This is a genomic window from Sinorhizobium fredii, assembly GCF_002944405.1.
Lineage (GTDB): Bacteria > Pseudomonadota > Alphaproteobacteria > Rhizobiales > Rhizobiaceae > Sinorhizobium > Sinorhizobium fredii_C.
Genome location: NZ_CP024307.1, coordinates 2,442,866 through 2,499,371, shown reverse-complemented (window position 1 = coordinate 2,499,371; position 56,506 = coordinate 2,442,866). Strand labels below are relative to the sequence as shown.

Annotated in this window: 53 protein-coding genes and 1 other RNA gene (2 of these 54 cut by a window edge); 31 read left to right on the top strand and 23 right to left on the bottom strand. The window is 63.3% G+C overall.

All coding sequences use genetic code 11. The features are described from left to right. The 11 genes from murG to ligA form a co-directional block, all read left to right on the top strand. A protein-coding gene (murG, locus tag NXT3_RS12325; RefSeq protein ID WP_104839418.1) for an undecaprenyldiphospho-muramoylpentapeptide beta-N-acetylglucosaminyltransferase crosses the window boundary here: on the top strand, nt 1–691 show its 3' portion. The gene continues 431 nt to the left of window position 1, outside the view; 691 of the gene's 1,122 nt are visible here — the last part of the coding sequence; its start codon lies off the left edge, out of view; its stop codon occupies nt 689–691. Continuing rightward, nucleotides 688–2,097: a UDP-N-acetylmuramate--L-alanine ligase gene (gene murC / locus NXT3_RS12320; protein ID WP_097525332.1), complete on the top strand. Its 1,410-nt coding sequence runs from the start codon at nt 688–690 to the stop codon at nt 2,095–2,097. Before murG ends, murC begins: the two co-directional genes overlap by 4 nt. A 3-nt stretch (nt 2,098–2,100) precedes the next feature. Beyond that, nucleotides 2,101–3,075 (top strand): UDP-N-acetylmuramate dehydrogenase, encoded by a 975-nt coding sequence (gene murB, locus NXT3_RS12315; protein ID WP_097525333.1) that lies wholly within the window; start codon nt 2,101–2,103, stop codon nt 3,073–3,075. Nucleotides 3,076–3,407: 332 nt separating this feature from the next. Continuing rightward, on the top strand, nt 3,408–4,334 hold the full coding sequence (locus tag NXT3_RS12305) for a D-alanine--D-alanine ligase (RefSeq protein ID WP_037415485.1): 927 nt from the start codon (nt 3,408–3,410) through the stop codon (nt 4,332–4,334). Further along, entirely contained in the window at nt 4,322–5,251 is a 930-nt protein-coding gene (ftsQ, locus tag NXT3_RS12300) for a cell division protein FtsQ (RefSeq protein WP_104839417.1), read from the top strand. The genes NXT3_RS12305 and ftsQ overlap by 13 nt, the downstream gene beginning before the upstream one ends. Then, the gene (gene ftsA, locus NXT3_RS12295; protein WP_095677976.1) at nt 5,248–6,576 is read left to right on the top strand and encodes a cell division protein FtsA; all 1,329 of its coding nucleotides are present in this window, start codon (nt 5,248–5,250) and stop codon (nt 6,574–6,576) included. Before ftsQ ends, ftsA begins: the two co-directional genes overlap by 4 nt. Before the next feature lie 100 nt (nt 6,577–6,676). Continuing rightward, the gene (gene ftsZ, locus NXT3_RS12290) at nt 6,677–8,455 is read left to right on the top strand and encodes a cell division protein FtsZ (protein ID WP_104839416.1); all 1,779 of its coding nucleotides are present in this window, start codon (nt 6,677–6,679) and stop codon (nt 8,453–8,455) included. Between the two features lie 336 nt (nt 8,456–8,791). Continuing rightward, nucleotides 8,792–9,745 carry a UDP-3-O-acyl-N-acetylglucosamine deacetylase gene (gene lpxC / locus NXT3_RS12285; protein WP_104839415.1) on the top strand — a complete coding sequence of 318 codons (954 nt, stop codon included), beginning with the start codon at nt 8,792–8,794 and terminating at the stop codon, nt 9,743–9,745. A gap of 337 nt (nt 9,746–10,082) precedes the next feature. Beyond that, nucleotides 10,083–10,949 (top strand): outer membrane protein assembly factor BamD, encoded by an 867-nt coding sequence (locus NXT3_RS12280; RefSeq protein ID WP_037415497.1) that lies wholly within the window; start codon nt 10,083–10,085, stop codon nt 10,947–10,949. A 34-nt stretch (nt 10,950–10,983) separates the two neighbouring features. Next, entirely contained in the window at nt 10,984–12,657 is a 1,674-nt protein-coding gene (gene recN / locus NXT3_RS12275; RefSeq protein ID WP_104839414.1) for a DNA repair protein RecN, read from the top strand. 233 nt (nt 12,658–12,890) lie between these two features. Beyond that, on the top strand, nt 12,891–15,044 hold the full coding sequence (gene ligA, locus NXT3_RS12270) for an NAD-dependent DNA ligase LigA (RefSeq protein ID WP_104839413.1): 2,154 nt from the start codon (nt 12,891–12,893) through the stop codon (nt 15,042–15,044). 102 nt (nt 15,045–15,146) lie between these two features. Here ligA and NXT3_RS12265 read toward each other — a convergent pair whose 3' ends face one another. Next, nucleotides 15,147–15,551 (bottom strand): VOC family protein, encoded by a 405-nt coding sequence (locus NXT3_RS12265; RefSeq protein WP_037386935.1) that lies wholly within the window; start codon nt 15,549–15,551, stop codon nt 15,147–15,149. Nucleotides 15,552–15,837: 286 nt separating this feature from the next. On the opposite strand from NXT3_RS12265, the gene panC reads away from it, so the two are divergent. From panC to NXT3_RS12240, 5 genes are all read left to right on the top strand, one after another. Next, a complete protein-coding gene (gene panC / locus NXT3_RS12260; RefSeq protein WP_037415506.1) occupies nt 15,838–16,713 on the top strand; it encodes a pantoate--beta-alanine ligase in 876 nt (291 codons plus the stop codon). A 1-nt stretch (nt 16,714) separates the two neighbouring features. Continuing rightward, nucleotides 16,715–17,536, top strand: coding sequence for a 3-methyl-2-oxobutanoate hydroxymethyltransferase (gene panB / locus NXT3_RS12255; RefSeq protein ID WP_037415510.1), 822 nt, complete (start codon nt 16,715–16,717; stop codon nt 17,534–17,536). Nucleotides 17,537–17,865: 329 nt separating this feature from the next. Further along, nucleotides 17,866–18,582: an AzlC family ABC transporter permease gene (locus tag NXT3_RS12250; protein ID WP_104839412.1), complete on the top strand. Its 717-nt coding sequence runs from the start codon at nt 17,866–17,868 to the stop codon at nt 18,580–18,582. Nucleotides 18,583–18,585: 3 nt separating this feature from the next. After that, nucleotides 18,586–18,894: a branched-chain amino acid transport AzlD family protein gene (locus NXT3_RS12245; protein WP_037415515.1), complete on the top strand. Its 309-nt coding sequence runs from the start codon at nt 18,586–18,588 to the stop codon at nt 18,892–18,894. A 118-nt stretch (nt 18,895–19,012) separates the two neighbouring features. Further along, entirely contained in the window at nt 19,013–19,252 is a 240-nt protein-coding gene (locus NXT3_RS12240) for a PA2433 domain-containing protein (protein WP_037415517.1), read from the top strand. Between the two features lie 236 nt (nt 19,253–19,488). On the opposite strand, the gene NXT3_RS12235 is transcribed toward NXT3_RS12240, so the two are convergent. From NXT3_RS12235 to NXT3_RS31980, 4 genes are all read right to left on the bottom strand, one after another. After that, complete coding sequence (locus NXT3_RS12235; protein ID WP_104839411.1) at nt 19,489–21,324, bottom strand: aminopeptidase P family protein; 1,836 nt, start codon at nt 21,322–21,324, stop codon at nt 19,489–19,491. A 507-nt stretch (nt 21,325–21,831) separates the two neighbouring features. Then, nucleotides 21,832–22,707, bottom strand: coding sequence for a 50S ribosomal protein L11 methyltransferase (locus tag NXT3_RS12230; RefSeq protein ID WP_037415522.1), 876 nt, complete (start codon nt 22,705–22,707; stop codon nt 21,832–21,834). A gap of 129 nt (nt 22,708–22,836) precedes the next feature. Continuing rightward, entirely contained in the window at nt 22,837–23,436 is a 600-nt protein-coding gene (locus NXT3_RS12225) for an SCO family protein (protein ID WP_097525407.1), read from the bottom strand. Nucleotides 23,437–23,583: 147 nt separating this feature from the next. Next, entirely contained in the window at nt 23,584–23,742 is a 159-nt protein-coding gene (locus NXT3_RS31980; RefSeq protein ID WP_097525342.1) for a hypothetical protein, read from the bottom strand. A gap of 246 nt (nt 23,743–23,988) precedes the next feature. Here NXT3_RS31980 and NXT3_RS12220 point away from each other — a divergent pair, with 246 nt between their 5' ends. The 4 genes from NXT3_RS12220 to NXT3_RS12205 all read left to right on the top strand — a co-directional run bounded on the left by NXT3_RS12220 (nt 23,989) and on the right by NXT3_RS12205 (nt 27,749). Next, nucleotides 23,989–26,064 (top strand): methyl-accepting chemotaxis protein, encoded by a 2,076-nt coding sequence (locus tag NXT3_RS12220; protein ID WP_097525343.1) that lies wholly within the window; start codon nt 23,989–23,991, stop codon nt 26,062–26,064. A gap of 2 nt (nt 26,065–26,066) precedes the next feature. Then, on the top strand, nt 26,067–26,531 hold the full coding sequence (locus tag NXT3_RS12215; RefSeq protein WP_104839410.1) for a chemotaxis protein CheW: 465 nt from the start codon (nt 26,067–26,069) through the stop codon (nt 26,529–26,531). Nucleotides 26,532–26,777: 246 nt separating this feature from the next. After that, nucleotides 26,778–27,152: a hypothetical protein gene (locus NXT3_RS12210; protein WP_097525344.1), complete on the top strand. Its 375-nt coding sequence runs from the start codon at nt 26,778–26,780 to the stop codon at nt 27,150–27,152. Nucleotides 27,153–27,446: 294 nt separating this feature from the next. After that, nucleotides 27,447–27,749 (top strand): hypothetical protein, encoded by a 303-nt coding sequence (locus tag NXT3_RS12205; protein ID WP_037415569.1) that lies wholly within the window; start codon nt 27,447–27,449, stop codon nt 27,747–27,749. Nucleotides 27,750–27,816: 67 nt separating this feature from the next. Here the strand turns inward: NXT3_RS12205 and NXT3_RS12200 are convergent, their stop codons facing one another. Beyond that, nucleotides 27,817–28,314 carry a CreA family protein gene (locus NXT3_RS12200; protein WP_097525345.1) on the bottom strand — a complete coding sequence of 166 codons (498 nt, stop codon included), beginning with the start codon at nt 28,312–28,314 and terminating at the stop codon, nt 27,817–27,819. 78 nt (nt 28,315–28,392) lie between these two features. Further along, nucleotides 28,393–29,631 (bottom strand): GGDEF domain-containing protein, encoded by a 1,239-nt coding sequence (locus tag NXT3_RS12195; protein ID WP_199773286.1) that lies wholly within the window; start codon nt 29,629–29,631, stop codon nt 28,393–28,395. A 282-nt stretch (nt 29,632–29,913) separates the two neighbouring features. Between NXT3_RS12195 and NXT3_RS12190 the strand changes: the two genes are divergently transcribed. Beyond that, nucleotides 29,914–30,606, top strand: coding sequence for a phosphoribosyltransferase (locus NXT3_RS12190; protein WP_097525347.1), 693 nt, complete (start codon nt 29,914–29,916; stop codon nt 30,604–30,606). A gap of 87 nt (nt 30,607–30,693) precedes the next feature. Next, complete coding sequence (locus NXT3_RS12185; protein ID WP_037415551.1) at nt 30,694–31,155, top strand: GNAT family N-acetyltransferase; 462 nt, start codon at nt 30,694–30,696, stop codon at nt 31,153–31,155. A gap of 9 nt (nt 31,156–31,164) precedes the next feature. On the opposite strand, the gene NXT3_RS12180 is transcribed toward NXT3_RS12185, so the two are convergent. From NXT3_RS12180 to NXT3_RS12170, 3 genes are all read right to left on the bottom strand, one after another. Then, entirely contained in the window at nt 31,165–33,738 is a 2,574-nt protein-coding gene (locus NXT3_RS12180; protein WP_097525348.1) for an ATP-dependent helicase, read from the bottom strand. A 127-nt stretch (nt 33,739–33,865) separates the two neighbouring features. After that, nucleotides 33,866–34,276 carry a carboxymuconolactone decarboxylase family protein gene (locus NXT3_RS12175; RefSeq protein WP_037415560.1) on the bottom strand — a complete coding sequence of 137 codons (411 nt, stop codon included), beginning with the start codon at nt 34,274–34,276 and terminating at the stop codon, nt 33,866–33,868. Between the two features lie 19 nt (nt 34,277–34,295). Then, the gene (locus tag NXT3_RS12170; protein WP_104839408.1) at nt 34,296–35,117 is read right to left on the bottom strand and encodes a cyclase family protein; all 822 of its coding nucleotides are present in this window, start codon (nt 35,115–35,117) and stop codon (nt 34,296–34,298) included. Between the two features lie 257 nt (nt 35,118–35,374). Here NXT3_RS12170 and NXT3_RS12165 point away from each other — a divergent pair, with 257 nt between their 5' ends. Together NXT3_RS12165 and NXT3_RS12160 are read left to right on the top strand one after the other, a co-directional pair. Beyond that, a complete protein-coding gene (locus tag NXT3_RS12165; RefSeq protein WP_097525350.1) occupies nt 35,375–36,565 on the top strand; it encodes an efflux RND transporter periplasmic adaptor subunit in 1,191 nt (396 codons plus the stop codon). Then, the gene (locus NXT3_RS12160) at nt 36,562–39,690 is read left to right on the top strand and encodes an efflux RND transporter permease subunit (protein WP_097525351.1); all 3,129 of its coding nucleotides are present in this window, start codon (nt 36,562–36,564) and stop codon (nt 39,688–39,690) included. Before NXT3_RS12165 ends, NXT3_RS12160 begins: the two co-directional genes overlap by 4 nt. A 122-nt stretch (nt 39,691–39,812) precedes the next feature. On the opposite strand, the gene NXT3_RS12155 is transcribed toward NXT3_RS12160, so the two are convergent. The 8 genes from NXT3_RS12155 to NXT3_RS12120 form a co-directional block, all read right to left on the bottom strand. Next, nucleotides 39,813–40,517 (bottom strand): GntR family transcriptional regulator, encoded by a 705-nt coding sequence (locus NXT3_RS12155; protein ID WP_037415590.1) that lies wholly within the window; start codon nt 40,515–40,517, stop codon nt 39,813–39,815. A gap of 250 nt (nt 40,518–40,767) precedes the next feature. After that, a complete protein-coding gene (locus tag NXT3_RS12150; RefSeq protein WP_097525352.1) occupies nt 40,768–41,517 on the bottom strand; it encodes an aspartate/glutamate racemase family protein in 750 nt (249 codons plus the stop codon). A gap of 11 nt (nt 41,518–41,528) precedes the next feature. After that, nucleotides 41,529–42,251: an ABC transporter ATP-binding protein gene (locus tag NXT3_RS12145; RefSeq protein WP_104839407.1), complete on the bottom strand. Its 723-nt coding sequence runs from the start codon at nt 42,249–42,251 to the stop codon at nt 41,529–41,531. Between the two features lie 3 nt (nt 42,252–42,254). Further along, nucleotides 42,255–43,034 carry an ABC transporter ATP-binding protein gene (locus NXT3_RS12140; RefSeq protein ID WP_037415600.1) on the bottom strand — a complete coding sequence of 260 codons (780 nt, stop codon included), beginning with the start codon at nt 43,032–43,034 and terminating at the stop codon, nt 42,255–42,257. Nucleotides 43,035–43,036: 2 nt separating this feature from the next. Then, nucleotides 43,037–44,023, bottom strand: a complete 987-nt coding sequence (locus NXT3_RS12135; RefSeq protein WP_104839406.1) for a branched-chain amino acid ABC transporter permease — start codon at nt 44,021–44,023, stop codon at nt 43,037–43,039. 4 nt (nt 44,024–44,027) lie between these two features. Continuing rightward, complete coding sequence (locus tag NXT3_RS12130) at nt 44,028–44,894, bottom strand: branched-chain amino acid ABC transporter permease (RefSeq protein WP_037415602.1); 867 nt, start codon at nt 44,892–44,894, stop codon at nt 44,028–44,030. 96 nt (nt 44,895–44,990) lie between these two features. After that, entirely contained in the window at nt 44,991–46,190 is a 1,200-nt protein-coding gene (locus tag NXT3_RS12125; protein WP_104839405.1) for an ABC transporter substrate-binding protein, read from the bottom strand. A gap of 230 nt (nt 46,191–46,420) precedes the next feature. Then, entirely contained in the window at nt 46,421–46,855 is a 435-nt protein-coding gene (locus NXT3_RS12120; RefSeq protein ID WP_037415608.1) for an anthrone oxygenase family protein, read from the bottom strand. A 476-nt stretch (nt 46,856–47,331) separates the two neighbouring features. Between NXT3_RS12120 and NXT3_RS12115 the strand changes: the two genes are divergently transcribed. Both NXT3_RS12115 and NXT3_RS12110 read left to right on the top strand, forming a co-directional pair. Beyond that, a complete protein-coding gene (locus NXT3_RS12115) occupies nt 47,332–48,738 on the top strand; it encodes an FAD-binding oxidoreductase (protein ID WP_104839404.1) in 1,407 nt (468 codons plus the stop codon). A 64-nt stretch (nt 48,739–48,802) separates the two neighbouring features. Then, a complete protein-coding gene (locus NXT3_RS12110) occupies nt 48,803–52,546 on the top strand; it encodes an AsmA family protein (protein WP_104839403.1) in 3,744 nt (1,247 codons plus the stop codon). Between the two features lie 32 nt (nt 52,547–52,578). Here NXT3_RS12110 and NXT3_RS12105 read toward each other — a convergent pair whose 3' ends face one another. The 4 genes from NXT3_RS12105 to ssrA form a co-directional block, all read right to left on the bottom strand. Next, nucleotides 52,579–52,809 carry a ribbon-helix-helix domain-containing protein gene (locus NXT3_RS12105; RefSeq protein ID WP_104839402.1) on the bottom strand — a complete coding sequence of 77 codons (231 nt, stop codon included), beginning with the start codon at nt 52,807–52,809 and terminating at the stop codon, nt 52,579–52,581. A 93-nt stretch (nt 52,810–52,902) separates the two neighbouring features. Next, nucleotides 52,903–53,124 (bottom strand): DUF4169 family protein, encoded by a 222-nt coding sequence (locus tag NXT3_RS12100; protein WP_097538103.1) that lies wholly within the window; start codon nt 53,122–53,124, stop codon nt 52,903–52,905. A gap of 15 nt (nt 53,125–53,139) precedes the next feature. Next, nucleotides 53,140–53,649: an SspB family protein gene (locus NXT3_RS12095; protein WP_037415622.1), complete on the bottom strand. Its 510-nt coding sequence runs from the start codon at nt 53,647–53,649 to the stop codon at nt 53,140–53,142. Nucleotides 53,650–53,849: 200 nt separating this feature from the next. Further along, nucleotides 53,850–54,206, bottom strand: a transfer-messenger RNA (tmRNA) gene (ssrA, locus tag NXT3_RS12090). Between the two features lie 147 nt (nt 54,207–54,353). On the opposite strand from ssrA, the gene NXT3_RS12085 reads away from it, so the two are divergent. The 4 genes from NXT3_RS12085 to NXT3_RS12070 all read left to right on the top strand — a co-directional run bounded on the left by NXT3_RS12085 (nt 54,354) and on the right by NXT3_RS12070 (nt 55,652). Then, nucleotides 54,354–54,662, top strand: coding sequence for a DUF2853 family protein (locus NXT3_RS12085; protein ID WP_104839401.1), 309 nt, complete (start codon nt 54,354–54,356; stop codon nt 54,660–54,662). Nucleotides 54,663–54,905: 243 nt separating this feature from the next. Further along, the gene (locus NXT3_RS12080) at nt 54,906–55,112 is read left to right on the top strand and encodes a hypothetical protein (RefSeq protein WP_037415625.1); all 207 of its coding nucleotides are present in this window, start codon (nt 54,906–54,908) and stop codon (nt 55,110–55,112) included. A 19-nt stretch (nt 55,113–55,131) separates the two neighbouring features. Continuing rightward, nucleotides 55,132–55,374, top strand: coding sequence for a hypothetical protein (locus NXT3_RS12075; RefSeq protein ID WP_037415629.1), 243 nt, complete (start codon nt 55,132–55,134; stop codon nt 55,372–55,374). Between the two features lie 59 nt (nt 55,375–55,433). Beyond that, the gene (locus tag NXT3_RS12070; protein WP_037415662.1) at nt 55,434–55,652 is read left to right on the top strand and encodes a hypothetical protein; all 219 of its coding nucleotides are present in this window, start codon (nt 55,434–55,436) and stop codon (nt 55,650–55,652) included. A 52-nt stretch (nt 55,653–55,704) separates the two neighbouring features. Here NXT3_RS12070 and NXT3_RS12065 read toward each other — a convergent pair whose 3' ends face one another. Beyond that, on the bottom strand, nt 55,705–56,082 hold the full coding sequence (locus NXT3_RS12065) for a gamma-glutamylcyclotransferase family protein (RefSeq protein ID WP_234828041.1): 378 nt from the start codon (nt 56,080–56,082) through the stop codon (nt 55,705–55,707). A 191-nt stretch (nt 56,083–56,273) separates the two neighbouring features. Here NXT3_RS12065 and NXT3_RS12060 point away from each other — a divergent pair, with 191 nt between their 5' ends. Continuing rightward, nucleotides 56,274–56,506 carry the start of a thymidylate synthase gene (locus NXT3_RS12060; RefSeq protein WP_104839993.1) on the top strand. Its footprint extends 562 nt past the window's final position, so only the first 233 of its 795 coding nucleotides appear in the window; it begins with the start codon at nt 56,274–56,276; the stop codon falls past the right edge of the window.

Sequence of the window (56,506 nt, the reverse complement as noted above, 5' to 3'; positions counted from 1 at the left end):
CTTTCTTCCCGAGAGCGCCGGAAGCTTCGCGGCAAAGACCGTGGCGACCGGAAATCCGGTCCGCCCTGCCGTATTGGAGGCGGCCGGCGTACCCTATCGGGCGCCGGACGGCGGCCCGTTCCATCTCGTCGTCTTCGGCGGCAGCCAGGGCGCACAATTCTTCTCGAAGGCAGTGCCGCAGGCCGTTTGCCGTCTCGACGACGCTCAGCGCCAGCGGCTCAAGGTGACGCAGCAGGCGCGGCCGGAAGACAGGGAAGGCGTCATTGCCGCTTACGACAAGCTTGGGATACCGGCCGAGGTCTCGCCCTTCTTCAACGACATGGCCGCCCGCATCGCTTCGGCGCATCTGGTTATCTGCCGCTCCGGGGCCTCGACGGTATCCGAGGTCTCTGTGATCGGCCGCCCGGCCATCCTCGTTCCCTATCCTTACGCGCTCGATCACGACCAGGCGGCGAATGCCGCAGCACTTGCCGACAAGGGCGGGGCCCGTGTCATCGCCCAGGCGGAGCTCAGCGCCGAACGGCTCGCCGGCATTCTTGCCGACGCCATGAACACCCCCGAAGCGCTGGCGCAGATGGCGGCGAACGCTCGCGAAACCGGCAAACCGGATGCCGCGCGCTTGCTTGCATCCCTGGTAGAGGCTATTGCCAGCGGCTCGACAGTCGCCAAGTTCAAGGAAGCACGCTCATGAAAATGCCGAAGACGATCGGCCTCGTACATTTCATTGGGATCGGCGGCATCGGCATGAGCGGCATCGCCGAGGTGCTGCACAATCTTGGTCACCGGGTCCAGGGCTCCGACCAGTCGGACAGCGCCAATGTGCAGCGCCTGCGCGAAAAGGGCATCAAGATCTCGGTCGGCCACAAGGCCGAAAATCTCGGCGACGCCGAGGTGGTGGTCGTCTCGACGGCGATCAAGAAGGACAATCCCGAACTGATTGCAGCGCGCGAAAAATTCCTTCCGGTGGTACGCCGCGCCGAGATGCTGGCCGAACTGATGCGCTTCCGCAATGCGATCGCCATCGGCGGCACGCACGGCAAGACGACGACGACGTCGATGGTGGCGGCGCTGCTCGACGCCGGCGGCCTCGATCCGACGGTCATCAACGGCGGCATCATCAATGCCTATGGCACCAATGCCCGCATGGGCGCCGGCGAGTGGATGGTCGTCGAGGCGGACGAATCCGACGGCACCTTCCTCAAGCTCCCGGCCGATATAGCCATCGTCACCAACATAGACCCGGAGCACCTCGATCATTACGGCAATTTCGACGCCGTGCGCGCGGCCTTCCGCCAGTTCGTCGAAAACGTGCCCTTCTATGGGTTCGGCGTTCTCTGCCTCGATCATCCGGAAGTCCAGTCCATGGTCGGCAAGATCGAGGACCGCAAGGTCGTGACCTATGGCGAGAATCCGCAGGCCGACGTGCGCTACCACAATATCCGCATGGACGGCGCGACCTCTGTCTTTGATGTCGAGATTCGCCGGCGCCGCACCGGCCAGGTGATAAAGCTCAACGACCTGCGCCTGCCGATGCCCGGCCGGCACAACGTTTCGAACGCCACGGCCGCAGTCGCCGTCGCGCAGCGTCTCGGCATTGCGCCGGAGGCGATCGCCAAGGGACTCGCCTCCTTCGGCGGCGTGAAGCGCCGCTTCACGCTCACCGGCGAATGGAACGGCGCGCACATTTTCGACGATTACGGCCACCATCCGGTCGAGATCAAGGCTGTCCTGAGAGCGGCGCGCGAGGCCTGCCAGGGGCGGATCGTCGCCGTTCACCAGCCGCACCGCTATTCGCGCCTGTCGAGCCTGTTCGAGGATTTCTCCGCCTGCTTCAACGATGCGGATACTATCCTGATCGCGCCGGTCTATGCGGCAGGCGAGGACGCGATCGACGGCGTGAATTCCGAAGCGCTCGTCAACAGCATCAAGGCCGCCGGCCATCGCGATGCCCGCTACCTCGCCGGCCCGGAAGCGCTCGCCCCGGTCGTCTCGAAGATTGCGCAGCCGGGCGACTTTGTGGTTCTCTTGGGGGCTGGCAGCATCACCTATTGGGCCGCGGCGCTTCCCAAGGAACTCGCGGAAATTTCAGGAAGTTGAAGCATGAAGCAGGTTAACGGTCAGAAACTCCTGGACGCGCTCGGAAGCGGCGTCAGTGCAATCCGCGGCCGCCTCACGCCCGATGCCCCGATGGACCGGGTGACCTGGTTTCGCGCCGGCGGGCTTGCCGAGCTCATGTTCCAGCCGCACGACACCGACGATCTCGTCGCCTTCCTGAAGCTCGTGCCACAGGAAGTGCCGGTGATGGTGATCGGCGTCGGCTCGAACCTGCTGGTGCGCGACGGAGGCATCCCGGGCGTGGTCATTCGCCTCTCCGCCAAGGGCTTCGGCGATCTGGAGATCGTCGGCGAGAACCGCATCAAGGCGGGGGCGATCTGCCCGGACAAGAACATCGCGGCCATGGCGCTCGACCACGGCATCGGCGGCTTCTACTTCTACTACGGCATTCCGGGCTCGATCGGCGGGGCGCTGAGGATGAATGCCGGCGCCAATGGCGGCGAAACGCGGGAGCGCGTCGTCGAGGTCCACGCGGTCGACCGCAAGGGCGACAGGCACGTCTTGAGCAATGCTGACATGGGCTATGCCTATCGGTATGCTGCCGCCGCCAAGGATCTGATCTTCACGCATGCGATCTTCGAAGGCTTTCCGGAGGACAAGGCGAAGATCCGCCACGACATGGATGCGGTCCGCCAGCATCGCGAGACGGTGCAGCCGATTCGCGAGAAGACCGGCGGCTCCACCTTCAAGAACCCGGAAGGCCATTCGGCCTGGAAGCTGATCGACGAGGCCGGTGGCCGCGGCATGATGATCGGCGGCGCCCAGATGTCGCCGCTCCACTGCAACTTCATGATCAATACGGGTCAGGCGAGCGGCTACGAGCTCGAATATCTCGGCGAGACCGTGAGGGCGCAAGTGATGGAGAATTCCGGTATCAAGCTCGAATGGGAGATCAAGCGGATCGGCAATTTCATGCCGGGCTACGAGATCAAGGAATTCCTCGGCCGCGCCACGGCCTGAGACGAGAAGAACGGAATGAACACGAGCCGCGACGGGAAACCGCCGCGGCTTTTTTCTTGTTTCTCGAACCTTCGACACAAGGCTCGCCGGACTTGCGGACCATTTCTCGCGCCCGCCTTACAAAGCGCCGATTCAGCGTGGAAGCCCTGTGTATGGTCGATTCTGGCCCGCGGCGTCTGCGGTCGCCGCAAGAAGAGTTAACCAAAGTAAACGATTCATTAACCATAATGTCGTTGTAGTGGCCCGACGCGGAGATCTCGCGACTCGGGGCTGATGGAAACAGCCAGACGCAAGCAAGCTTTGCGATAGTGGCGTACTGTTTGGGGGTCTGAATGAGCGGCAGGCATGTTGCTGTCCTGATGGGCGGATTTTCCTCGGAGAGGCCGGTGAGCCTGTCTTCCGGGGCGGCTTGCGCGGATGCCTTGGAGGCCGAGGGTTACCGCGTCACCCGCGTCGATGTCGGGCGTGAGGTCGCCGCCGTGCTCGCCGATTTGCGTCCCGACGTCGTCTTCAACGCCTTGCATGGACCCTTCGGCGAAGACGGGACCATCCAGGGCATTCTGGAATATCTCGAGATTCCCTATACCCATTCGGGCGTGCTTGCCTCGGCGCTCGCCATGGACAAGGCGCAGGCGAAGCACGTCGCTAAGGCCGCCGGAATTCCGGTTGCCGACGCCCTGATCATGGACCGGCGCGACTTCGGCAGCGTCCATCCGATGAAGCCGCCCTATGTGGTGAAGCCGGTCCGGGAAGGGTCGAGCTTCGGCGTGGTCATCGTCAAGGAAGACCAGTCGCATCCGCCGCAGGTCATTACCTCCAGCGAATGGCGCTACGGCGACCGCGTGATGGTTGAGCGCTATATTGCCGGACGCGAACTCACCTGCGGCGTTATGGGCGACGTGGCGCTCGGCGTTACCGAGATCATCCCGCAGGGGCATGCCTTCTACGACTATGATTCGAAATACGTAAAAGGTGGTTCGAGGCACGTTATTCCGGCGCAGATTTCACCAAATATTTACCAAAAAATACAATCCTTGGCGGTGAAGGCGCATCAGGCGATCGGTTGCCGCGGCGTCAGCCGATCCGACTTCCGTTTCGATGATCGTGGAGATGGCGAGGGCGAGTTGATCTGGCTGGAGATCAACACGCAGCCCGGCATGACCCCGACCTCCCTGGTTCCCGAAATGGCGCAGCATGCGGGCCTTCAGTTTGGTGAGTTTCTAAAGTGGATGGTGGAGGACGCATCGTGCTTGCGTTGAGGGGCAAAAGGGGCAGAAGGGTTCGTCACTCGCTCGGCGTCGCCGCCGAGGGTGATGATGCTTTCGTATTGCCGCGGCCGCTGCGCAAGGGCGTCCGCTTCCTGGTCAGCCTCGGCGCAGGCCGCGTCCGCTTTCCCGCCCATACCGGCACCATCTCCGCCGCCGCTTTCCTTCTGGCGACCGGCCTCTACGGCATGTCCCTCGGCGGCCACACGCAGAACTTCGCACAGGCCTCGACGACGGCTGCCGGCTTTGCCATCGAAGACGTCCGGGTCTCCGGCAACGAGCAGACCTCCGAGATCGATATTCTCCAGCAGCTCGGTCTCGACGGGACGACGTCTTTGGTCGCGCTCGATATCGGCGAGGCACGCCGCCTGATCGGCGAGTTGCCCTGGGTGGAGAGCGTGACCGTGCGCAAGATCTATCCGGCAACCATCGAGGTGAACCTGAAGGAGCGCCAGGCCTTCGGCATTTGGCAGCACGGTTCGGATCTGTCGCTCATCGAGCGCAGCGGCAGCGTGATCGCGCCTTTGCGCGACAACAAGTTTGCCGAGCTGCCGCTCTTCGTCGGGCGCGATGCCGAGACGGCGGCCGCTGCCTTCTACGACGAGTTTTCCCGCTGGCCGGAGTTCCGCTCGCGCGTCAAGGCTTTCGTGCGGGTCGCCGGACGGCGCTGGGACTTGCGCCTCGACAACGGCATCGTCGTCAAGCTTCCAGAGAAGGATGTCGCCCGGGCGATGCGGGTTCTGGCCGAGATGGAAGAAGGTCATCAGCTTCTGGAGCGCGATATCGCTGCCGTCGATCTGAGGCTTGAGGACCGCACGACCGTACAACTCACACCGGAAGCGGTTGCGCGCCGCGAAGTGGCGCTGAAGGCGAGGGAGAAGATGCTGAAGGCCCAGGAGAAGCGGATATGAGTCTATTCGGTTCCGCCAGTTTCGGTCTGCCGCGCCTGAAGCCGCTTTCCTCGAAGCGGTCGCATGTCGTTTCGGTGCTCGACATCGGTTCGACCAAGGTCGTCTGCATGATCGGCCGGCTGACGCCGCGCGCCGAGAGCCAGATCCTGCCGGGCCGCACCCACAATATCGAGATCATCGGTATCGGCCACCAGAAGTCGCGCGGCGTCAAGAATGGGGTGATCGCCGACCTGGACGCGGCGGAAAGCGTCGTGCGGCTCGCCGTCGACGCCGCCGAGCGGATGGCCGGGCTGACGATCGACAGCCTGATCGTCAACGTGTCGGCCGGCCGGCTGCAGAGCGACGTCTATACGGCGACAATCGATCTCGGCGGCCAGGAAGTCGACGCGAACGACCTCAAGAAGGTGCTTGCCGCTGCCGGCCAGCAGTCGCTCAGGAGCGACCGGGCCATCCTGCATTCGCTGCCGACCGGCTTCTCGCTCGATGGAGAGCGCGGCATCCGCGACCCGTTGGCGATGTTCGGCGACGTCCTCGGCGTCGACATGCATGTGCTGACCGTCGAACGGGCGGCGCTGAAGAATCTCGAGCTTTGCGTCAATCGCGCCCATTTGTCGGTCGAAGGCATCGTCGCTACGCCCTATGCCAGCGGTCTCGCCGCGCTCGTCGACGACGAGGTCGAGCTCGGCTGTGCGGCGATCGATATGGGTGGCGGCACGACGACGATCTCCGTCTTCGCCGAAGGCAAGCTGGTGCATTCGGATGCCGTCAGCCTCGGCGGCCATCATGTGACGACCGATCTGGCGCGCGGGCTTTCGACGCGAATCGAGGATGCGGAGCGTCTGAAAGTCGTGCACGGTTCGGCGCTTCCGAACAGCGCCGACGAGCGCGACATCGTCTCGGTTCCGCCGATCGGCGAGGACGACCGTGACCAGCCGACCCATGTGCCGCGCGCGCTTGTCTCGCGCATAGTCCGGGCCCGCATCGAGGAAACGCTTGAACTCATCCGTGATCGCATCCAGCGCTCCGGCTTCAGCCCGATCGTCGGCAAGCGGATCGTGCTGACCGGCGGCGCCAGCCAGTTGACCGGCCTGCCGGAAGCAGCGCGGCGGATCCTGGCGCGCAACGTCCGCATCGGCCGGCCGCTCGGCGTCTCCGGCCTGCCGGCGGCCGCCAAGGGCCCCGCATTCTCCACGGCCGTCGGGCTGATGATCTATCCGCAGGTCGCCGATCTCGAGACGCATGCCAGCCAGGGCGGCATGTTCTCCTTCGGCGGCGGCAACAGCCGGATCGCCCGCATGGGCCAGTGGTTGAAAGAGAGTTTCTGAGTTTCACCGGCGCGGGTCTGGCGCCGGGCAAGACGGGTTTTGAGTTTTAAGGATTTGGCCGGCTCGGCAAGGCGGCCAGAAAAAGAGAAGGAACGGTACTATGGCCATCAACTTGCAAAAGCCGGACATTACCGAGCTGAAGCCCCGCATCACGGTCTTCGGCGTCGGCGGCGGCGGCGGCAACGCCGTCAACAACATGATCACCGCGGGCCTGCAGGGCGTCGATTTCGTCGTCGCCAACACGGACGCGCAGGCGCTCACCATGACCAAGGCCGAACGGATCATCCAGATGGGTGTCGCCGTCACCGAGGGTCTCGGCGCCGGCTCGCAGCCGGAAGTCGGCCGCGCCGCTGCGGAAGAGTGCATCGATGAAATCATCGATCACCTGCAGGGCACGCATATGTGCTTCGTGACCGCCGGCATGGGCGGCGGCACCGGCACGGGCGCTGCCCCGATCGTGGCCCAGGCCGCTCGCAACAAGGGCATCCTGACCGTCGGCGTCGTCACCAAGCCCTTCCACTTCGAAGGCGGGCGCCGCATGCGCATCGCCGATCAGGGCATTGCCGATCTGCAGAAGTCGGTCGACACGCTGATCGTCATCCCGAACCAGAATCTCTTCCGGATCGCCAACGACAAGACGACCTTCGCGGACGCCTTCGCCATGGCCGACCAGGTTCTCTATTCGGGCGTTGCCTGCATCACCGACCTCATGGTCAAGGAAGGCCTCATCAACCTCGACTTCGCCGACGTCCGCTCGGTGATGCGCGAAATGGGCCGCGCCATGATGGGAACCGGCGAGGCATCCGGCGAAGGCCGCGCCATGGCCGCTGCGGAAGCGGCGATCGCCAACCCGCTGCTCGACGAAACTTCGATGAAGGGCGCGCAAGGTCTGCTGATCTCGATCACCGGCGGCCGCGACCTCACCCTCTTCGAGGTGGACGAGGCGGCAACGCGCATCCGCGAGGAAGTGGATCCGGACGCCAACATCATTCTCGGCGCCACCTTCGACGAAGACCTCGAAGGCCTGATCCGGGTTTCGGTGGTCGCAACCGGTATCGACCGTGGAGCCGCAGAGGTGCCCGGCCGCTCCGCCGACTTTCGTCCGGTAGCGCCGAAGCCGATCGTCCGCCCGTCGGCCGCCGTTCCCGCCCCGCAGCAGCCCGTCCTGCAGCAGCCGGTTCAGCAACAGCCGGTCCAGCAGATCGCGCCGCAGCCGGTCCAACAGCCGGTTCAGCAGGTCGATCAGATCGCACTTGCGATCCGCGAGGCCGAAATGGAGCGTGAACTCGACATTGCAACCCGGGCACAGGTCGCTGCACCGGCTCCGCAGGTCCAGGAAGAGGCCTTTCGCCCGCAGAGCAAGCTCTTTGCCGGCGCCGCTCCGGTGGAAGCCGCTCCTGTAGCCCGCGCGCCGCAGCCGATGCCGCGGCCCGTCGAAGCGCCGATCCAGGCTCAGGTTCAGCCGCAGGTGCAACCGCAGCCGGTCCGCCAGGAGCCGGCGCCGGTCGTCCGCCAGCATGCCGAGCCGGTGCGTATGCCGAAGGTCGAGGACTTTCCGCCCGTCGTGAAGGCCGAGATCGACCATCGCGCACAACCCACTGCGGCGCTTCAGGAAGAGCGTGGTCCGATGGGCCTCCTCAACCGGATCACCAGCTCGCTCGGACTGCGTGAGCGCGAGAGCCAGAATGTCTCGTCCGATATGACCTCGGCAGCGCCGAGCGCCGCTTCCCAGCAGCGCCGCCCGCTGTCGCCGGAGGCGAGCCTTTATGCTCCGCGTCGCGGCCAGCTCGACGATCAGGGCCGCGCCACGCCGCAGATGCGCTCGCACGAGGACGATCAACTCGAGATTCCGGCGTTCCTGCGCCGTCAATCTAACTGATTTCCAACGCGTTCCTTCACCTTGCCGGTGCCCGGGCGAAAGCCCGGGCATTTTCACTTTGTCAGGCATTTTCAATGGGTTGTTCGTTCGATTGCACGCATATGAATTGCGTAACAAAGCGAAACGAACAGTGATTTGGAATGGTGCCTCAGAACTCTTATTTTCAGCATCGGATAGGGACGCACGCGATTCGATCGAACGCTGTCAGTTCAAACGTGGCTTCGGCTGACAGCCGTCGGGTCACGACTGGTAGGTCTGTGCTGAAAGTCGCCCGCGTGCCGCAAGAGTTTGGCTCCGGCCAATTGTCCGGCCTAATTGATTGAAAGTGACGAGAGAATGGGAATCGAACTGCTCGGGTTTCAGACGACGATCGCAAGCCCGATAACCCTCAAGGGAATTGGCGTTCACTCCGGCGCCGAGGTGGAAATCACCTTCCATCCGGCTGAGGCGGATGCCGGCATCGTCTTCCAGCGGGTTCTCGCCGGCGGACGGGTGAGCGAGTTCAGAGCCGTTTCGTCGCAGGTCGGCAATACCGATCTTTGCACCGTGCTCGGACTTTCGCCAGCAACATCGATCGCCACCATCGAGCATGTCATGGCGGCGATCTATGCGCTTGGCCTCGACAATCTGCTGATCGAAGTCAATGGCGCGGAAATGCCGATCATGGACGGCAGTTCGGAGCCTTTCATCGACGCCATCGAGCAGACGGGGATCCGCGCGCTTGCGGTGAAGCGCCGCTATATCCGTATTCTCAAGCCGGTTCGCATCGAATCGGGCGCTTCCTGGTCGGAGTTCACTCCCTATGACGGCATGCGCTTCGAAGTCGAGATCGATTTCGATTGCCCGCTGATCGGCCGTCAGTCCTGGAAGGGCGACATGACGCCGGCCGTCTTCAAGCGGGAACTGTCGCGGGCGCGGACCTTCGGCTTCATGCGCGACGTCGAGCGGCTGTGGGCTGCCGGCTTTGCGCTGGGCTCGTCGCTCGAAAACTCGGTGGTGATTTCGGACGACGACACGATCGTCAATGTCGAGGGCCTTCGTTACGCGGACGAGTTCGTCCGCCACAAGGCGCTCGACGCGGTGGGCGACCTTTCGCTCGCCGGCGCACCGTTCCTCGGCTGCTATCGTTCCTATCGCGGCGGCCACAAGATGAACGCCAATGCGCTGAAAGCCCTCCTGAGCGACCCGACCGCCTATGAGGTCGTGGAAACCGCATCCCAGCGCCAGCGCACGCGCTCCCGCGAATTGGTCGCGGTTGCCGCTCCGGGTTCTGCGCCCTGGTCGGCATAAAGAAACACAGTTCATTTTTCTCCAGTAGCCGGCCGAAAGGCCGGCGTTTTTCATGGTGGCTAGAGTAAAGCGCGGCGAAATGCGGTGGAAAAATGAAGAACATCGCGCGGATATCCGACGAATGTCACAAATTTGCATGAATCGCCGCTCATGACGTTGCGGTCTTGAGGCAACTTGCTCTAAAACGCGCAAGTCTGGCGGATGCCAACCGCTACTGCATGTCTCCTTAAATCGAGCTCGAGCTAAGGAGCAAAGACATGCAGCAATCTAGAGTGCTACAGCGACCTTTGCGCGTGTGATAAGACGCGCGGCGGTGTAAGTGAAACGGGAATATCCGATGGTCCTTGCAGTTTCTGTTGACATGAGAAAATCAGCGCGCGTCGTCGCCGTCGTCCTTGCGGCAGTCGCCGGCTCGAGCCTGATCACCGCCTGCCAGAACGATCCGGATATCGACATCACCAAGCTGACCGCGGAGACTGATCCGCCGGAAGTGCTCTACAATCAGGGCCTCGCCAATTTGAATGCCGGCAAGACGACGGAAGCGGGACGCAAGTTCGAGGCGATCGACCGGCAGCATCCGTTCTCCGAATATGCCCGCAAGGCACTGGTGATGAATGCCTTCGTCGCCTACCGCAACGGCCAGTACCAGGACGCGATCAACTCCACGAGCCGGTACCTCAATCTCTATCCGCAGTCCGAAGACGCGGCCTATGCGCAATATATCCAGGGCCTCGCCTATACGAAGCAGATCCCCTCGGTGACGCAGGACCAGAAGCCTGCCCAGAAGGCGATCGATGCGATGCAGGTGGTCGTCGACAAATATCCCGATTCGGAATACGTCGATGACGCGCAGGCAAAAATCCGCTTTGCCCGCGACCAGCTCGCCGGCAAGGAGATGCAGGTCGGGCGCTATTACCTCGAGCGTAAGGAATATCTTGCCGCGATTTCCCGTTTCCGCGTCGTCGTCGAGCAATATCCGAACACAAACCAGGTCGAGGAAGCGCTGGCGCGTCTCGTCGAGGCCTATTTCTCCATGGGCGTGACCGCGGAGGCACAGACGGCGGCGGCGGTTCTCGGGCATAACTACCCGGACAGCCAGTGGTACGCCGATTCCTACAAGCTGCTGCAGTCGGGCGGTCTCGAACCGCGCGAAAGCGGCACGTCCTGGATCGCGCGCGCGGGCAAGAAACTCATCGGCGCCTGATAACCTCGGCGCTCCAACGAAGATATGACACCGGATGCTCGCCCAGCTCTCGATCCGCGATATCGTCCTGATCGAACGGCTTGACCTCAGCTTCGACGCGGGGCTCTCGGTGCTGACCGGCGAAACCGGCGCGGGCAAATCCATCCTTCTCGACAGCTTGTCGCTGGCGCTCGGCGGCCGCGGCGATGGTTCGCTGGTGCGCCACGGCGAGGACAAGGGGCAGGTGACTGCCGTCTTCGACGTGCCGCCCGGCCATGCGGCGCGGCTTCTGCTGCACGAAAACGGCATCGACGACGACGGCGACCTGATCTTCCGCCGGGTGCAGTCGGCGGACGGCCGTACCAAGGCCTATATCAACGACCAGCCGGTAAGCGTGCAGCTGATGCGCCAGGCCGGCCAGGTGCTCGTCGAAATACACGGCCAGCACGATGATCGGGCGCTTGTCGACATCGACGCGCACCGCGCGCTGCTCGACGCCTTCGGCGGCACCACCGAGGCGGCGGAAGAGGTGGGCGCGCTCTATCGCGGCTGGCGGGACGCCGAGCGGGGGCTGAAGAAGCACCGCGAGCGCGTCGAGGCGGCAGCGCGCGAGGCGGATTATCTGCGCTCCTCCGTCGAGGAACTCGAGGCACTGGCGCCCCGGGACGGCCAGGAAGAGGAACTCGCCGAAAGCCGGGCGCGCATGATGAAGGTCGAGCGGATCGCCGGCGACATCAGCGAAGCGTCCGAATTCCTGAACGGCAATGCGTCGCCGGTGCCGCTAATCGCCTCGCTGGTGCGACGGCTCGAGCGCAAGAGCCACGAGGCGCCGGGCCTGCTGGAAGAGACGGTCGAGCTTCTGGACGGGGCGCTGAACCAGCTTTCCGACGCGCAGATGGCGGTCGAGCGGGCGCTGCGCAACACTGAGTTCGATCCGAAGGAATTGGAGCGCGTCGAGGAGCGGCTCTTCGCCCTGCGTGCCGCCAGCCGCAAATATTCGGTTCCGGTCACCGAACTGCGGGCGCTTGCCGTCCGGATGATCGCCGATCTCGCCGATCTCGACGCCGGCGAGGAGAAGCTGAAGCAGCTCGAAAAGCAGTTGGCCGAGGCGAGGGCGGCCTTCGATGCCGCGGCCCGGTCGCTATCGGAAAAGCGTCACAATACGGCCAGCGCGCTCTCGGCAGCGGTGATGGCAGAACTGCCGGCGCTGAAGCTCGAGCGCGCCCGCTTCATGGTCGAGGTCGCCACGGACCCCAATTCACCCTCGGCCGAGGGCATCGACATCATCGAGTTCCATGTGCAGACGAACCCCGGCACGCGGCCGGGACCGATCATGAAGGTCGCCTCGGGCGGCGAGCTTTCTCGCTTCCTCCTGGCGCTGAAGGTGGCGCTTGCCGATCGCGGCTCGGCGCCGACGCTCGTCTTCGACGAAATCGACACCGGCGTCGGAGGTGCAGTGGCGGATGCCATCGGCCAGCGGCTGAAGCGGCTTTCGAAAACCGTCCAGGTGCTTTCCGTCACCCATGCCCCGCAGGTTGCGGCGCGCGCCGCAACGCATCTGCTGATCTCCAAAGGTCCATCGGCGCAGAAGGCCGAAATGATCGCCACCCGCGTCGCGCGCATGGACGACGAAGCCCGCACCGAAGAAATCGCCCGCATGCTCGCCGGCGCCTCGATCACCGAGGAGGCGAGGGCGGCGGCGGCGCGGTTGCTGGCGGGCGGCGGCTGAACGCGCCACGTTCTTTGCTGTAGGTTGCTCAACAGCACCGCGTGCAATCACACACTACGACAGCAGTCTATTGGGGCTTGGTCGGTTGCTGTACGGCAGGGCCCCTCCTCGGGCGGAAAAGCATCCGCCAAGCCTCTGAAGCACTTTGAAACGCTGAATTATTCTGTCCTCAAATCGATTCCGATTTAAAGAATCATGCAGTAAAAACGACTCCCAATCCGGAGTCGCCATCCATGCTGAACGAGAACAAGCCCGTCGAGCAACTGACCGAAAGCGAAGCGGCGGAGGAACTTGCCTTCCTCGCGGCTGAACTCGCCCGCCACGATGCGCTCTATCACGGGCAGGATGCGCCGGAGATCTCGGACGCGGATTACGACGCGCTGAAGCGTCGAAATGATCTGATCGAGCAGCGCTTTCCGGCGCTGGTCCGCGAGGATAGTCCCTCGAAGAAGGTCGGCGCGGCGCCTTCGCTGACCTTCCAGGCGGTCGTCCATGCCCGGCCGATGCTCTCGCTCGACAACACCTTTTCCGACGAGGATGCGCGCGATTTCGTAGCCGGCATCTACCGCTTCCTGGGCAAGCTCCCCGACCATTCCATCGCCTTCACCGCCGAGCCGAAGATCGACGGGCTCTCAATGTCGCTGCGCTACGAGAACCGCCGGCTGGTCACGGCAGCGACGCGCGGCGACGGCACGACGGGAGAGAACGTCACCGCCAATATCCGCACGATCCGCATGATCCCCCAGGCCTTGCCGGCCGATGCGCCGGACGTCGTCGAGGTCCGCGGCGAGATCTATATGGCGAAATCCGATTTTGCCGCTCTCAATGCCGAAATGGCGGCCCAGGGCAGGCCGCTCTACGTCAATCCACGCAACACGGCGTCCGGATCGCTGCGCCAGCTCGACGCGAAGGTGACGGCGAGCCGCAAGCTGCGCTTCTTCGCCTATGCCTGGGGCGAGATGTCGGCAATGCCCGCGGATACGCAGTTCGGCATGGTCGAGACCTTCAAGGCCTGGGGCTTCCCGGTCAATCCGCTGATGCAGCGGTTCTCCTCCGCCGACGAATTGCTGGAGCACTATCACTATATCGAGCGCGAGCGGCCGGATCTCGATTATGATATCGACGGCGTTGTCTACAAGGTCGATCGTCTCGACCTGCAGGCACGGCTCGGCTTCCGCTCACGGAGCCCGCGCTGGGCGACGGCGCACAAGTTCCCGGCCGAACAGGCCTTCACGCGGCTCAAGGGGATCGACATCCAGGTCGGCCGGACCGGCGCATTGACCCCGGTCGCGCGGCTGGAGCCGGTCACCGTCGGAGGCGTCGTCGTCACCAATGCGACGCTCCACAACGAGGACTATGTCCGCGGCCTCGGCAACAGCGGTGAGCCGATCCGCGAGGGGCGCGACATCCGCATCGGCGACATGGTGATCGTCCAGCGGGCAGGCGACGTCATCCCGCAGATCGTCGACGTGGTGATGGATGAGCGGGCAGAGGGGGCGGAGCCCTACAGGTTTCCGACCACATGCCCGGTCTGCGGCAGCCATGCCGTGCGCGATATCAACGAGAAGACCGGCAAGGTGGACGCCGTGCGCCGCTGCACCGGCGGCTTCGTCTGCCGGGCGCAGGCGGTCGAGCACCTGAAGCACTTCGTCTCGCGCCACGCTTTCGATATCGAGGGGCTGGGATCGAAACAGATCGAATTCTTCTTCGAAAGCGAGGATCCGACGCTGTCGATCCGGACCGCGCCCGACATCTTCACGCTGGAGCGCCGTCAGGCGGCGTCGCTCACTAAGCTCGAAAACATAGAAGGTTTCGGCAAGGTCAGCGTTCGCAAGCTCTATGAGGCGATCAACGCCCGCCGTTCGATCGCCCTGCATCGCTTCATCTACTCGCTCGGCATCCGCCATGTCGGCGAGACGACCGCCAAGCTGCTCGCGCGCTCTTACGGAACTTACGAGCACTTCGGCGCCGCAATGGTGGAGGCGGGCAGCCTCGCCGGGGATGCCTGGAATGAGCTCAACAGCATTGAGGGCATTGGCGAAGTCGTCGCGCGTGCCATCGTCGAGTTCTACAAGGAGCCGCGCAACCTGAAAGTCGTTGCCGATCTTCTCGAAGAGGTGACGCCGGAGAGCGCGGAAACACGGGTGGCGACGGACAGCCCGGTCGCCGGCAAGACCGTGGTCTTCACCGGTTCGCTCGAAAAGATGACCCGCGACGAGGCGAAGGCGAAGGCCGAAAGCCTTGGCGCTAAGGTGGCGGGTTCCGTCTCGAAGAAGACCGACATCGTGGTGGCCGGTCCCGGCGCCGGCTCGAAGCTCGATAAGGCCCACGAGCTCGGCGTCCAGACGATGGACGAGGACGAGTGGCTGGCATTGATCGGCGGGTAATGCGGAGCGGGCGCCGCCTCTCACTCCTCATTCCTGTGCTTGTCACAGGAATCCAGCCGCACCGCGTCGGCGGTGCGGAGAGGGTCTCTTGCACCCTGTCGATCAGGCGGGCTGCTCGGCCGACATATCCATCCACATGAATTCCCAGACATGGCCGTCGAGGTCCTGGAAGCTCACGCCATACATCGAGCCGTAGTCGATCGCCGGCTTCCAGGGCTTGCCGCCGGCGGCGATCGCCTTGTCGAACATCTCGTCGCATTCGGCCCGGCTGCCGGCGGAAAGCGCGGTGATGACCTCCGTGGCGCGCGCGGTGTCGCTGATCTCGCCGACAATAAAGCTACGGAATTTCGGCTCGGTCAGAAGCATGGCGAAGATATTGTCGTCGATGACCATGCAGGCGGCCGTATCATCGGAGAATTGCTCGTTGAATGTGAAGCCGAGGGAGGAGAAGAAGGACCGCGAGGCTTTCAGGTCCTTGACGGGAAGGTTAACGAAAATCATGCGCATGGAAGCGTTCCTCGTGATGATGTTGACGGGCCAAGGACGAAGGCGGACGTCTTCTGCCGACAGGTAGGAAAGAGATTTATCTGGCGCCGGGAAAACGGCTTTCAAGGGCTGGCTTACCTCCGTCCGCGGTAACGGGCGCACACCAATTCCATTTGTATTTTTGCGCTGCACAAGATAGACCTTGCAGCCAAAATTTGTGCAATTGCCTTTTCGCGGGGCTGGCTTCTCGCCATATCAGCGAAGCGGGGCGCGTCTTTCCCGCCCCGGCGGATTGGAGGGTCCGGAGATGAAGACGATAGCGACTATCGCCGAGCTGCGCGCAGCCCTTGCCGAGCACCGGCGCGGCGGCAAGACGATCGGGCTGGTGCCCACCATGGGCTATCTTCATGTCGGCCATATGGAGCTCGTGCGCCGCGCCCGCAGCGAGAACGACGTGGTCGTCGCCAGCATCTTCGTCAACCCGCTGCAGTTCGGTCCGCACGAAGATCTCGCGAAATATCCGCGCGATCTCGCTCGCGATCAGGAGATGCTCGAGGAAGGCGGCGTCGATTTCCTCTTCGCGCCGGGTGTTGCCGACATGTATCCGCAGCCGATGGAGACGATCGTCGACCTGCCGAAGCTCGGCTCCGAGCTCGAAGGCTCGGTGCGGCCCGGGCACTTCGCCGGCGTCGCGACGGTGGTCACCAAGCTCTTCAATATCGTCCAGCCGGATCGCGCCTATTTCGGCGAGAAGGATTTTCAGCAGTTGCAGATTATCCGTCGCATGGTCGCGGATCTCGCTCAGCCCGTCACCGTTGTCGGCGTGCCGACAGTCCGGGAAGCCGATGGGCTTGCCTGTTCGTCCCGCAATGTCTACCTGACTGCCGATGAACGCCGGGCGGCGGCGGTCGTGCCGAAAGCGCTCGACGAGGCCGAGCAGCTGATCGCGAGCGGCGTCACCGATCCGGCCGTTGTCGAGAAGGGCGTCACCGATTTCCTGTCGAGCGAGCCGTTGGCATGCCCCGAGGTGGTGGCGCTACGCGATCCCGAGACGCTCGAGCCGGTCGGCGAGATCGGCGACAAGCCGGTGCTGCTCCTGCTTTTCGTCCGCTTCGGCGCGACCAAGCTGCTCGACAATCGCGTCATCGCTCCGAAATCCGCCCGTTTTGCAAAGGTTGCCTGACATGAGCGTCCAGACCACGAAACGGCGGCTCAGCCCCGCCAGTATCGAAGCCTTGAAGGGCGAACGTCCGATCGTCAGCCTCACAGCCTATACGACGCCGATCGCGCGGCTTCTCGACCCGCATGTCGATTTCCTGCTCGTCGGCGATTCGCTCGGCATGGTGCTCTACGGCCTCGACACGACCGTCGGCGTAACCCTCGACATGATGATTGCTCATGGCCAGGCGGTGATGCGCGGCTCGGAGCGGGCCTGCATCGTCGTCGACCTGCCCTTCGGCTCCTATCAGGAATCGAAGGAGCAGGCCTTCCGCAGCGCCGCGCGGGTGCTCAAGGAAACGGGCTGCAGCGCCGTGAAGCTCGAGGGCGGCGCGGAAATGGCCGAGACGGTCGATTTCCTCGTCAGCCGCGGCATTCCGGTGCTCGGCCATGTGGGACTGATGCCTCAGCTGGTTAACACCACCGGCGGCTACCGCTCGGTGGGGCGGAACGAGAAGGAAGTGGCGAAGATCCGCCGCGACGCCAAGGCGATCGACGACGCCGGCGCCTTTGCCATCGTCGTCGAAGGCACGGTCGAGCCGGTCGCGCGCGAGATTACCGCGACATTGCGCTCGCCGACCATCGGCATTGGCGCGTCCCCGGCTTGCGACGGCCAGATCCTCGTCTCGGACGACATGCTCGGCATCTTCAACGATTTCAAGCCGCGCTTCGTCAAGCATTTCGCCGAGCTCGCCCCGGCGATCTCCAAGGCAGCGGAAGACTATGCCAATGAGGTGAAGGCGCGCTCCTTCCCGGGGATCGAGCATACGTTCCAGGCGAAGCGTTAAGCGCCACGGCAATCGCAATCTCTGCCCCTCGGCCCGCAAACGGGGAAAGGGGACTTAAGAGAGCACGGCTTTAGCCTTCTCCCCGCCAGAAGCCGGGAGAAGGTCGCGGCAGCGGGATGAGGGGGCAGAATCGCGTGACAGGACGATCCGTCCCTAAGGGCGGGCGCCCTTCACTGCCGGAAACCAGCAGGGGCCTCCTGACCAATCATCATAAAATTCAATCTGTGCATCAGTGTAATTGAATTGTAGCGGCTTCCCCGAGGGCCTATCTGTCCCGCACGAAGAGCTTGCGAGTGCCGCTCGCGCCGGGCTCCGACCGGAGGAAATCCATGGACAGAGACGAGTTCCGCGAGGGGCTGCGCGGCGGCTTCCCGATCATGATGGCGGCATCGCCTTTCGGCGCCTTGTTCGGGGCGCTCGCCGTCGACAACGGCTTTACGATCGCCGATGCGGTGTTCATGAGCGCCATGGTCTATGCCGGTGCCAGCCAGATGGTCGGCATCGAGCTGTTCGGCAACAATGTCCAGCCTTGGCTGGTGGTGCTGTCGGTCTTCGCCGTCAACTTCCGGCACGTGCTCTATTCGGCCTCGATCGCCAGGCACATCCGCCACTTCACGCTGGTTCAGAAGTTCTTCGCCTTCTTCCTGCTGATCGATCCCCAATATGCGGAAAGCGAGAGGCGGGCCGAGTGCGGGCTTCCGGTCAGCTTTTCCTGGTATCTCGGCTTCGGCCTGATCATCTATTTCCCCTGGCTCATCACCACGGCAATGGGCGCTGTTTTCGGACAGTTGATCGGCGATCCCAGGGTCATCGGCATCGACGTGCTCTTGCCGATCTATTTCCTGGGGCTGGTTCTCGGTTTCCGCAAGCGCGACCGCTTCCTGCCCGTTGTCGCGGCGAGCGCGGTCGCCTCGGTTGCGGCCATGCACTTCGTCGGTTCGCCCTGGCATGTGAGCATCGGCGCGCTTGTCGGCGTAGTGCTTGCCGCGTGCTTGCCGCAGGATCGGCAGCCAAGGGAAATGGCTGCAATCGAAAGGGAGGCCTGAGCCGTGGATGCCCAGCACCTCAACCTGCTCTACCTGATCATCGCCGCGGCGGTCGCCACGTTTGCCACGCGGGTCGGCGGCTATGTGTTGATCACGCAGTTGAAGCACATCCCCCCACGCCTCGAGGCGGCGCTGAACGCTGTTCCGGCGGCCGTGCTGACGACGCTCGTGGCACCCGCTTTCGTCTATGGCGGCTTCGACGTGGCCGCTTCGATGTTCGTCGCCTTCGCCGCGGGGCTCCGCTTCTCGACGCTGCGGATGCTGCTCGTCGGCTGGGTCGTGGTGATGGCGATCCGCCACGTGATCCTGTAGTCGTGGGCTCGCAGCATCCTTTTGGTTGCGCGACGGTGCATTGGCGCCGGCACCGTCATGGATTATCATTCATCCAATGCCGGAGAGGCATGAGCCCTCCGGCCGTGGAGGAGCGACAATGATTACCAGGATCACGTTTGCCCTTATGCTGGCCCTCGCGCCTATGGCCGCCTTCGCCAACCAGTGCCCTTCAATGATGGCCGCAATCGACGCCGCCATTCCGAACGCCTCGCTTTCCGAGGCTGACATGGCCAAGGTCAAGGAGCTGCGCGCGCAGGGCGAGCAATTGCACCAGTCCGGCGATCATGCCGGTTCGGAAGCAGCCCTCGGCGAAGCAAAGAAAATGCTCGGGATCTGAGGGAGAAGCCGGTCTGGTTCCGGCTTTTCAGCTTCCGCCCCAGGCTTGCCGAGGCGGAAAATTCGGAGATTTGCCGGCAATCCAGTAAAATTCTCGGGTTACACGCGAGCGCCGGGGTGCATATAACGGCGTTGTTGGTTGAGACATCAAACCTCCCAACGGAGGCCCGGCTGCCCCCTGTAGCCCCAGCCCACGCCGCCGGGCCTCCCTACCGACCTCTCACCTACACAGCTGACTCAACGTGAAACGGCTTCCGTTGCGGCCTTCAGCCACTGGCGCGTTTCCTCGCCGGCAATGAGCGGCATCAGCTTCTCCCGCGTCTCCGCATGATAATCGTTCAGCCAGGCAAGTTCCTCGTCGCTCAAGAGGGCCGGCAGCACGAGCCGCCGATCGATCGGGCAATAGGTCAGCGTGTCGAAGCCGAGCATCGGCAGATCGCCGCCTGCGATCTGCGCGGCTTCACGCACGACGACAAGATTTTCGATGCGAATGCCAAAGGCGCCGGGGCGGTAGTAGCCGGGCTCGTTGGAAAGGATCATGCCGGGCAGGAGTTCCTGGGTGGCAAGCCGGGCGATCCGCTGCGGGCCCTCGTGAACCGAGAGGTAGGAGCCGACTCCATGGCCGGTGCCGTGCGCATAGTCGGCACCCGCCTTCCAGAGCGCGATGCGGGCGAGGGGGTCGAGATCGACACCGCGGGACCCCTTGGGAAACCGCGCCGTGCTGATTGCGATCATGCCTTTCAGCACCAGGGTGAAGAAGCGCTTCTGCTCCTCCGGCACGCTGCCGATCGCGACGGTGCGGGTGATGTCGGTCGTGCCGTTTATATATTGCGCACCCGAGTCGATCAGGAACATGGTTCCTGCCTCGATCGGCCGGTCGGTGTCGGTGGTGACGCGGTAGTGCATGATCGCGGCGTGCGAGCCGGCGCCGGCAATCGTATCGAAGGAAATGTCCTTTAGCGGGTTCTGCATGCGCTCGCCGACAGCGGCCCGAACCGCCTCCAATTTCTTGGTCGCGCCGATTTCCGTAAGGCTGCCGGGCTCCGTTCCGGCGAGCCAGGCGAGGAATTCGACCATCGCCGCTCCGTCCTGCAGGTGCGCGCGCAGCGATCCGGCGATCTCTGCAGCGTTCTTGCGGGCGCGGGGCAGGCGGGCGGGATCGATGGCCTCGACGATGACACCGCCCCTCGAACGGATCAGTTCGCCAATGGCGAAGGGAGCGAGATCCGGATCGATCATGATCGCGGCGCCGCTCGCGGCGAGCGATGCAAGCCGATCGCCAAAATCGCCGGGCGGCAGCATATCCGCAAGCTGGGTCAGATAGGCTTCCTGTTCGATCCCCGTCTTCCGCTTGTCGAGAAAGAGCTCGGCGCGACCGTTCGCATGAATGACGGCGCGGGCCAGCGGATGCGGCGTGTGCGGTACGTCGCTGCCGCGGATGTTGAACGTCCAGGCGACGGAGGAGGGGTCGGTCAATACCACCGCGGCTGCCTCGGCTTTTTCCACCGTCGCGGCGATCGCGGCGATCTTGTCCTTGGCCAATTGGCCCGCATGCTCGATCGGCTGGATCGTCACGCCGCCGAGGGGAGCCGCGGGCCTGTCGGTCCAGAGCCGGTCGAGCGGATTGTGGTCGAGGAAGACGAGCGCGCCGCCGATTGCCGCAAGCGCCTTTTCGAGCCGGCGGACCTCCGCCGCGGTATGCAGCCAGGGATCGATGCCGAGACGGAACCCCTTCGGCGCATGCACGTCCAGCCAGATATGCGGCGGCTCTCCAACGAGGTCGCCGCCGGTAAAGACGCTGCCGTCGACCTGCTCCTTTAGTTGGGTCACGTAACGTCCGTCGACGAAAACGACTGCCTCCCGCTGCGTGACAAGGGCGACGCCTGCCGATCCGGTAAAGCCGGTCAGCCAGGACAGCCGCTCGGATGAGACCGGCACATATTCGCCCTGAAATTCGTCGGCACGCGGCACGAGGAAGCCGTCAATGCCGAGCGGCGCGAAAGCGGCACGCAGCGCGGTGGCCCGCTCCTTGCCGAACTGGGGCGTGGAGGTGACGTCGAAGGACTGAAACATGACAATTTCCAATTGGGTTTGGCGGAGAGCCGCAGGGAAGGTGGTGCCATGTTAGCGGAAAGGGCGCTTCGGGGGAAAGAGGCGACATTCTGCCATGCGCGACGACCGCGCACCGCCTCACTCCATTTGTCATACATATGCGCTGCCCGCATGGCTCCCATGCGCCAGTGTATCTTTCTCTATTGAAATAATGGGGTATAAGAGCGCCAACGAACACGGACGAAGGTCCGGCAGTTCAAAAGACTGCAGTTCCGAGATAATTGGTCATCTGTTCTCCTCCTCCCTCAAGGTGGCCAATTTCGGAACGGTAGAGCCCGCTTGAGCGCTCCTCCTCCTCAAGCTCGCGGGCATGGTCGGTCAAAAGCCGGCCAGCGGGCGATGCTCCGGCATCGCCTTTGTTTCGAAAAGGCCGCCCTCCATGAAGGATTGGGCGGCCTTTTCATTTTGGGCTGCCGAGCGGCAGGAAAGATGAGGCGCCGCCCGGAGCGGCGCTTTGCACGGCCAAACCTATTTCGTCAGGTGGATCGTCACCCAGCCGTTTCTCCAGATCGTCCGAACATGCCTGAGCCGCTGGCCATTATAGGCGGCGAGCACCTTCCAGCGCTGTTCGGCAAGAATGCCGGAAAGGATGACCGAGCCGCCGGGGGCAAGATTCGCGACGAGCTCGGGTGCCATCTTCATCAGCGGCCGCGCCAGGATATTGGCAATGATGAGATCGAAGGGGGCATGGGCGCCGAAGGCGGTCGAATGAAATCCGGGCGCGGTCGCGAAGGTCAGGCCGGCGACGACGCCGTTGCGGCGGGCATTCTCGGTTGCGACGCGGGTAGCAATCGGATCGATATCGGTTGCGAGCCCCGGTACATGCAGGAGCTTCCAGGCGGCAATCGCCAGCACGCCGCTTCCGGTGCCGAGGTCGAGGACGTTGCGAATGCAACGTGAGTGGGCCACGGAGGCGAGCATTTCCAGGCAGCCAGCGGTCGTCCCGTGATGGCCCGTACCGAAGGCCTGCCCGGCATCGATCTCGATGGCGATCTCGCCGGTCTTCACCTTGTCGCGATCATGCGAGCCGTGGACGACGAAACGGCCGGCGCGCACCGGTGCGAGGCCTTCCAGCGACTTGGCGATCCAGTCGATCTCCGGCAGCACCTCGCGCTCGATCGGAAGATGAGAGAATTCGGCGGCGAGCGCATCGGCAAGGCGCGATCCGACGCTCTCCTCTTCGTGCGCCATCATGTAGACGGAGGCTTCCCAGACGTCGCGCTTCTCGTCGATTTCCATCGTCGCAACGGCGTAACCCTCGTCTTCGAAGATCATGCTGATGACGTCGAGAACGGCTGCCGCCTGCTTCTCGGTGGTGGTGACGAAAAGACGTATCTCGCTCAAGGTTTTTCCCTTCGGCTGCCCCAACGGCCTTTGCGCGCTTCGATCGGGCGCGCGGGCCGCCGCTAACATGATTGGCGCATAAACGCAAAGCGCCGGATGACCGGCGCTTTCGAGGCTATGCAACTGCCCTCAACCCCTTACGAGGTTTTCGAGCTTCTTGACCGCGGTTTCGGGGTTTTCGCCATAGGAGATCGTGCCGCTGAACTTTCCGTCGGCATCGATCAGGAAGACCGAAGCGGTGTGGTCCATGGTGTAGTCGCCATCAGGCTTCGCTTCGTCAACCGGCACCTTCTTGAAGTAGACCCGATAGCCTTTGGCCATTTCGAGCACCTTGTCCGGCGGGCCGGAGATGCCGGTGATGCGCTTCGACACGTTGGAGACGTACTGGCCGAGGATCTCCGGCGTATCGCGTTCCGGATCGACCGTGATGAAATAGGCCTGCAGCCTCTTGCCTTCCGGATCGACCTTTTCAAGCCAGCCATTCAATTCGAACAGTGTGGTCGGGCAGACTTCCGGGCAATGCGTGAAGCCGAAGAAGAGGGCGGTCGGCTTGCCGGCGAACGCCTTCTCGGTGATCGGCTGGCCGTTCTGGGCCACCAGCGTGAAGGGCACGCCGAAGGGGCCGGCCGACGCCTGTTGTTTCGGCTGGGTCATGTCGTAAGTGAGCCAGCCCAGGAGGGCCACCATGACGAGGATGGCTGCCCAAAGGGCGATGCGGATTGACTTCATCATTGCCACCGGCCTGTTGCGGCCGATTGCCGGCCGTCGATGAACATGGAGGCTTTGATAGCGCTTCGTCGCAACCGGCGCAAAGGCCCAATTGCCGCAGGCGTTTCGCTCCCGTTTTGAGGGCTTACTTGCTCCGCTTGCGCTTTCCTAGAAGCACCAGGAAACGCCCGTTTCGGCGAGCGCGAGGAAAATATCCGCGCCATGGGCGAGCCAGCCCTGGAATGCGAAGAGGCAGACTAGCGCGAACCCCCCGGTGAGAAGGGTCAGCACGAGGGGAGAAAGGGATCTGTTCGTATCCGTGCGCATGAGACGATCATAGCATCACAAAACGGCAAGAAAAGAGGCCGTCCCATCCGGCTTCTTCGAGGCAGTGGGAACGGTGTATTAGCGATTGTTTAAGGTCTCTTTGACACTATCGGCTGACGCGGAGGAGTGCCACCACTTCGACATGACATGAGGTCATCCGGTTGATCGAGCCCGGCTATCCGCATCGATCGCAACGGAGGACCGCGCTCGCGTCGGGCAGGTCCATTGCCACGGACTGCCAGTCAAATGACCACGTCTCCTTCCGAAACCCGCACCCTCTCTGTCAGCCAGCGGCTGGCGACGCTCGCAGCAGCGGCCTTTCTCGGTTTCGGCTGCGTGCTTGGGGTCGGCTTTTACCAAAACAGTCGCTCTGAAGCCGCGCTCGAGAAGGCGATCATCGCTGAGAAAGGCATGAAAACCGCCGAGGATATGCGGTTTGCCAGTATCGAACTGGTACTCATTGCGATGGATACGATCATCGACCGCGAGGAGGGCAGGATCCAGCCGGAGCGGGCGACGCAGATCAAGGAGTCGCTCGCCCTGCTCGACGCGAAGATGCCCGATCTCGAAGCCTTGGCGCGGCTGCTTGGCAAATCCGGGCAGCTCGCGGGTTTCGGATCCGACCTCGCCGCACTCCGCCAGGCGATTGAAGTAGATTTGAAGAGGCTGGTGGAGGACGGCGCGCCGGCGGAGGAATTCGGCCGCCTGGACGATGCGATCGACGGCGGCGGCGAACGCATGAATGCCCTCCTGACTGAAATCACCGACGCTGCGGCCCATCTTGCCACGGCGCGTACCGAGGAAGCGCGCGTCGCTTCGAGCGACGCGCTCCTATTGCAATCCTTTGTGGGCATCCTAGCCATGGCCGGCATGCTGGGGTTGATCTGGTTCCACGGGAACGCGCTTCGCCGGGGTATCCTCGGGCTACGAGACAGCATGCAGCGCATCCACTCCGGCGATCTGACGTCGGCCGTCGCCGCCCTGGACCGCAGCGACGAAATCGGCGAGATGGCCCGCTCGGTCGATCTGTTCCGGACCGCAGCAATGGAAAAGCGCTCGCTCGAACAGCATGCCGCCGCAAGCCGCAACGAGATGGAAAGGGACCGCGAAAACCAGGCTGCCGAGCGCGAGCAGGTGGTCGGCCGCATCAAGGCGGCGGTGGACGCTCTCGGCCGGGCGCTCAATCAACTTGCCGAAGGCAATCTCGCAGTATCGATCCGCGAGCCGTTCGAGGAGGGACTCGACACGCTCCGGCGTGACTTCAACAACACGGTCGACCGGCTGAGCCATGTTCTTGGCAATGTGAAGGAGAACGTGATCTCGATCGACGCCAACGGCCGGCAGATGCGCAGTGCCGCCGACGATCTGGCGCGGCGGACGGAAAGGCAGGCGGCATCGCTCGAGCAGACATCGGCGGCTCTCGAAGAGATCACGGTCACCGTCAAGACGGCGACCGACCGCGCCGAAGAGGCAAGCCGCATGGTCGGCGAGACGCGCGTCAATGCCGAGGAATCGGGTCGCATCGTCGGCGAGGCGATCTCCGCCATGGCCCGGATCGAGGGCGCATCCAACGAGATCGGCAAGATCATCAACGTCATCGACGAGATCGCCTTCCAGACGAACCTCTTGGCGCTTAATGCCGGCGTCGAGGCAGCGCGGGCCGGCGACGCCGGCAAGGGCTTTGCGGTCGTGGCTCAGGAGGTCCGCGAGCTCGCGCAACGGGCGGCGGGTGCTGCGAAGGACATCAAGGCGCTGGTCACGCGCTCGGGTACCGAGGTCGAAACCGGCGTCAAGCTGGTTCAGGCGACCGGCGATGCCCTTGGCCGCATCGGTACAAATGTCGCACGCATCAACGAACACATGAGCTCCATCGTACAGGCGGCGCGCGAGCAGTCGACCGGACTCCACGAGATAAATACCGCGGTCGGCCAGCTCGATCAGATGACGCAGCAGAATGCCGCGATGGTCGAACAGACCAATGCGGCGAGCCACACGCTCGCCCAGGATGCCGAGAAGCTCAGCGAGCTCCTGAGCCAGTTCCGCAACGGGCAGGTCAGCGAAACGACGATGCGGGCCGCTGCTCCGGCGGCGGCGCCGTCCATCAAGACTAGCGCGGCAGGCTCGAGCATGCAGGCCGGTGCACGCAAGGCAGTGGCCGCCAAACCCGTTGCTCTCCATCAGCCGGCAGCTGCCCAGGCATCCACCCGTCCGGCTCCATCTCCCGCCAAGGCCCTGATGGGCAAGCTGGCGGGCGCTTTCGGCAACACATCGGCCGCCGTACCCTCCGTCACGGCCTCCGGTGACAATTGGGAAGAATTCTGATCATGAGCAACGCAATCAAGCAGTCCGGCGCCTATCTCGAAATCGTCTCCTTCCACCTCGGGGACCAGGAATTCTGCATCGACATCATGGCGATCCGCGAGATTCGCGGCTGGGCACCGGTGACACCGATGCCGCATACGCCGCCCTACGTGCTCGGCCTCATCAACCTGCGCGGCGCGGTGATCCCCGTCATCGACATGGCATGCCGGCTCGGCATGAGGATGACCGAGCCCTCGGAGCGCTCGGCGATCATCGTCACCGATATCAACGGCAAGCTCGTCGGCCTCCTGGTCGAGCAGGTTTCGGACATGATGACGATCCGCAGCGAAGACCTGCAGCCGGCGCCGGAAATCATTCCGGAGGCCCAGCGTGCCTTCTGCCGCGGCATCGTCGCGCTCGAGAAATCGATGGTGTGCTTCCTCAACCTCGATACGGTCATTGCCGACGAGCTGGCCCAGGCCGCATAGGCCCGGATGCTCGTAGAGACACATGCAGGGGCCCGCGAGAGCGGGCCTTTTGCGTTACGGCGGGGCGTCGGTAGATCCGGCGAGGGGCAAAGGTGCAGCTAGCTGGTCGGGAGGCAGTGACGCTCGCGTGCAGGAACACCTGCACGGCATCCGAGTTATGAAGGTGCAGCGTCGGTGAGGAGATCTTATACTGTTAGTCGCAGCGTCCGTTGAAGTCGGATGCTGAAACGGACAAGGAGCAATGCCATGAGAGTTTCTCCAAGAGCTTCATTCGCCGCATTTGTCCTCTCGTTCGCGCTTGCCGGAGCCGCCGCACCGTCCTTTGCGAACGGCTTCTACCAGGGCATCGACCCGCATCATCCGCCGGGAACGCAGAACAGAGGGTCGGTATACGTCCCGATGGTGGAGAGCCCGTATTACGTCGATCGCGGCGTCTATGTTGATCCAGCGCCGACCGGCAGCATCTACGTCGACCCCGCACCCCTGTATGTCGAGCCGGTGCCGATGGGCATCTACGGCGGATCGCCCTCTCAAGTCCGCGAGCGCTACGAGAACGAGTACCAGGGCGGCGGTCAGGGCGACTACTACCAGGGTATCATCCCACCGGCTCCTGTTCCCTGAGCGACAGGAGCCCGGCAAGCCCGCCGGCCGGCCGAGCGAGGTGAGCGCCGGCGCGGCTTTTCCGGCCGTGGACAGGATCTCGCGCCATCGAGGCCCGCCACTGCGTCAAGTTAAAGTTGCTTCATCTCCATCACGGTTGCAGGAGCAATCGTGACGAAACATTGACTGTGCGGAGGAAGCCAAGGCAGCGAAAGGTGTTATGCTGGTAACAGCAGCATTCGTTAGGAGGCCGTATGCTGCCATGTTGCATCCGTCAGGAGGCGAGGATGCTGAATGGAGATAGGAGCTAAGGTCATGAGATTTTCTCTAAAAACATCATTCGCCGCATTCGTCCTCTCGTCCGCGCTTGCCGGTGTTGCCGCACCAGCCTTCGCGGATAGCTATTACCAGGGCATAGACCCGCATAACCCTCCGGGGACGCAGAACAATACGCGCGTGCTGATGCCGCGTAGCACCACGCCGTCGAACGTCGACGTCATGCCCACGGGCAGCATCGACGGACAGCGCGTTACGCCCATCGGTGGCACCACCTACAGGGAAAGATACGAGTCGGGTGAGGGCCAATACTATCGCGGCATCTTTCCGCCGACGCCCTGATGTCCTGAGCAATCGGGCCCAGAAGGGGCCAGCTTGCATACTGCCGCCGCAATTGCGGCGGCAGTGCTTATTGGGGACGGCCCTTTTCCCAAGTGACGGTCTGGCCGAAGAGCGGAACGGTGGTGATCGACATCTTGGCCGACCCGTCGGTCAATTGGCGCGAATGGGCGAGATAGATCAAAGTGTCGTTCGCCTTGTCGTAGATGCGGGTCACGAGCAGATCCTTCCAGATAAGCGACAGGCCGGACCGGAAGACTTCCTCTCCCTCGTTCGACAGATCGATATCGCCGATGCTGATCGGACCTGTCTGGCGGCAGGCGATCGAGTTGTTCGAGGGATCCTCGAACCAGTTGCCGTTCTTCAGGCGGTCGATGACGCTGCGATCGAAATAGGTGACGTGGCAGGTGACGCCGTTGACCTTCGGATCGCGAACGGCATCGATCTTGATATCGTTGCCGAGCCAGTCGACGCCGACTTTGCCCACTGTCTCGGCGCGAGCAGGGGGCGCGGCCGTGGCGGTCAATGCCAGAGCGGCGAGGAGCAGGGTGCGGGTGCGGCGAGACATGGGATCCTCCAACGAGCAGCACCGTTCACATAGGTGGCGGCGCGGGCGATGCAAGATGTCGCGTAGCCGCTGCTGCGCTCATGCGCTGTGGCGCATATGATCCTGGTGAGGGACGTCGGCCTGTCGCAGCTGCGCCGCGGCGGCTGCAAGCACCCGGGCGCTGGCATCGATATGGCGAGGCCTGGCGATCGAGCAGCGATCACGGCCATCGGCCTTGGAATCGTAAAGTGCCAGATCCGCGCGGATCATGACGTCCATGATCGTGTCGCCGGCTGCCGCTGCGGCGATGCCGATGCTGACCGTCAGGCGGATGCGCTGATGCGCCCGACCAACCGGCGTGTCGCGCACGGCGCGGCAGATCGCTTCGGCGACTGCTGCAGCCTGCTCTTCCGAATGGTCCGGCAGCACGATGCCGAATTCCTCGCCACCAATCCGCCCGAAGATACCGCGCCCGTCGAGGAAAGCGGACACGGTCTTGACGAAATGGGCGAGCGCCATGTCGCCGCAGGCGTGACCGTATTGGTCGTTGATCTGCTTGAAATAGTCGAGGTCGAGCTGGAGGAAGGCCGCCGGACGATGATCGGCAAGACAATGGGCGATCGTTTTCTCGCCGTCTTCGATGAGCGCCCTGCGCGACAGTGCGCCCGTCAGGGGGTCACGTGCGAGCATCGTCTTGAGACCAACGATGACGCGATTCTCGATCGTCAGGATAACCGCGACGAAAAGAGTGGGGAGGAAGAGTATCTGCAGAAAGGCAAGGGAGAATTCGAAGACTACCGATGAAGGGGAGGCCGAGAGTTCAGGGGAGGTCTCGGGCGCGGATCGGACAGCGTGAACGAGCCCGGCAAAGGCGACCGTCAGAAGGCCGGGGACGCCGGCGCGCAAAGCCGGCTTGTCGTTCGCCCATTCATCAACGGCCGGGAGGCCGATGACGACAAGCAGAGCCGCGCCGCAGCCGGCGATAACGATCATGCGCGCGCCGAAGCTGTCCTCGCTGCCCGCATCGACGAGAAGGCCCGCCGCCGCAGCAACAAATGCCATCGTAGCACAGAAGCCGATTGAGGCGGATTGGTCGTCGAGTCGGCGAAAACCGAGAAAGAGCGCGAAAAGGGCAAAGATCAGCACCGCATGGCCGGGCATTGCGGCGAGCGGAAACCCGAACGACGTCGCCGCCATCAGCAGCGCCGTTGCAATCGCCGATAGTGAGCAGGCGATCGCGAATTCCCGGACGCCGGCCTTTTCGGAGCTTCGCAGTCGTAGAAGGGCGGGCAGTAGGGCAAAAAGCGAAATGACCGATATGGCAGGGAAAATGCTCATTTCGAAACGGCCTGTCGTGCTAAAATGAAGCGGATGGCTTTCGGGGCAGCGGTATGCGTGAACAAATTCGTAGCGGCGCCGTGTTAACGAAGGCCGGCCAAATTCGCTGCAATTTGAGCGTTTGGTCTTTCTCGCACTGGTTGCGACAAGAATCTTCACCCGCGCCATCCAGTCGGATACGGGAGCACACGGTTCTCGGACGATTCATCCAACCTAAGGGGCCGATACCTCTCATGATATGCATCGGTTCAACCTGTCAGACGATGCTCCGGAGCGTGCTCCATGTCGGATGAGAGACCTTGCTTCGCAGACCGGATCGACGCGGGGCGAAGGCTCGCTGCTGCCATCGCAAGCGAGGGCATTGCCGAGCCCCTGGTGATGGCGCTGCCACGCGGCGGCGTGCCGGTTGCCTTCGAGGTGGCGACGGTCCTCGGTGCTCCGCTCGAACTGCTGATCGTACGGAAGATCGGCGCTCCCGGACAGGCCGAGTTCGGCCTCGGCGCGCTCGTCGATGGCGACGAACCGCAACTGGTGCTCAACGCCGAGGTCATGCGCCTGGTCAAACCCTCACAGGAATATATCGATGCCGAGGTGTCGCGTCAGCGCCTGGAACTGGAGCGCCGCCGCGAACTTTACCTCGGCGACCGGCCGCGCATTTCTCCGGCAAGGCGCAAGGTCATCCTCGTCGACGACGGGATTGCCACCGGCGGCACGGTGAGGGCCGCCGTCCAGGCGCTCCGGAAGGCGGGCGCTGCGGCACTTGTCGTGGCCGTCCCGGTGGCTCCGCCGAGTGCAATCGCCGGCCTTCGCCGTCAAGTGGACCGGGTCGTCTGCCTCGCAACGCCTCATCCCTTTCATGCGGTCAGCATCTATTACGACGATTTCGAGCAAACCACCGACGCCGAGGTGATCGCGCTGATGCGGCGCGCGAAAGGAGAAAGCGCAGCAAGGGCCCCTTCGGATGAAAATCAGTGATCGACGGCATGCGGCTGCCAGATAGACCTTGCCGAAATCAAGGGTTATGCTGGCGCCCCCGCAACGGCCTTTCCGGTGGGTTCGACGATGAGTGAAAACCTTTCCATCCGCCCGGTCGTCCGGGGCGACTACGACCAGTGGCTGCTGCTCTGGGAGGGCTACAACGCCTTTTACGGACGTTCGGGCGAAGCCGCACTCGCTCCCGACATCACCCATATGACCTGGTCGCGCTTCTTCGATGCCTATGAACCGATGCATGCCCTGGTTGCCGAGAACAAGGGCCGGTTGGTCGGGCTCACCCACTTCATCTTTCACCGCACCACCACGGCAATCCAGCCGAACTGCTATCTCCAGGACCTCTTCATCAACGAGGCAGCCCGCGGCAGAGGGGTCGGCGAGGCGCTGATCAACGGGGTCTTCGAAGCAGCGCGACGCGCCGGCACCTCGCGGGTCTACTGGCTGACCCACGAGACCAACCTCAAGGCGATGCGGCTCTACGACAAGGTGGCGGAGAAGTCGGGCTTCGTGATGTATCGGATGGTGATCTGAGGGGGCGCGTCACACTCTTTCCACAAACCCCTCCAGCACGCGCTTCTGTCCGGCGCGGTCGAAATCGATCGTCAGCTTGTTGCCTTCGACCGCGGCAATGTTGCCGTTGCCGAATTTCAGATGGAAGACGCGGTCGCCGACGCTGAAGCGGGACGGTTCCGCAGTCGTCGACTTGGCGACGAGCTCGCCCTCGATGGTGCGGGTGCGGGGACCTGACTCGCCGTAGCCGATGCGTTCGACGGCATGGCCGGAGCGGCTGCCCCAATTGTCGCGGGTGGCGTCCGAGCGGTGCTGCTGGGCGCGCTTCCAGCCGGGCGTCTGGTAGCTGTTCTCGAAGGGATCGGCCTTGTCGAAGCGGGATTGGCCATAGCCGCCGCGATTGTAGCCGCCATAGGAGACGTCCTGCTCGGCGACCTCGACATGGTCGACCGGCAGTTCGTCGAGGAAGCGCGACGGCATCGTCGACTGCCAGAGGCCGTGAATGCGGCGGTTCGAGACGAACCAGATGTGACAGCGGCGCTTGGCGCGGGTGATCCCGACATAGGCGAGGCGGCGTTCCTCTTCGAGCCCGGCGCGGCCGCCCTCGTCGAGTGCCCGCTGATGCGGAAAGAGACCTTCCTCCCAGCCCGGCAGGAAGACGGTGTCGAATTCCAGGCCCTTGGCCGAGTGCAGCGTCATGATCGACACGGCATCCATGTCCTCGTTCTGCTCGGCATCCATGACGAGCGCGACATGCTCCAGGAAGCCGCGCATTGATTCGAAGGCCTCCATCGAGCGGATGAGTTCCTTGAGGTTTTCAAGCCGCCCCGGCGCTTCGGCCGACTTGTCCGCCTGCCACATCGCCGTATAGCCACTCTCATCCAAGATCTGTTCGGCAAGCTCCGTGTGCGGCGTCGTTTCGAGCAAGGTCTGCCAGCGGCGGAAATCGGTGACGACGTCGAACAGCGCCTTGCGCGCCTTCGGCTTCAACTCGTCGGTCTCGATGATCTCGGTTGCGGCGGCGAGCATCGGAATGTCGCGGGCGCGGGCATAGTCGTGCAGGGTTCGAACGGTGGTGTCGCCGAGGCCTCGTTTCGGCGTGTTGACGATGCGCTCGAAGGCGAGATCGTCGGCCGGCTGGCAGACGAGGCGGAAATATGCCATGGCGTCGCGGATTTCGAGCCGCTCGTAGAAGCGCGGGCCGCCGATGACGCGATAATTGAGGCCGAGGGTGACGAAGCGGTCTTCGAACTCGCGCATCTGGAAGGAGGCGCGCACCAGGATCGCAATGTCGTTCAGATTGTGCTTCTGGCGCTGGAGCTGTTCGATCTCCTCGCCGACGGCGCGGGCTTCCTCTTCGGAATCCCAGGCGGCGTGCACATGCACCTTCTCGTCGTCCGGGTGGCTGCGTTCGGTGAAGAGTGTCTTGCCGAGCCGGCCCTCATTGTGGGCGATCAGATGCGCGGCGGTGCCGAGGATATGCTCGGTCGAGCGGTAGTTGCGCTCGAGCTTGATGACCTTGGCGCCCGGGAAGTCCTTCTCAAAACGGAGGATATTGTCGACCTCGGCGCCGCGCCAGCCGTATATCGACTGGTCGTCGTCGCCGACGCAGCAGATGTTTATCTGCTGCTGTTTGTTTGCGCTCACGCTGTCGCCGCCTGCGCGGCTGCGCTCCGCGGGGGCGGACGAAACGTCGTCCGGCCAGCCTTGGCTGGCTCGGGCTTCGCCCGCAGGCGTTTCTCTCACGACGGCCTTGCCGCTCTGCGGCCGCTGCGCCAAGAGCCGCAGCCACATATATTGCGCCGTGTTGGTATCCTGGTACTCGTCGACGAGGATATAGCGGAACTTGTCGTGATAATCCTTGAGCACGTCCGGATTGGCGCGGAACATGCGGATCGGGTGCAGCAGCAGGTCGCCGAAGTCGCAGGCGTTTAGCGTCACCAGGCGGTTCTGGTAGGCGGCGTAGAGCTCGCGGCCCTTGCCGTTCGCGAAGGCGCGGGCGTCGCCCTCGGGGATATGCGCCGGATCGAGGCCCTTGTTCTTCCAGGTGTCGATCATGGCGGCGAATTGCTTGGCCGGCCAACGCTTGTCGTCCAGCCCTTCGGCCTGGATAAGCTGCTTGATCAGCCGCACGACGTCGTCGGTGTCGAGGATGGTGAAATCGGATCTCAGCCCCACGAGTTCGGCATGGCGGCGCAAGAGCTTGACACCGATCGAGTGGAAGGTGCCGAGCCAGGGCATGCCTTCGACCGCATGGCCGACGAGCACGCCGATGCGCTCCTTCATCTCGCGCGCCGCCTTGTTGGTGAAGGTCACGGCGAGGATCTGCGAGGGATAGGCGCGGCCGGTCGACAGGATATGGGCGATGCGGGTGGTCAGCACGCGCGTCTTGCCGGTGCCGGCGCCGGCAAGCACGAGCACCGGGCCCTCCAGCGTTTCGACGGCTTCGCGCTGTTCCGAGTTGAGACCGGAGAGATAGTCCGGCCGTTGCGCCTTGTCGCGGGCAGCCATGGCGCGCGCCGCGATGCCGCCGGCGGCAGGGGCGGGTTTGCGCGGCGCCGGCTCCTCGTCGAAGAAGGGGATGTCGTCGAAACCTTTGCTCATGCGGCCCAATGTAGTGATTCGGGACCGAAAGGCCAGAAAGGATGTTCTTCTTTTATTCCGGAGTCTCGTCGGATTTCTGCAAACCTGTGGAAAGACAGGCGTTTTCAGCGCTGGTGTTTCGATGTCGCTATCGTTCGGCCGTGGCGTCGAAGGCCGGATCGACCGGGACCTGCAGCGCGGTCGCCAGCTGGTTGGTCTTGGCGGCAAGCGAAATGACGCGCAGCAGATCGGCATGCTCGGCTTCGCTCATCCCCTTTGCCTTGGCGGCGGCGGTGTGCGAGTGAATGCAATAGCCGCAGCCATTGCTGACGGAAACTGCGATGTACAGCATCTCCTTGACCAGCGGATCGAGCGCCGAGGGCGTCGCCATCACCGCCTTGACCTCCGCCCAGGTGCGTTCCAGCAGGTCCGGATCGAAGGCGAGCCACAGCCACATATTGTTGATGAAGTCCGATTTCCGCGTGGCGCGGATGTCGTCGAAAACCGCCTTGACGCGCAGGTTCGATTCGGGGTCGGACGGCGGCGCAACGGTGCTCATGATGCTTCCTTCCGAGGTTCTAAACGAGGGCGAAAACGCGCGCCGGCCCGCCGGTGCCGCCGCGGTGCTTCGGCGCGCCGAGGACGAGCGTTGCGCCCTTGGCCGGTAGCTTGTCGAGATTGGCGGCGGCTTCCAGCCCCCAGCGACCCTCCGGCAGCCAGGCGCGGTGGGTGGCGAAGTCAGGAGATATGCCGTGATCGAGCGAGAGCGTGTCGACGGCAATGCCGGCAGCCTTCGTTTCCTGGAGCAGAAACTTGGCTGCGTCGACATGGAAGCCGGGGAAGTGCAGCTTGCCCTCGGCGTCGGCGTTGCGGAACTTCTCCGTGCCGAGATGGGCCGCCCAACCGGAAAGCATGGCGACGCAGGCATTCTCCGGAACATCGCCATTGGCGGCGATCCACGCCTTGATGTCCTCGGGTGTGACCTGCGCGTCCGGGTCGGCTGCCGCCCTCTCGCGAATGTCGACGATGCAGAGCGGCACGAGGAGTTTTTCGACCGGCAGTTCCGCGACCGAGAGGCCGTCGGCGGAGAAATGCAGCGGCGCATCGACATGGGTGCCGGTATGTTCGTTCACCCGGAGCTCGAACAGGTTGAACGTATGTTCGGCAAAGTTGAACTTCTGCTCGCGGAAGAACTGCTGCTGGCCGAAGAAGGTCGGAAACTCCTCATGGAGTTCATGGGTGAGGTCGGTGACGCTCGTATGGCCGGTGGCAAGCGCCGGCGGCGCGACCCCCATGCCGGCGGCCGCGGCGCCCGCCGATGCGACAGCGGCGGCGCGGAAGAAGCTGCGCCGCGACAACATTTGCTGCTTTACCGATTCGATCACGCATGCATCGCACATGTGCTTTCTCCCCCCTTTTTCAACGTCCGGTTTCATGAGGCAGAATAGCCGAGCCGCGGCGGCTGTAAACAGCGATCGACGAGCGCCGGCATGCGGGGGCGCCATGATGCGGACAACAAATTCTGCTTTCATTACAAATGCGTAATGATGGCGTTCCGAGATTGCCCGAAGGCGCGCAAACAATGATACTTGCGGCAACTCGGAACGTTCCGCCGGTACGCGCCGCGCTGGAGCGCGTATCTTATTCGGAGACATGCATGCGCTTTTTGAAGCAACTGGCGGTCAGCCTCCTCGTACTCGTCGTCGGGGGAGCCGCCTGGGTGCGCTTTGCCCCCGGAGCGGGTGAAACGCTGGGGGCGATTGGTGTTTCGCATCCGCTGATCGATGCGCTCTCCGGATCTGCGGGCGGCGAGGGAGCCGGTGGCCCCCGCAACGGCGGGCGCGGAGAAGGTGGGCGCGGCTTCTCGGACGCGGCGCTCGTGGTCGTCAGGCCGGCTGAGAGCGCGATCGTCAACAATAGGCTGAACGCCATCGGCAATGGCGAAGCAATCCGCTCGGTGACCGTGACGCCCGCTTCCACGGGTAATCTGACGGAAATCCTGGTAAAATCCGGCGACAGGATCGAGGAGGGCCAGGTGATCGCGCGGCTCGACAGCGACGAGCAGATGATTGCCGCCGAGCAGGCCCGGCTGACGCGCGACAGCGCCCGGGAAAAGGTCGAGCGCTATCGCAATCTCGGAACGGCCCGCGCGGTTACCGCGGTCGAGATCCGCGACGCCGAGATCGCCATGCAGGCCGCCGAACTGGCGCTGAGGACGGCTGAGCTCGATCTCAAGCGGCGCGACGTCGTGGCGCCTTCGAAGGGCATCGTCGGCATCATCACCGTCAATGTCGGCGACTACGTCACCACGTCGACGCCGATCGCCGTCGTCGATGACCGGTCGCAGATCCTGGTCGATTTCTGGGTGCCGGAACGCTTCGCCAGCAAGATTTCCGTGGGGCAGCCGGTCACCGCGAATGCGGTGGCGCAACCCGGCCGCCAGCTCACCGGCGCCATTCATGCGATCGACAACCGCCTCGATCAGGCAAGCCGCACGCTCCGGGTGCGGGCGCGGATCGAAAATCCGGACGACATGCTGCGTGCCGGCATGTCCTTCTCGGTCACGATGGCCTTTGACGGCGATCGCTATCCGACCGTCGACCCGCTGTCTATCCAGTGGAGCTCGGAAGGCTCCTATATCTGGCGCGTCAGCGGCGACAAGAGCCAGCGCGTGCCGATCAAGATCATCCAGCGCAATCCCGACAAGGTGCTGGTCGAGGCGCAGATCGCCGAGGGTGACCGCATCGTCACCGAGGGTGTGCAGCGGCTTCGCGACGGCGGCGCGGTGCGCATAGCCGGCGAGGCAAGCCCCGAACGCGAGCAGAAGGTGGCGGGGGACGCGCAATGAACATCGGCATTGGCGGTCACCCCGGCGGGCAGGGCGGCAAGACCGGCTTCACCGCGCTCTTTATCCGCCGGCCGATTTTCGCACTCGTCGTCAACATGCTGATCGTGGTCGCGGGGCTTGCCGCCTGGAACGGCATCGAGATCCGCGAGCTGCCGCAGGTCGACCAGCCGGTCATATCGGTGACGACTGAGTTCGAGGGCGCCTCGCCCGAGACCATCGATCGCGAGGTGACATCGGTCATCGAAGGGGCGGTGTCGCGCGTCCAGGGCATCAAGGGCATTTCCTCGTCGTCGTCCTTCGGCCGCAGCCGCGTGACGCTTGAATTTTCCGACACGACCGACATCGGCCAGGCGGCGAACGACATTCGCGATGCGCTCGGCCGGATCAGCGGCCAGCTGCCGGACGACGTGGAAGAGCCGCGCATCGTCAAGGCCGATTCCGACAGCCAGCCGATCATGCGCCTGGCGCTGACCTCCGACACCATGTCGATGGAGGACATGACGCTGCTGGTCGAGAACGAGATTAGCGACCGGCTGGCGGCCGTCGAGGGCGTTGCCGATGTCACCGTCTATGGCGACCAGGAGAAGATCTTCCGCATCGACCTCAACCAGGCGAAGCTCGCCGGGCGCGGCGTCACCGTCGCCAATTTGCGCGAGGCGCTGGCGAATGCTTCCTACGACGTCCCGGCCGGCTCGCTGACGAGCGCCAGCCAGGAGATCTCGGTCCGGGCGACTGCGGACCTGCAGACGCCCGAGCAGTTCGAGAACCTGATCCTCGGCAGCAATGTCCGGCTGCGCGACGTGGCGACGGTGACGCTCGGCCCGGACACCGGGAGTTCGGCGTTGCGCTCCAATGGCCGCCAGGGCATCGGTCTCGGCATCATCCGCCAGGCGCAGTCGAACACCGTCGATATTTCCGAAGGCGTGCGCAAGGTGGTCGATACGATCTCCTCGGACATCCTGCCGGCGGGCACCGAGCTCAAGATCACCAGCGACGATGCGGTGTTCATCAATGGCGCAATCCATGAGGTGGAGATCGCGCTGGTCGTCGCCGTCTTCATCGTCACGCTCGTCATCTATCTATTCCTGCTCGACTGGCGCGCGACGCTGATCCCGACGATCAGCATGCCGATTGCGCTTGTCGGAACGGTGGCGGCGATCTATCTCGCCGGCTTCTCGATCAACATCCTGACGCTGCTTGCGATCGTGCTGGCGACCGGGCTTGTCGTCGACGACGCGATCGTGGTGCTGGAGAACATCGTGCGCCGCCGAGCGGAAGGCCTGGGTCCACGCGCGGCCGCCGTGCATGGAACGCTCGAGGTCTTCTTCGCCGTCCTGGCGACCACTGCGACGCTGGCGGCCGTCTTCGTGCCGCTCTCGTTCCTGCCGGGGCAGACAGGCGGGCTTTTCCGCGAATTCGGCTTCGTGCTCGCTTTCTCGATCCTGCTGTCCTCCTTCGTTTCGCTGACGCTTTGCCCGATGCTCGCCTCGCGCATGCTGACCAGCGAGGCGCATGCGCATCAAGGCCCGATGGCGCGCTTCGGCCAGCGTGCCGCCGGCTTCTACCGCGTGACGCTCCGCGCCTGCCTCAATGCGCCGCTCGTCGTCTTCACGGTCGCCGCCTTCTTCACAGTTGCCGGGGCGGCGGCGTTCATGACGCTGAAATCGGAGCTGACGCCGAACGAGGACCGGTCGCAGGTGATGCTCCGGATCAACGCGCCGCAAGGCGTCTCGCTCGAATATACGCAGGCCCAGATGCGCCGGATCGAGGAGGGGCTGCAGCCGCTCGTCAAATCCGGCGAAGTCACCAATGTGTTTTCGATTTCCGGCCAGGGCGGTTCGGCGAATAGCGGCTTCATGGTGCTGACGCTCGCCTCCTGGGAGCAGCGTGAGCGGTCCCAGCAGCAGATCGTCGCGGATATCAACAAGGTGACCGCCAAGGTTCCCTCGGTCCGCGCCTTCGCCATACAGCCCAACAGCCTCGGTATTCGGGGAGCCGGCAGCGGCCTCCAGGTGGCGCTGGTCGGCAACGACTATACGAAGCTCGGCGATGCTGCGGCGAAACTGGTGCGGGCCATGGAAGATACCGGCCGCTTCGAGAACGTGCGGCTGAACTACGAGGCGAATCAGGCGCAATTGTCTGTGACCATCGACCGCGAGCGCGCCTCCGACCTCGGCGTCGACATCAGTGCGCTTTCCTGGGCGATGCAGGCAATGCTCGACGGCAGCAGCGTCGTCGACATCTTTGTCGAGGGAGAGGCCTATCCGGTCAAGCTGCTCTCCTCCACCACGCCGCTCAACGATCCCACCGACCTGCAGAACATCTTCGTCAAGGCCGGCGACGGCCGGATCGTGCCGATGTCGTCGATCGCGACGATCGAGGAGAAGGCCGTGGCGCCCCAGCTTGCACGCGAATCGCAGCTCCGCGCCGTCTCGCTGTCGGCCGGCCTGAAATCCGACCTCGCACTCGGCGAGGCACTGACGATGGTGGAAGACATGGCCGAGCCGCTGCTGCCGCCGGGGTCGCGTGTCATGCCGCTCGCTGAAGCCGCGACGCTCGACGAGAACGCCAGCGGCCTCTTCATCACCTTCGGCTTCGCGATCGTCATTATCTTCCTGGTGTTGGCGGCGCAGTTCGAAAGCTTCGTCAGCGGCATCATCATCATGTCGACGGTGCCGCTCGGCCTCGCCTGCGCCGTCTTCGCGATGATCATGACCGGCAATACTCTGAACATCTACAGCCAGATCGGTCTCGTCATGCTGGTCGGCATCATGGCGAAGAACGGCATCCTGATCGTCGAGTTCGCCAACCAGCTGCGTGACCGCGGCCAGGACGTGCGCAGCGCCATCGAGAACGCCGCCAATATCCGTCTGAGGCCGGTGATGATGACGATGATCGCCACGATCGTCGGCGCCGTGCCCCTGGTGCTCGCGAGCGGGGCAGGGGCTGAAGCGCGCATCGCACTCGGCTGGGTGCTCGTCGGCGGCCTTGGACTTGCGGTGATCGTGACCTTGTATCTGACCCCGGTCGCCTATCTCGTCATCGCCCGCTTCACCAGTCCGCACGCGGACGAGGAGCGCAAGCTGCACGAGGAAATGGATGCGGCGGCGGCGTTCAAAGGGTGAGGGGCCGGTCTACTGCATGTCTCCTTAAATCGACCTCGATTTAAGGACAACGACATGCAGCAACTCAAAGTGCTACAGCGACCTTTGCGCGTCTGATAAGACGCGCGGCGCTGTAGGAGATCTCAGCGGAGGATGTCGGCGAGATGTTCCGGTTTCCGGCCGGTGCGCTTGAGCTCGAGGCCGGACAGCAGATCGTGTAGATGGTCTTTCATCAGTTGCGCGGCCCTATCTGAATCACGTGCCTCGATGGCGTCGACCAGCGCATGATGCGCGTGGCTCTCGCAGGTTGTATCCCGACGCTTCCAATAAAGCGCGATGATCAGTGAGGAGTGCGACACAAGATCGCGCACGAAGCCGGTCAGGACGGCTTGATCGGCGATCTCGGCAACGCCGACATGGAACATGGCGGACAGCATGATGGCATCGCTGTCGCGCCCGGCGTCAAGCGCCTCGTGCTCTCTTTCGAGATGGCCACGCAGCAAGGTTACGTCCTCGGCCCTTGCGACCTGTGCGGCGAGCGCGGCTACGCGGGGCTCGATCAGTGCGCGGGCCTCGAATACTTCGCGTGCCTCCTTTGGCGAAGGTTGCGCGACGAAGGCACCCCTATTTGGCTCCAGCCGCACCAGCCAGTCATGGGCGAGGGCCTGAAGTGCGGCGCGGATGACGGTTCGGCTTACTGAATAGATCGAGGCGAGTTCATCCTCCGGCAGTTTTGTGCCCGGCGTCAGCCGATGGCTGACGATTGCATCCCTCAGACCATGATAGATCGGTGACCAGCGCGCCGCCGGTTTCTTGCGATCTTTTTCGGGCCTGAGGGTCGTCAACATTTCATCGTCTCTGGCGAGCTTGCGTCATGCGGTGCGCGCTGACCAATACGTCCGCGCTTCGACTCGAAGCTCATGAATTCTCATAGGGCGTGCTCATCGGTCAATCCAACCAATCGGACAGCCCCGGAGGACGTCGCGCTTTGGAGCGCCGGTCGAGTTCCTGCCTGCTGCGTGATTCCCTAACATCGGAATCGATTTAAGGACAAAATCGTGCAGCAATCTCAAAATGCTACAGCGACCTTTTGCGCGTCTAACTAGACTTGCTGCGCTGTAGTGGCGGAGACCACGGCGCGTAACGCCCCGAGAATCGTTTCGCGCGCGGTTCGGCGTAGCCGCCGATCTTCGACGTCCTGAGACCAAGAGCCGAGACTGTTTCTGCGAGCCGGACCGCGCAGGCGACCCCGTCGAGCACCGGCACACCGTGCTCGATCGAGAGAGCGTGAGCGAGATCCGCCATCCCCGCGCAACCAAGCACGATTGCTTCGGCCTTGTCCTCGGCGACGGCACGCGCAATTTCGGCGGAAATCTTGTGGCGCGCGTCCGAGCCCGGTAGCTCGAGATCGAGCACCGCCACATCCGAGGCGCGGACCTTGGCGCAGCGGGACGAGAGACCGTATTTCAGCAGATTGTGTTCGATCGCCGGCACCGAACGTGCAAGCGTGGTCACGACGCTGAACTTGCCGGCAATGAGGGTGGCGAGGTGGAAGGCCGCTTCGCCGATCCCGATGACGGGTGCTTCGGTGGCGCAGCGTGCCGCGTCGAGCCCCGTGTCATCGAAACAGGCGATCACATAGGCATCCATCGTACCTGCCTTCGCCATTTCCGCGATGATGCCTGGCACCGAGAAGACCTCGTCGAAGTAGCCCTCGATGCTCGGCGGGCCGTCCTTGGGATTGACAGCAACGACCTCCGTTGCCGGCGACGCCGCAGCTTGTGCCGCCTTGCCGATCTTGTCGGTCATCGACGTGGTCGTATTGGGGTTTATCACGAGTATGCGCATGATTGAGCTGCCTAGAATTCACCGCCGAGATAGAGATGCTTGACCCGTTCGTCGGTTAGCAATTCAGGGGAATTGCCGCTGAGCGCGACCTGGCCGGTCGTCAATGCATAGGCGCGCTGCGAGATCCTCAGCGCCATGCGCGAGTTCTGCTCGACCAGCAGCACACTGACCTTTTCGTCGCGATTGATCGCCACGATTGACCGGGCAATGTCCTGCACCAGCTTCGGAGCGACACCGAGCGACGGCTCGTCGAGCAGGAGCAGACGCGGCCGGGCCATTAGCGCTCGGCCGATGACCAGCATCTGCTGCTCGCCGCCGCTCATCGTCCCGGCCTGCTGCGAATATCGCTCCTTGAGACGCGGGAAACGCGTCAGCACCATATCGATGCTCTGCTGAATCTCGGCCTTGTCGCTGCGGGTGAAGGCGCCCATCAGCAGATTGTCGCGCACGGTCATGAAAGGAAAGACGCGGCGCGCCTCGGGCACCATCGAGATGCCCATCCGGACGATCTCGTCCGGTGCGACACCGTCGATGCGCTTCCCGTGATAGCGGATCTCGCCCTTGCGGATTTTCCGCAAGCCGGTGATGGCGCGCAGGATGGACGACTTGCCTGCGCCATTGGCTCCGATCAGCGCAACGGTCTCGCCCTCTTGAACCTCAATGGTGACGCCTTTCAGCGCATAGACGTGGTCGTAGTAGAGTTCGACGTCATCGAATTTGAGCAGCGGCTCCATGGACTACATTCCGATCGATTCGTCTTCGGCACCGAGATAAGCCTCGATGACCTTGGGGTTCTGCTGGATTTCGGCCGGGGTGCCCTCGGCGATTTTCTGGCCGAAGTTGAGCACGACAATACGGTCGGAAATATTCATGACGGCCGGCATGTCGTGCTCGACGAGGAGCACCGTAACGCCGCGTTCACGCAGCTTGCGGACGATTTCGACAGCGCGGCGGGTCTCGTCGTGGTTCATGCCGGCGAAAGGTTCATCGAGGAGCATGATGGCGGGGTCGGTGGCAAGCGCGATCGCAATGCCGAGTGCACGCAGATGACCGTGCGGCAGGGTGCTGGCAATCTCGCTGCGCATCGCGTCCAGTCCGAGGAACACAAGGATTTCGTCCGCCGAGGCACCGAAGGCCTCGAGATCGCGCCGCGCCGCAGCGCTCCCGAAGTAGAAACCGGCAAGACTGGCGCGCGAACGCAGATGATGGGCGGTCACGACGTTGTCGCGGACCGTCATGTCCTTGAATATCGTCGTTTCCTGGAACGTCCGCACGACGCCCTTGCGGGCAGTGATGTGCGGCGCGAGACCGGAGATGCGCTCGCGATTGAAGCGGACTTCGCCGTGCGTCGGTCGGAGGAAGGATGATATCAGCTTGAACAGTGTCGACTTGCCGGCGCCGTTCGGCCCGATCACCGAGAGGATCTCGCGCTCACGGACGGTGAAGGATACGTCGTTGACCGCGACGAGGCCGCCGAAACGTTTGGTAAGCCCGACAACTTCCAGGATGTCCGGCATCGCTAGAGGCTCCTTTTGCGCGGGAGTGCCAGGCTGAGGAGGCCGTTGGGGAGGACCAGCATCAGCACGATCAGCACTGCGGAGAAGATCAGGAGCTGGAATTCGCCGGTCTGGAACAGCAGATCCCAGCCGAAATAGAGCACGAACGTACCGAGCATCGGCCCGAGCACGTAGCCGAGCCCGCCGAGGAAGCAGTTCAGCATGAAGTTGACCGAGTCGGCGACGGTGAAGCTCGACGGATAGATCGATTGGGAGATCGAGGCGAACATCGCTCCGCCGACCCCGCCGAGGAAGGAGGAAAGCGCATAGGCGATGACGCGGAGATAGGCGATGTTGACGCCGATCGACGAAGCGAGTTCCTCGTTCTGCTGCAGTGACTGGCAGAGTTGTCCGATGCGGGAATGAGCGAGCCGGTAGAGGCCGAGAAAGCAGAGCGCCATCAAAAGCACCGCAACGATATAGAAGGCCAGACGGGGATTGGCCAGTGTGGCAAAATCCGGAACGAGCGTTAGGCCGAAAAAGCTAATGCCGGTCGGCAGCGGAATGCTGACGATGCCACTGGCACCATTGGTAATCGGCAGAGCAAGGGCGAGAAGGCGGGCAACCTCGGTCAATACCAGCGACACCATCGCGAAATAGACGCCGCGCAGCCGCAGGATGGGCAGGCCGATCAGCACGCTCGCGACGGCGCAGAAGAGACCCGCCAATGGCAGTGTCAGCCAGAAGGACATGCCATAATTCATCACCAGGATGGCGGAGACATAGCCGCCCATCAACGCATATGCGCCCTGGCCGATATTGATGCGGCCAATATAGAAGGTGATCCACACGCCCGCGCTGATGATGCTGAGCAGCGCCACCGATGTCAGCGTATAGTAGAGGTCGCTTCGTCCCGTGGCGTTGATCAGCAGCGGCACTGCGACAAGCAGGACGAGCAGGAAAAGGACTGCCGAGGCGATCTTGAAGGTGGGAGCCGAAGCCTTGCGCATGCGATCAACCCCACGGTTTTCCCATCAGCCCGTGCGGACGGATGCTTAGGAAGATCATCAGCAGAGCAAAGATGACGAGGTAGGTGATGTCGCCATATTCGCGCAGCACGGTCAGGCCCACCGATTCCATCATGCCAAGGATGAAGCCGCCCGCAATCGCGCCGCCGACGACCCCGGCGCCGCCGATCATCACCATAAGGAAGGCTTTGATGGAGATCGGCCCGCCTATACCGGAATTCACTCCGGTGATGCTGACGAGCAATCCCCCGACGACGCCCGCAAGCATCGCCCCGAGCGCGAAGCCGATCATTGAGTAGCGCTCGACCTTGACGCCCATCAACTGTGCCGCAACGCGGTCCTGCGCCAGCGCCCGCATGGCGCGGCCGGGCTTGCTGTATTGCATGAAGAGCATGAAGGCGGCGATCATCAGGATGGCGATCACGCCGACGGCAATGCGGTCGTAGGGCAGGATTACCCTGTCGGAGACGAAGACGCCGCTGATGATCTTCGGCACGCCTCGCTGCTTCTCGCCGAACAGGAGCAGCATGACGGCATCAAGAAAGAATGCCGTCGCCGCGGCCAGCAGCATCGTGCTCTCCTCGCGCTTGCTGCGGCGGACCACCGGCCGGAAGAGGAACTTTTCCATGAGTGCGCCGATGATCGCCAGCGTCACGCCCGAGCAGATCAGCGCCACGACGAATGGCAGCTTGAGCTGGCCATAGATCGTGTAGGTCACGAAGCCGCCCAGCACATACATCTGCCCGTGCGCGAAATTGAGCACGTTCATCAGGGCGAAGATCAGCGTCAGCCCCAACGCGATCAGCGCATACTGGGCGCCGAGATAGAGTCCGTTGGCAATTACCTGTTCCATGCGGCGAATCGGCCCCTGTCGAGCTTGGCGGTGCGAAGCGCTTTGAGTTTGCCGGGGGGCGCGAGCCGCGCCCCCCGGCCTATCGGTCTGCGAGCGTCAGTCCACTTCGCCGACGAACAGGGTCTGGAATTGGCCGTCCTTGAACTCGGTCACCACCATCGGAACGGAGAGCTGTCGTTTCTGGCCGAAGGAGGTAGCGCCGACATATTTCAGTGTGCTGTCCTTGGCGTAGGGATTGGGCGCCGAGAAGGTGTCCATGGTCTTCTTGAACTCTTCGACGTCATCGATCGCCTTGGGGTTCGCCTTCAGCGTCTCGATAATGTACTCGAGCGCGTAGACCTTGGTGTTCGACTCGTCATTGTACTCGCCGAACTTCTTGGTGTAGCGATCGATGAACTCCTCCATCACCGGCGTGCGGATTTCCGGCGTCGACGCGCCACCGACGGAAATGAAACCATTGGCAAGTTCGCCAGCGCCCTCTTGCAGGACGGTGGCGTCCTGCGCAGTTTCCGCCGAGATCAGGCCCTCGTAACCGAGTTCGCGGGCCGCGCGGATCAGGAGCGGCGCATTTGCCGGTGCGACACCCGAGAGCACGAGGAGGTCAGGCTTCAGTTGCACGATCGGTGTCAGCACGGGCGTGAAGTCGCGGGTGTCGTTCTGGTAGGTGTCTTTCTCCGCGACCACCTCGAGCCCGAGTTCCTTGGCCGCGGCAACGCCGCTGTCGCGCTGGCTGAGCGGATCGGATTCGTTGGCCGCGATAAAGGCAACCTTCTTCACGCCCTTGTTTTCTTTCAGATATTTGTAGATGGCCGGTCCCGACTGATAGTTGGCGACCATTCCGAGCACGGCATTCGAAGCCGGAGGCGTATAGAGGGCTTTCGGGAAGGCATAGGGGAAATAGATGATCCCCTTGGATTCCGCCACCGGGCGGACGGCGGCAGCGCCGTCATCTACATTCGGCCCGACCACATAGTGGATACCTTCCTGGGCCATTTTTTCCATGCCGGCGATGGCCCGCTTCGGGTCCTTCTGGTCGTCGAAGGTGACGATGTTGATGTTGTAGGTATCTTCGCCGATCTTCACGCCACCCGTTTCGTTGAGCCAGTCGGCCCGCGTCTGCATCGAGCGGACGTTCGATGTGCCCCAAGCTGCGGCGGGACCGCTGGTCACACCGACGAAACCGATTTTGAGCTCCTTGTTCTCGGCCTGCGCGGAAAACGCTCCTCCCGCCACGATAGCCAGAAATGAAACGGCGCCAAGCGCCAGCGATTTCAATGTCGAGCGTCTGTTGATCATCTCACTCCCCATTTTTCATCCGGCGCGATGTGGCTGCGGATGTGTTAGGGAAAGCCTAAAGTACATTATTGTCAACATTGCTATGCGATTTTGTATACAAAACTCGAGATCCCACAGGAGATGACAGCCGGCAGCGGGTTACATTTTGTGTCGAAGTAGGGGCGCCTCGCCCGGCCGGTTGCAGCCGAGATCGCCAAGCTCGATCAAGGTGTTAGCAGAAATCGTCTAGCTCACATCCGGTCAGCGGCTGCAGCAAGATAGATTGCCGTTGCAACCGCGCCGAGAGCGCTGCGACCGGCATGGAATTTGCCCCAGCGCATGATGAGCTCGCGCGTCTCCTCGCTCGCCTGGTCCGGGGGCGTCGTCTCCAGACGGTTGTTGATCGGCATGATCAGCATCAGCGTATAGGGCCAGTTCAGGATAATGACGGCGGCGCCGAGGCCCCAAAGGGGGTTGCCGCTCTGCCACCAGGCGGCAGCGCCGAGGAGACCGGATATGATCGCCAGAGAGGCCTGCATCTCGAAGCCGCGGCGATAGGCTGGACCCCACTCTGCCAGTGCGGCGCGGTGGTCGAGGCGAAGCCGGGCCGGCTGTTCTGCAATGTTGATGTAAATGGCGGCGCCGAAGAAGACGGATGACGTAATCAAAGCGAGCAGGCCGAACATCAGACGCTCTCCCGTTTTCAGACATGATACCCGAAGGGCTCGCAAACAAAAGCTGCATTATAGGCTGATGGCCGTCCTCCATTGCGCGCTTCCGCGAGGCGTGCGAGGTTTGTGACAAGCCGGTATCAGCGGCGGTGATTTGGGATGCGCGCGCCGCAAGGGATCGCGTAACTTCTGGACAAACCGATTCCGATTTGCACAGTAGCGCCTTGAAATGAAAGCGCTTCGCCATCGACGTTCTGCCTTGGCCCGTTGGAGGTCAATCGAGCGTCCTTGGCGGACGGTCAGGGCAAAGCGGTCACCGAACGGCTGGAGCGCAGCGCGATCCGATGCGAAGCGGACTGCCCGGCGGCTTTCCGCAGTTGGTGACTGTATAACTTCTTAATTCGGCGTCGAATTGAGGATAGATTGTGCGGGCGTTAAAGAACGTTGCGGCGGCTGCCTTTCGGCATGTACGTCGCAGGAGGGAAGATGTCGTGGCGTTGAAGGCGATCAGGGCGGGGTCGAGGAACGAAAGCGGCATCGCCGCAGCCAAGACGCTCCTCGGCGGACGGTTCGGTGATCGGTTTCAGACGGGAGAGGCCATCCGGTCCCAGCACGCCAACACGACGACCTACATCCCGGCACAGCTTCCGGACGCGGTCGTTTTTCCCGAAAGTGCATCCGAAGTTCGCGAGATCGTCGAGATCGCATCGGCGCATTGCGTGCCGCTCATTGCCTTCGGCGCCGGCTCTTCACTCGAGGGCCATGTGAATGCGCCGCATGGCGGCATATCGGTCGACATGATGCGGATGAACCGCATCCTTGCCGTCAATGCCGAGGACCTCGACTGCACGGTCGAGCCGGGCGTGACGCGCGAGGAATTGAACGCCTATCTGCGCGATACAGGCCTCTTCTTCCCGATCGACCCGGGCGCGAATGCCTCGATCGGTGGCATGACCTCGACGCGGGCGTCCGGCACCAATGCGGTGCGCTACGGCACCATGAGAGAGAACGTGCTTGCGGTCACCGCGGTCGTCGCCGGGGGACGAGAGGTCAGAACCGCACACCGGGCCCGCAAGTCCTCGGCCGGCTATGATCTGACGCGGCTTTTCGTCGGGGCGGAAGGGACCCTCGGCATCCTCACCTCGATCACGCTGCGCCTGCAGGGCATCCCGGAGGTGATATCGGGCGGCGTCTGCGCGTTCCCGACGATTGCCGACGCCTGCAACGCTGTCATCCTGACAATTCAGTCGGGCATTCCCGTAGCCCGCATCGAACTCCTCGACGCCGTGCAGATGCGGGCCTGCAACGCCTATTCCGGTCTGGACTATGGGGAAATGCCGACACTCTTCGTCGAATTTCACGGCAGCACCGAGAGCGTCGAGCTGCAATCGCGCCAGTTCGCCGAAATAGCGTCGGAATTTGGTTCTACAGGATTTGTCTGGACCACCAACCCGGAAGAGCGGGCGCGCCTGTGGCGGGCGCGGCACAATGCCTACTGGGCGCAGAAGAGCCTGAAGCCCGGCGCCGCCATCCTGGCGACCGATGTCTGCGTACCGATTTCGCGGCTTGCCGATTGCGTCGCCGCGACACATGAGGATATCGCCGCACATGGGCTGATCGCCCCGATCGTCGGCCATGCGGGCGACGGCAATTTCCACGTCGGTGTGCTGTTCGACGACAAGGACCCAGCCGACGTGGCGCGGGTCGAGGCTTTCGTCGAACGGCTGAATAGCCGTGCACTGTCGATGGATGGTACTTGTACGGGAGAGCATGGCATCGGTCAGGGCAAGATGCCGTTCCTGGAAGCGGAGCTCGGCGGAACGATCGATCTGATGCGGCAGATCAAGTGTTCGCTCGATCCGGACAACATCTTCAACCCGGGCAAGATCTTCACGTGATCCCGGCGGATCGGATGAAACTCGCAAAGTGGGGCGCGAACGGAACAGATGGGAATGTGACACGGTGCTGGCGCGAATTTTCGTAATCACTGGCGGCCTGTTGGTTGTCGCGCTTTTTGCGGCGCTGATCGCACCGTTGTTCGTAAACTGGACCGATTTCCGCACCGATTTCGAGCGCGAGGCGAGCCGTCTCATGGGCAAGCCGGTCGTCGTGCACGGCAGCGTCGATGCGCGGCTCATCCCCTTCCCGACGGTGACCCTCAACGACGTGCGCGTCGGCGCTGAAGGCGGCGGGGAGCCGCTGATCCAGGTCGCCCAGTTCTCGATGAGCGCCGAGCTCGCACCCTTCTTAAGCGGCGAGGCGCTGATCTTCGACATGCGCCTCGACCGGCCGCGGGCAAAACTGCGGCTGCAGCCGGACGGGACGCTCGATTGGGCGCGCGGCCCGCGCGCGGCGATCCCGGCGAACACCGTCGTGCTGGAAAACGTCGAGATCGTGGACGGCGAGATCGAATTCGTCGACGAGCAGACCGGGCGTACGCGCCGAGTGAGCGATCTTTCCGCCGACGTGTCGGCCCGTTCGCTGGCCGGTCCCTGGAAAGTCGAGGGCCGTGCCGCGCTCGATGGCGAAGCGGGCAGCTTCTCCTTCGTGAGCAATGCGGTGGACGAGGAAGGAGCGCTCAGCCTTCGCGCCCGGCTGACGCCGGACGCGCGCCCCTTCGGCGTCGAGCTCGACGGCGAGCTCAAAGTCGTCGATTTCAGGCCGGTCTATGCGGGCCGCTTCACGCTGACGGAGAATCGGCCGGCCGAGGAGGGAAGAACCGGCCGGGCGCTGCGCATCAATGGCGAGTTCCAGCTCACCAATGAGAGCATCCGCGTGCCGGAATATCATTTCGAGGTCGGTCCGCCGGACGATCCTTATGTCGTCACCGGCGAGGCAACGCTCGATACCGGCAAGGATCAGAAGTTCCTGTTGATCGCCGACGGGCAGCAGATCGACGTCAGTCGGATCGGCAATTCCGGCCGGGGCGGCAAGACCGGTCGCGACCCGGCAGTTTCCCTGCGACAGCGGGTCGAAACGATGATGGCGATTGCCGCCAACATCCCCATCCCGCAGGTGCCGGGCCGTGCGAGCCTGAAGCTTCCGGCGATCGTCATCGGCGATACCACCGTGCGCGACATACGTCTCGACGTCAGACCTGACGGCGCCGGCTGGATCGTCGACAACGCGGTGGCGCTGTTGCCCGGCCGCACGCAGCTGGAGGCCAAGGGACGGCTGAACCTCATGGGGCAGCGCGCCTTTCGCGGCGACATCGTCGTCGCCTCCAATCAACCGTCGGGGCTCGCCAATTGGCTCGCCGGATCGGTCGATCCCGCCATTCGCAAGCTTAAGACGGCGGGTTTTGCCGCGACCGTCAACCTCACCGACACGCTGCAGCAATTCGAGAAGCTCGAAGTGGCGGCCGGCCCAGCGACCCTCAAGGGAAGGCTGGAGCGCCAGTCCTTTGCCGAGCAGCAGCCGACGCTGTCGCTGCAGCTCAAGGGAAACCGCATCGACCTCGAGGCGCTGCAGGCGCTGGCCGGCCTCGTTGCCGGAGATGCTTCGACCGCAACCCTGCTCAATCACGCCATCGCTGCCGAACTGTCCGCCGAGACGTTTTCCGCTTTCGGCGAGGAGGCGCGCGACGTGCAGGCCGTCCTAACGCTCAAGAATGGCCAGTTGCAGGCCGAGCGGGTGGCAATCGGCAACCTTTCCGGCGCCCAACTCGCCTTTTCCGGCCGCGTGAGCGGCGGTTTCGAGAAGCCGGTGATTTCGGCGAAGATGAAGCTTGCCGCCGAAGAGCTGACGCCGTTTTTGGAACTTGTCGGGCGGCACACGATCACCCACCCGGCCCTGGCGCGGCTGATCCGGGCCGGACCCTATTATTCCGCCGCTGCCCTCGACATGACCTTGACGGCGGGCAGCAAGGAGGGCAACGCGCCCTTCACCTTTGGGGTGATCGGCACCGCCAATGGCGGCAAGATTGCCGCCAGCTATCAGGCGCCGGACGTTGCCCAGGCCCTTGCCGGAAAAGGCATATTGCTGGAGGCGACGCTCGAGAACCCGCAGACCCCGGTTCTTCTCGGCCAGGCCGGGCTCGATCCGCTGCCGTTCGATGCGGACGCCAACGGCATTCTCGCAGTCAAGCTGCAGAGCACGGAGGGTTCTGAGGCGAACGGCTCGCTGACCTTCACGACCGAGAAGACGCAGATCGCCGCCAAGGGGACGGTCGACCTTTCGAGGGATCACTATCTCGAGGGTCAGGGCAAGCTGACGCTGCAGACGGAGGATTTCGAGCCCTATCTGCTGCTGCAGGGCATTGCCTTGCCGCAGATGGGCAGCGGGCTGCCCGTGAAGCTGACCGCCGACATCGCAGTCGACCCTGAGAAGGTCGCGCTTTCAGCCATCGAAGGCAGCGCCGACCGGAACGGGTTTGCCGGTAGTCTGACGCTCGACCGCAAGGCGCCCGGCACGGCGCGCGGCGAACTGGCGCTCGATACGATCGACCTTGCCTGGCTCGGCGAAGGGATTCTTGGACAGGTCCACGACCCATCGGCCGGTGGATTGTCGGTGGCGCCCCTCGCGCAGCCCGCCTGGACGGGGCTCGACGTCGCTCTCGACCTCACGGCAAAGCGCTTTTGGCCGGGTGTCTATGGGGAGATTACCAGCTTCCGCGGCAAGCTTGAATGGAAAGGCGATGAACTTGCCTTGAGCGAGGCGGCGGGCGACTGGTTGGGAGGTAAGCTCGTGGGACGGCTGCAAGTCGGCAACGCAAACGGCTCGGGTTTCCTGCGCTCGCGGTTCGACCTGACGGGCGGCGATCTCGCTGCGGCGGGATGGGCGCGGCAGAACGGTCCCGTTGCGACCGGCCGGTTCGACCTTTCCGTCGCGATGGAAGCGTCCGGTGCGACGCCGAAGGCGATGGCAAGTTCGGTCAGCGGCTCGGGCTCGGCGACGTTCAATGGCGTTACGCTCAACGGCATCAACACGGCGGCGCTGCCGCAACTGATGGCGGCGGCCGATGCGATGAAGACCGAGATTTCGCCGGACGCCGTGCGCAAAGCCGCTGAAGAGGTGCTCTTCAATGGCCAATCGGTCGTCGGTACCGTCAAGGCGCCCTTCAGCATCGCCGGCGGAACCGTCAGGGCACAGAACGTCACGGCCGCGGACGGCAATGCTGCCTTCTCCGGCGAAGTCTCCTTCGATCTCCCGGCCGAACGGATAAGCGGTGCGGTCGATCTCACCTTCCGGCCGGGTGAAGAGGCGCTTGCCGGCGCTGAGCCGCGCGTGCGCTTCGGCTATGCGGGACTGCTTGCGGCCCCCGGCGTCAGCGTCGACGTTACCGACCTTGCCAATTTCCTGTCGCTTCGCGCTTACGAAAAGGAGCGTCGGCGGGTGGAAACGCTGCAGGCGAACGTTCTTGAAAAACAGCGCCTGCGCCGAGAGGTGGCGCTTTACAGGGCGCGGGCCGCCGAGCGCGAAGTCCAGCGGCGGCGGGCGATCATCGAGGAGCGCCGGCGCCAGGCGGCCGCGGCCGAAGCGGCGCGGATGAAGGCCGAGGCGATGGCGCGGGCAGCCGAAGCTCGTCGGGCGGCCGAAGAGGAGCGCCAGCGCTTGCGCCAACTTCCGCGGCCGCCAGCGCAGCCTCAAGGCGCTCCGGTCCAGGACGTTCAGCGGAATGCGCCGCCGCCCGCCGGCGAGAACGCCGGCCCGCCGGCGGGGCAGGGGCTGAACTTCGACATGCTGCCCGACATCACCGTGCGGTAGATCAAGAAGTCAGGAAAATGAGGTTGAGCGGCTCAAAGAGGTTCCGCGGCCTTTGCCTGGGCTTTTATCCAGGCAAGCACGTATAGCCGCAGCGCCGAGGAGAGGTTTACTTCCCGATTGCGCCCGTCGTCGATCTCCGCGATCAAACGCGCGAGCGGCATGTCGCGGCTCTTGGCGATCGACTTCAGCTCCTGCCAGAAGGGATCCTCAAGCGTGAAACTGGTGCGGTGTCCGTGCAGCGTCGCCGAATGCTTTGCGATCATCCCTGGCCTCACAAGTCGATTCAACGGGTTGGCAATCCGATTCCGGAATCGTTTCCAAGTCCTTGTGGGGGAATCGTTTTTTTAGAGGGCGGCTCAGGCCTCGTCCCCATCGGCAACGGGCCGATCTGGCGATGCCGAGCCTTCCAGTCGGCCCTGATCGAGCGTCTTGGTCGCCTTTTCGTTCAGGGCCGTCGTGAGGGATTTTTCCGTTTTCGTTCGGCCGAAAGAGATTCGATTCTGTTCGGCCTGCTTCTCCCGCCCGGCGCGGGCCTGTCGCTTGCGGAACTGACGCAGGTTGACGACCTCGCCGCTCATGCCACGCTCCGGCGGTCAGTTCTTCTTGCGGAAAGAATCGAGCGAGACGACCGAACCGCCGCCGCCCTTCGGGCCGTCGCCCGCCGGGCTCTTCTGCTCAGCGTCATCGGCCTCGTTGACCGGGTAAGCGGTAATCTCCGCCGATTCCGACTCGTCCTCCTCGCCGGCCGCGACATCGAACTCGAGTTCGAAATTCACCGACGGATCGTAGAAACCGCGAACAGCATTGAAGGGGATGACCAGCTTTTCCGGCGTATCGGAGAAGGAGAGGCCGATTTCAAAGCCGGTCTCGGAAACTTTCAGGTCCCAGAATTGATGTTGGACGACGATCGTCATCTGTTCCGGGTACTTCGCCTTGAGATGTTGCGAGATGCGTACGCCGGGAGCCCCCGTCAGGAAAGTGATGAAAAAATGGTGGTCACCGGGGAGATGGCCGGTAGCGGCGACTTCGGCCAGCACCTTGCGGATGACGCCGCGAAGCGCGTCCTGCGCCAGAATGTCGTAGCGGATGTGGTCCTGGCCCATATGATCCCCGTCTTTCTTCAAATTCACTTTACCGCATGATGGCTCGGATCGAAATCGCGTTTCATACAGCAATTCAATGCCCTATTCGGGGCGGTCGGCGTCAGGCCGTTCGTGCCTGGCCATGTTTCGTCTCATTGCCCGTCCAAATCGGACGAGTCAATTAACAAGGCATCTATAGCCGATTTCAGCACGGGGGAGAAGGTGAAGGCTTCTGTTGCCAGGTGCCTTCGGACCCCGCCTTACGGTGCTACCCGGAAGGACTTGATTTGAAGTGCCGCACCGCCGTTAGGCAGCGAGACGTGCTTCAGCATAGTTGTCGTTTGCAACTATAAGTTTAGCCCGATAACGGTGGTACAATGCCGAGCAAAAAGTCGATCTTTACGCCCTTGTCGATCCTATTTCGCCCCCATCAAAAGCCGGTCCAGCGACCGGTTTTTGGTGGAGGCGCCGGGTACCGCCCCCGGGTCCAATGGGTTTATTGCATCGCCCGTTTATTGCCATAGCCGCCCGAAGACGGCTCCTGTCATATAGGTCTTTCAAGCAGCCAAGAAAAGGGGTGAGGAAAGGAAATCAGACGGATAAGTCTCGGGCCTGCGCCTGCCTCCAAACGCTTGATATGCTCGAATAGCGTGCAAAACTTTCCTTGCTGCACGCAGTTCGCGAAGAGTGCGCATTCAGCCAACAAACGTCAGGTGGCGGGAAGCATGAACGACTATCTCGCAGACGTACAGAAATACGACAGCAGTGCCGATGAGGCCGTCGCGAACAAAATCGTGCGTCGCCTCGGGATCGCACTTCGAAATCGTGATTCGGCGCTCGTCTCGGCCTCCGATCCCGACGAACTGGAGTGGGTCAAAGAGAGGTGGTGCGAGAAGAAGCTCGGCGTCGGCGGGTCGGAGGCAGATGCGGCGATCGCCGCGGCTGCAAAGGCCATGGCCGAGGACCGTTCCAAGTCCCGCTTCACCTTCTACTACCTCGTCGCGAAGGAACTCGGCAAACTGCAGACGCTCTGATCGGAGAGGCAGGGGATGGCGGATCCGTCACCATCCCCTTACCTCGGTCGACGCCTTCGGCTCTCCCCCATCCATCTCCATCCTTCCCCAGGCATCGTCGTCCAGCGCTCTCGTCCAGACGTTGCGGGCTTGGCCTGCAATCGTCCTCCATTCTCGGAACATTCGCTGCCGGGCCCGGTTAAGACATCAGGCCGGCGATGCCCGCTGGCGCGGCAAGATCGGCAGGAAGGGAAGGGCACCCCGATGACAACCTCCAAACAACCGAGAACACAACGACCGAGCGACAAGGACCTCAAGCGGGATCCCGGCATCGGTCAGTCCAAGGGCATTCGCGGACCGTCGGACCACGAAAGCCTCAAGCGAGACAACACGATCGAAGGCGATGTGGCGAATGACCCGACGCCGCAAGGCGGTGCCAATCCGGGCCATCGCGGCCGAACGAACAAATGAGCCATCAGGAGATCCGATCATGGTCGGCAGGAAGACGCACGAACAGCAGCAACGGATAATTCAGGGCCGCGAGAAAACATCGAATGCCGGCAAGGACTTTGATGCCGAAGCGGAGCTCAACCGATCGGATGCTCTGCGCAGGGCGGAGCGGAAGGGGCAGAAGCTCGACACGGCGCATGCGGATGCGCGCGAGGAGAACGATCGCAGCATTCTGAGAGGCGAGAACCAGGAAAGCCGGCACCACAAGGACACCGGGCGGTAGATCGCCTCATTTCGGCAATTCTATAGCCTCGCGAAAGCTGAGCGGCAAAGGAGATGGCAATGGCCAACGCCAGTCGTAAGAACATCGGAAAGCCAGACAAGGGAAAGGGCTCCGGCAGCGGTGCCCGCACCACTATGAAAGACGGAATGGTCGGCGAGAGCGACGTATTGTCCAACCGCGACAAGGCACAGCACTCTCAAGCGAGGGGGCTTGACCAGAACGCGACGAAGACAGAGCAATACCAGGACCACGCCGGAAATCGGCGACCTGCGAAATAGAAGGTTAGGGCACTACATTCCGCGGCGCCAGGGCGGCACGAAGCGCCTGTCTTCATAGGATCGCAGATATCCGGTGTGGACGGGCGCGGCGAGAAACCTTGCCTTGAAGTAGGCGAAAGCCTCGCAACGGCAGCCGTGCCGCCTCGGCACCACGCGAATACGCCGCCGGAAATTGCCGGGCTTGCCGATCGACTCCATGCGGTCGAGTCGTAAGAGCGGGGTCAATCGCATAGAGTTCGCCGCTGACACGCAAGCCGCTGCCGGGCTCATGGAACATCATCGGCGCGAACCACGGTCCAGCGACAAGCATCGGATAGTTCGCTGCGGTGCGATAGGGCCCGAGATAGGCGGCATGCGCCAGGCCGCGCCGATGCAGCGGAAAGCCTTTCTTCAAGGTGCCGAAAATGAAAACGAACTGAGGTCTTTCCATCAAGCGATGGCTCCGATACGGTGCCCCCTCCAACGTTCAAGATCACCGGCTGTTCCGGGCTCCGCGCGTTCCGCATGCGATAGAAGCGCCAAATCGCGGGAAAACGTCGCCGCGCCAGTGGTTCCCCCATGGCTTACACCTTGGCTTCGTCCTATTTTCAAGGCACGAACGAATCGGCGGTGCGAAGGACCATGCGGCAGTATCTAGAGCTTCTCGACCACGTGATGAGCAACGGAACCGACCGGGGCGACCGGACAGGCACCGGCACGCGTTCCGTCTTCGGCTATCAGATGCGCTTCGATCTCGCCGAAGGCTTTCCGGTGCTGACCACCAAGAAGCTGCATCTGCGTTCGATCATCCACGAGCTCCTGTGGTTCCTGAAGGGCGAGACGAATATCGCCTACCTCAAGGAAAACGGCGTCAG

Excerpts from the sequence above, each read along its gene's own strand:
- murC (WP_097525332.1), top strand. The coding sequence starts at position 688 with ATGAAAATGCCGAAGACGATCGGCCTCGTACATTTCATTGGGATCGGC.
- murB (WP_097525333.1), top strand. The coding sequence starts at position 2,101 with ATGAAGCAGGTTAACGGTCAGAAACTCCTGGACGCGCTCGGAAGCGGC.
- NXT3_RS12305 (WP_037415485.1), top strand. The coding sequence starts at position 3,408 with ATGAGCGGCAGGCATGTTGCTGTCCTGATGGGCGGATTTTCCTCGGAG.
- ftsA (WP_095677976.1), top strand. The coding sequence starts at position 5,248 with ATGAGTCTATTCGGTTCCGCCAGTTTCGGTCTGCCGCGCCTGAAGCCG.
- ftsZ (WP_104839416.1), top strand. The coding sequence starts at position 6,677 with ATGGCCATCAACTTGCAAAAGCCGGACATTACCGAGCTGAAGCCCCGC.
- lpxC (WP_104839415.1), top strand. The coding sequence starts at position 8,792 with ATGGGAATCGAACTGCTCGGGTTTCAGACGACGATCGCAAGCCCGATA.
- NXT3_RS12280 (WP_037415497.1), top strand. The coding sequence starts at position 10,083 with ATGGTCCTTGCAGTTTCTGTTGACATGAGAAAATCAGCGCGCGTCGTC.
- recN (WP_104839414.1), top strand. The coding sequence starts at position 10,984 with ATGCTCGCCCAGCTCTCGATCCGCGATATCGTCCTGATCGAACGGCTT.
- ligA (WP_104839413.1), top strand. The coding sequence starts at position 12,891 with ATGCTGAACGAGAACAAGCCCGTCGAGCAACTGACCGAAAGCGAAGCG.
- NXT3_RS12265 (WP_037386935.1), bottom strand. The coding sequence starts at position 15,551 with ATGCGCATGATTTTCGTTAACCTTCCCGTCAAGGACCTGAAAGCCTCG.
- panC (WP_037415506.1), top strand. The coding sequence starts at position 15,838 with ATGAAGACGATAGCGACTATCGCCGAGCTGCGCGCAGCCCTTGCCGAG.
- panB (WP_037415510.1), top strand. The coding sequence starts at position 16,715 with ATGAGCGTCCAGACCACGAAACGGCGGCTCAGCCCCGCCAGTATCGAA.
- NXT3_RS12250 (WP_104839412.1), top strand. The coding sequence starts at position 17,866 with ATGGACAGAGACGAGTTCCGCGAGGGGCTGCGCGGCGGCTTCCCGATC.
- NXT3_RS12240 (WP_037415517.1), top strand. The coding sequence starts at position 19,013 with ATGATTACCAGGATCACGTTTGCCCTTATGCTGGCCCTCGCGCCTATG.
- NXT3_RS12235 (WP_104839411.1), bottom strand. The coding sequence starts at position 21,324 with ATGTTTCAGTCCTTCGACGTCACCTCCACGCCCCAGTTCGGCAAGGAG.
- NXT3_RS12225 (WP_097525407.1), bottom strand. The coding sequence starts at position 23,436 with ATGAAGTCAATCCGCATCGCCCTTTGGGCAGCCATCCTCGTCATGGTG.
- NXT3_RS31980 (WP_097525342.1), bottom strand. The coding sequence starts at position 23,742 with ATGCGCACGGATACGAACAGATCCCTTTCTCCCCTCGTGCTGACCCTT.
- NXT3_RS12220 (WP_097525343.1), top strand. The coding sequence starts at position 23,989 with ATGACCACGTCTCCTTCCGAAACCCGCACCCTCTCTGTCAGCCAGCGG.
- NXT3_RS12215 (WP_104839410.1), top strand. The coding sequence starts at position 26,067 with ATGAGCAACGCAATCAAGCAGTCCGGCGCCTATCTCGAAATCGTCTCC.
- NXT3_RS12210 (WP_097525344.1), top strand. The coding sequence starts at position 26,778 with ATGAGAGTTTCTCCAAGAGCTTCATTCGCCGCATTTGTCCTCTCGTTC.
- NXT3_RS12205 (WP_037415569.1), top strand. The coding sequence starts at position 27,447 with ATGAGATTTTCTCTAAAAACATCATTCGCCGCATTCGTCCTCTCGTCC.
- NXT3_RS12200 (WP_097525345.1), bottom strand. The coding sequence starts at position 28,314 with ATGTCTCGCCGCACCCGCACCCTGCTCCTCGCCGCTCTGGCATTGACC.
- NXT3_RS12195 (WP_199773286.1), bottom strand. The coding sequence starts at position 29,631 with ATGAGCATTTTCCCTGCCATATCGGTCATTTCGCTTTTTGCCCTACTG.
- NXT3_RS12190 (WP_097525347.1), top strand. The coding sequence starts at position 29,914 with ATGTCGGATGAGAGACCTTGCTTCGCAGACCGGATCGACGCGGGGCGA.
- NXT3_RS12185 (WP_037415551.1), top strand. The coding sequence starts at position 30,694 with ATGAGTGAAAACCTTTCCATCCGCCCGGTCGTCCGGGGCGACTACGAC.
- NXT3_RS12180 (WP_097525348.1), bottom strand. The coding sequence starts at position 33,738 with ATGAGCAAAGGTTTCGACGACATCCCCTTCTTCGACGAGGAGCCGGCG.
- NXT3_RS12175 (WP_037415560.1), bottom strand. The coding sequence starts at position 34,276 with ATGAGCACCGTTGCGCCGCCGTCCGACCCCGAATCGAACCTGCGCGTC.
- NXT3_RS12170 (WP_104839408.1), bottom strand. The coding sequence starts at position 35,117 with ATGTGCGATGCATGCGTGATCGAATCGGTAAAGCAGCAAATGTTGTCG.
- NXT3_RS12165 (WP_097525350.1), top strand. The coding sequence starts at position 35,375 with ATGCGCTTTTTGAAGCAACTGGCGGTCAGCCTCCTCGTACTCGTCGTC.
- NXT3_RS12160 (WP_097525351.1), top strand. The coding sequence starts at position 36,562 with ATGAACATCGGCATTGGCGGTCACCCCGGCGGGCAGGGCGGCAAGACC.
- NXT3_RS12155 (WP_037415590.1), bottom strand. The coding sequence starts at position 40,517 with ATGTTGACGACCCTCAGGCCCGAAAAAGATCGCAAGAAACCGGCGGCG.
- NXT3_RS12150 (WP_097525352.1), bottom strand. The coding sequence starts at position 41,517 with ATGCGCATACTCGTGATAAACCCCAATACGACCACGTCGATGACCGAC.
- NXT3_RS12145 (WP_104839407.1), bottom strand. The coding sequence starts at position 42,251 with ATGGAGCCGCTGCTCAAATTCGATGACGTCGAACTCTACTACGACCAC.
- NXT3_RS12140 (WP_037415600.1), bottom strand. The coding sequence starts at position 43,034 with ATGCCGGACATCCTGGAAGTTGTCGGGCTTACCAAACGTTTCGGCGGC.
- NXT3_RS12135 (WP_104839406.1), bottom strand. The coding sequence starts at position 44,023 with ATGCGCAAGGCTTCGGCTCCCACCTTCAAGATCGCCTCGGCAGTCCTT.
- NXT3_RS12130 (WP_037415602.1), bottom strand. The coding sequence starts at position 44,894 with ATGGAACAGGTAATTGCCAACGGACTCTATCTCGGCGCCCAGTATGCG.
- NXT3_RS12125 (WP_104839405.1), bottom strand. The coding sequence starts at position 46,190 with ATGATCAACAGACGCTCGACATTGAAATCGCTGGCGCTTGGCGCCGTT.
- NXT3_RS12120 (WP_037415608.1), bottom strand. The coding sequence starts at position 46,855 with ATGTTCGGCCTGCTCGCTTTGATTACGTCATCCGTCTTCTTCGGCGCC.
- NXT3_RS12105 (WP_104839402.1), bottom strand. The coding sequence starts at position 52,809 with ATGATCGCAAAGCATTCGGCGACGCTGCACGGACACCGCACCAGTTTC.
- NXT3_RS12100 (WP_097538103.1), bottom strand. The coding sequence starts at position 53,124 with ATGAGCGGCGAGGTCGTCAACCTGCGTCAGTTCCGCAAGCGACAGGCC.
- NXT3_RS12095 (WP_037415622.1), bottom strand. The coding sequence starts at position 53,649 with ATGGGCCAGGACCACATCCGCTACGACATTCTGGCGCAGGACGCGCTT.
- NXT3_RS12085 (WP_104839401.1), top strand. The coding sequence starts at position 54,354 with ATGAACGACTATCTCGCAGACGTACAGAAATACGACAGCAGTGCCGAT.
- NXT3_RS12080 (WP_037415625.1), top strand. The coding sequence starts at position 54,906 with ATGACAACCTCCAAACAACCGAGAACACAACGACCGAGCGACAAGGAC.
- NXT3_RS12075 (WP_037415629.1), top strand. The coding sequence starts at position 55,132 with ATGGTCGGCAGGAAGACGCACGAACAGCAGCAACGGATAATTCAGGGC.
- NXT3_RS12070 (WP_037415662.1), top strand. The coding sequence starts at position 55,434 with ATGGCCAACGCCAGTCGTAAGAACATCGGAAAGCCAGACAAGGGAAAG.
- NXT3_RS12065 (WP_234828041.1), bottom strand. The coding sequence starts at position 56,082 with ATGGAAAGACCTCAGTTCGTTTTCATTTTCGGCACCTTGAAGAAAGGC.